At 37.5% G+C, this 51,003-nt stretch carries 50 protein-coding genes, 15 tRNA genes and 1 rRNA gene; 19 read left to right on the top strand and 47 right to left on the bottom strand.

Annotated features, from left to right (window positions below; translation table 11 throughout):
- Positions 1 to 282 precede the first annotated feature (282 nt).
- The 10 genes from AMS59_RS21555 to AMS59_RS21510 form a co-directional block, all read right to left on the bottom strand.
- On the bottom strand, positions 283 to 1,071 hold the full coding sequence (locus AMS59_RS21555) for an HAD family hydrolase (RefSeq protein WP_053485757.1): 789 nt from the start codon (positions 1,069 to 1,071) through the stop codon (positions 283 to 285).
- Between the two features lie 154 nt (positions 1,072 to 1,225).
- Positions 1,226 to 1,474 carry a DUF3006 domain-containing protein gene (locus AMS59_RS21550; RefSeq protein ID WP_053485756.1) on the bottom strand — a complete coding sequence of 83 codons (249 nt, stop codon included), beginning with the start codon at positions 1,472 to 1,474 and terminating at the stop codon, positions 1,226 to 1,228.
- Positions 1,461 to 2,702 carry an MBL fold metallo-hydrolase gene (locus tag AMS59_RS21545; protein ID WP_053485755.1) on the bottom strand — a complete coding sequence of 414 codons (1,242 nt, stop codon included), beginning with the start codon at positions 2,700 to 2,702 and terminating at the stop codon, positions 1,461 to 1,463. Before AMS59_RS21545 ends, AMS59_RS21550 begins: the two co-directional genes overlap by 14 nt.
- Before the next feature lie 77 nt (positions 2,703 to 2,779).
- On the bottom strand, positions 2,780 to 3,919 hold the full coding sequence (locus tag AMS59_RS21540; RefSeq protein ID WP_053485754.1) for a glycerate kinase: 1,140 nt from the start codon (positions 3,917 to 3,919) through the stop codon (positions 2,780 to 2,782).
- A gap of 185 nt (positions 3,920 to 4,104) precedes the next feature.
- On the bottom strand, positions 4,105 to 5,610 hold the full coding sequence (locus AMS59_RS21535) for a coproporphyrinogen III oxidase (protein ID WP_053485753.1): 1,506 nt from the start codon (positions 5,608 to 5,610) through the stop codon (positions 4,105 to 4,107).
- Between the two features lie 149 nt (positions 5,611 to 5,759).
- Positions 5,760 to 6,800 (bottom strand): LCP family protein, encoded by a 1,041-nt coding sequence (locus AMS59_RS21530; protein WP_053485752.1) that lies wholly within the window; start codon positions 6,798 to 6,800, stop codon positions 5,760 to 5,762.
- Between the two features lie 182 nt (positions 6,801 to 6,982).
- On the bottom strand, positions 6,983 to 7,891 hold the full coding sequence (locus AMS59_RS21525; protein WP_053485751.1) for a copper amine oxidase N-terminal domain-containing protein: 909 nt from the start codon (positions 7,889 to 7,891) through the stop codon (positions 6,983 to 6,985).
- 335 nt (positions 7,892 to 8,226) lie between these two features.
- The gene (locus AMS59_RS21520; RefSeq protein ID WP_053485750.1) at positions 8,227 to 8,889 is read right to left on the bottom strand and encodes a ribonuclease H family protein; all 663 of its coding nucleotides are present in this window, start codon (positions 8,887 to 8,889) and stop codon (positions 8,227 to 8,229) included.
- A gap of 298 nt (positions 8,890 to 9,187) precedes the next feature.
- Positions 9,188 to 9,532 carry a YlbF family regulator gene (locus AMS59_RS21515; protein ID WP_053485749.1) on the bottom strand — a complete coding sequence of 115 codons (345 nt, stop codon included), beginning with the start codon at positions 9,530 to 9,532 and terminating at the stop codon, positions 9,188 to 9,190.
- Positions 9,533 to 9,549: 17 nt separating this feature from the next.
- Entirely contained in the window at positions 9,550 to 10,692 is a 1,143-nt protein-coding gene (locus AMS59_RS21510; protein WP_053485748.1) for a DUF445 domain-containing protein, read from the bottom strand.
- Between the two features lie 446 nt (positions 10,693 to 11,138).
- Here AMS59_RS21510 and AMS59_RS21505 point away from each other — a divergent pair, with 446 nt between their 5' ends.
- From AMS59_RS21505 to AMS59_RS21495, 3 genes are all read left to right on the top strand, one after another.
- Entirely contained in the window at positions 11,139 to 11,342 is a 204-nt protein-coding gene (locus AMS59_RS21505; protein WP_053485851.1) for a YheE family protein, read from the top strand.
- Between the two features lie 234 nt (positions 11,343 to 11,576).
- A complete protein-coding gene (locus tag AMS59_RS21500; protein WP_053485747.1) occupies positions 11,577 to 11,990 on the top strand; it encodes a hypothetical protein in 414 nt (137 codons plus the stop codon).
- A gap of 608 nt (positions 11,991 to 12,598) precedes the next feature.
- Positions 12,599 to 13,924, top strand: coding sequence for a hemolysin family protein (locus AMS59_RS21495; RefSeq protein ID WP_082337650.1), 1,326 nt, complete (start codon positions 12,599 to 12,601; stop codon positions 13,922 to 13,924).
- A 437-nt stretch (positions 13,925 to 14,361) separates the two neighbouring features.
- On the opposite strand, the gene AMS59_RS21490 is transcribed toward AMS59_RS21495, so the two are convergent.
- Together AMS59_RS21490 and AMS59_RS21485 are read right to left on the bottom strand one after the other, a co-directional pair.
- Positions 14,362 to 15,102: an effector binding domain-containing protein gene (locus AMS59_RS21490; protein ID WP_053485745.1), complete on the bottom strand. Its 741-nt coding sequence runs from the start codon at positions 15,100 to 15,102 to the stop codon at positions 14,362 to 14,364.
- Between the two features lie 70 nt (positions 15,103 to 15,172).
- Entirely contained in the window at positions 15,173 to 16,093 is a 921-nt protein-coding gene (locus tag AMS59_RS21485; RefSeq protein ID WP_053485744.1) for a YafY family protein, read from the bottom strand.
- 120 nt (positions 16,094 to 16,213) lie between these two features.
- On the opposite strand from AMS59_RS21485, the gene AMS59_RS27090 reads away from it, so the two are divergent.
- Positions 16,214 to 16,438 (top strand): hypothetical protein, encoded by a 225-nt coding sequence (locus AMS59_RS27090; protein WP_369814352.1) that lies wholly within the window; start codon positions 16,214 to 16,216, stop codon positions 16,436 to 16,438.
- Between the two features lie 71 nt (positions 16,439 to 16,509).
- Here the strand turns inward: AMS59_RS27090 and AMS59_RS21480 are convergent, their stop codons facing one another.
- Both AMS59_RS21480 and AMS59_RS21475 read right to left on the bottom strand, forming a co-directional pair.
- Positions 16,510 to 17,157 (bottom strand): response regulator transcription factor, encoded by a 648-nt coding sequence (locus AMS59_RS21480; RefSeq protein WP_053485743.1) that lies wholly within the window; start codon positions 17,155 to 17,157, stop codon positions 16,510 to 16,512.
- Between the two features lie 13 nt (positions 17,158 to 17,170).
- On the bottom strand, positions 17,171 to 18,286 hold the full coding sequence (locus AMS59_RS21475; RefSeq protein ID WP_053485742.1) for a GAF domain-containing sensor histidine kinase: 1,116 nt from the start codon (positions 18,284 to 18,286) through the stop codon (positions 17,171 to 17,173).
- A gap of 482 nt (positions 18,287 to 18,768) precedes the next feature.
- Between AMS59_RS21475 and AMS59_RS21470 the strand changes: the two genes are divergently transcribed.
- The 3 genes from AMS59_RS21470 to AMS59_RS21460 all read left to right on the top strand — a co-directional run bounded on the left by AMS59_RS21470 (position 18,769) and on the right by AMS59_RS21460 (position 22,626).
- A complete protein-coding gene (locus AMS59_RS21470; protein WP_053485741.1) occupies positions 18,769 to 19,194 on the top strand; it encodes a disulfide oxidoreductase in 426 nt (141 codons plus the stop codon).
- A 54-nt stretch (positions 19,195 to 19,248) separates the two neighbouring features.
- Positions 19,249 to 20,088 carry an RluA family pseudouridine synthase gene (locus tag AMS59_RS21465; protein WP_053485740.1) on the top strand — a complete coding sequence of 280 codons (840 nt, stop codon included), beginning with the start codon at positions 19,249 to 19,251 and terminating at the stop codon, positions 20,086 to 20,088.
- A gap of 363 nt (positions 20,089 to 20,451) precedes the next feature.
- Positions 20,452 to 22,626 (top strand): 5'-nucleotidase C-terminal domain-containing protein, encoded by a 2,175-nt coding sequence (locus tag AMS59_RS21460; protein WP_234007876.1) that lies wholly within the window; start codon positions 20,452 to 20,454, stop codon positions 22,624 to 22,626.
- A 50-nt stretch (positions 22,627 to 22,676) separates the two neighbouring features.
- On the opposite strand, the gene AMS59_RS21455 is transcribed toward AMS59_RS21460, so the two are convergent.
- Together AMS59_RS21455 and AMS59_RS25995 are read right to left on the bottom strand one after the other, a co-directional pair.
- Positions 22,677 to 23,507 (bottom strand): aldo/keto reductase, encoded by an 831-nt coding sequence (locus AMS59_RS21455; RefSeq protein WP_053485738.1) that lies wholly within the window; start codon positions 23,505 to 23,507, stop codon positions 22,677 to 22,679.
- 84 nt (positions 23,508 to 23,591) lie between these two features.
- On the bottom strand, positions 23,592 to 23,768 hold the full coding sequence (locus AMS59_RS25995) for a hypothetical protein (RefSeq protein ID WP_199777816.1): 177 nt from the start codon (positions 23,766 to 23,768) through the stop codon (positions 23,592 to 23,594).
- Between the two features lie 528 nt (positions 23,769 to 24,296).
- On the opposite strand from AMS59_RS25995, the gene AMS59_RS21450 reads away from it, so the two are divergent.
- Positions 24,297 to 25,142 carry a VOC family protein gene (locus AMS59_RS21450; RefSeq protein ID WP_053485737.1) on the top strand — a complete coding sequence of 282 codons (846 nt, stop codon included), beginning with the start codon at positions 24,297 to 24,299 and terminating at the stop codon, positions 25,140 to 25,142.
- Positions 25,143 to 25,366: 224 nt separating this feature from the next.
- On the opposite strand, the gene trmL is transcribed toward AMS59_RS21450, so the two are convergent.
- Positions 25,367 to 25,840, bottom strand: coding sequence for a tRNA (uridine(34)/cytosine(34)/5-carboxymethylaminomethyluridine(34)-2'-O)-methyltransferase TrmL (gene trmL / locus AMS59_RS21445; protein ID WP_053485736.1), 474 nt, complete (start codon positions 25,838 to 25,840; stop codon positions 25,367 to 25,369).
- A gap of 14 nt (positions 25,841 to 25,854) precedes the next feature.
- A complete protein-coding gene (gene queG, locus AMS59_RS21440; protein ID WP_053485735.1) occupies positions 25,855 to 26,985 on the bottom strand; it encodes a tRNA epoxyqueuosine(34) reductase QueG in 1,131 nt (376 codons plus the stop codon).
- 59 nt (positions 26,986 to 27,044) lie between these two features.
- Here queG and AMS59_RS21435 point away from each other — a divergent pair, with 59 nt between their 5' ends.
- Entirely contained in the window at positions 27,045 to 27,734 is a 690-nt protein-coding gene (locus tag AMS59_RS21435) for a B3/4 domain-containing protein (protein ID WP_053485734.1), read from the top strand.
- Between the two features lie 14 nt (positions 27,735 to 27,748).
- A complete protein-coding gene (locus AMS59_RS21430) occupies positions 27,749 to 28,258 on the top strand; it encodes a hypothetical protein (protein ID WP_053485733.1) in 510 nt (169 codons plus the stop codon).
- A gap of 224 nt (positions 28,259 to 28,482) precedes the next feature.
- Here AMS59_RS21430 and AMS59_RS21425 read toward each other — a convergent pair whose 3' ends face one another.
- The 4 genes from AMS59_RS21425 to AMS59_RS21415 form a co-directional block, all read right to left on the bottom strand.
- Positions 28,483 to 28,908: a MerR family transcriptional regulator gene (locus AMS59_RS21425; RefSeq protein ID WP_053485732.1), complete on the bottom strand. Its 426-nt coding sequence runs from the start codon at positions 28,906 to 28,908 to the stop codon at positions 28,483 to 28,485.
- 17 nt (positions 28,909 to 28,925) lie between these two features.
- Positions 28,926 to 29,933 carry a medium chain dehydrogenase/reductase family protein gene (locus tag AMS59_RS21420; protein ID WP_053485731.1) on the bottom strand — a complete coding sequence of 336 codons (1,008 nt, stop codon included), beginning with the start codon at positions 29,931 to 29,933 and terminating at the stop codon, positions 28,926 to 28,928.
- Positions 29,934 to 30,307: 374 nt separating this feature from the next.
- A complete protein-coding gene (locus AMS59_RS25990; RefSeq protein ID WP_199777815.1) occupies positions 30,308 to 30,475 on the bottom strand; it encodes a hypothetical protein in 168 nt (55 codons plus the stop codon).
- A gap of 188 nt (positions 30,476 to 30,663) precedes the next feature.
- Entirely contained in the window at positions 30,664 to 31,164 is a 501-nt protein-coding gene (locus AMS59_RS21415; protein WP_053485730.1) for a hypothetical protein, read from the bottom strand.
- Positions 31,165 to 31,392: 228 nt separating this feature from the next.
- On the opposite strand from AMS59_RS21415, the gene AMS59_RS21410 reads away from it, so the two are divergent.
- Complete coding sequence (locus AMS59_RS21410; protein ID WP_053485729.1) at positions 31,393 to 32,979, top strand: catalase; 1,587 nt, start codon at positions 31,393 to 31,395, stop codon at positions 32,977 to 32,979.
- Between the two features lie 96 nt (positions 32,980 to 33,075).
- On the opposite strand, the gene AMS59_RS21405 is transcribed toward AMS59_RS21410, so the two are convergent.
- Entirely contained in the window at positions 33,076 to 33,477 is a 402-nt protein-coding gene (locus AMS59_RS21405) for a cytidine deaminase (RefSeq protein WP_053485728.1), read from the bottom strand.
- A 50-nt stretch (positions 33,478 to 33,527) separates the two neighbouring features.
- The gene (locus tag AMS59_RS21400; protein WP_053485727.1) at positions 33,528 to 34,430 is read right to left on the bottom strand and encodes an LD-carboxypeptidase; all 903 of its coding nucleotides are present in this window, start codon (positions 34,428 to 34,430) and stop codon (positions 33,528 to 33,530) included.
- A gap of 61 nt (positions 34,431 to 34,491) precedes the next feature.
- Here AMS59_RS21400 and AMS59_RS25595 point away from each other — a divergent pair, with 61 nt between their 5' ends.
- A complete protein-coding gene (locus tag AMS59_RS25595) occupies positions 34,492 to 34,749 on the top strand; it encodes a hypothetical protein (RefSeq protein ID WP_234007875.1) in 258 nt (85 codons plus the stop codon).
- A 537-nt stretch (positions 34,750 to 35,286) separates the two neighbouring features.
- Here the strand turns inward: AMS59_RS25595 and nagB are convergent.
- Positions 35,287 to 36,000, bottom strand: a complete 714-nt coding sequence (gene nagB / locus AMS59_RS21390) for a glucosamine-6-phosphate deaminase (protein WP_053485850.1) — start codon at positions 35,998 to 36,000, stop codon at positions 35,287 to 35,289.
- Positions 36,001 to 36,195: 195 nt separating this feature from the next.
- On the opposite strand from nagB, the gene AMS59_RS21385 reads away from it, so the two are divergent.
- Positions 36,196 to 36,939 carry an arylamine N-acetyltransferase gene (locus AMS59_RS21385; RefSeq protein ID WP_053485725.1) on the top strand — a complete coding sequence of 248 codons (744 nt, stop codon included), beginning with the start codon at positions 36,196 to 36,198 and terminating at the stop codon, positions 36,937 to 36,939.
- Between the two features lie 109 nt (positions 36,940 to 37,048).
- On the opposite strand, the gene AMS59_RS21380 is transcribed toward AMS59_RS21385, so the two are convergent.
- Positions 37,049 to 37,399, bottom strand: a complete 351-nt coding sequence (locus AMS59_RS21380) for a VOC family protein (RefSeq protein WP_053485724.1) — start codon at positions 37,397 to 37,399, stop codon at positions 37,049 to 37,051.
- 458 nt (positions 37,400 to 37,857) lie between these two features.
- On the opposite strand from AMS59_RS21380, the gene AMS59_RS21375 reads away from it, so the two are divergent.
- Genes AMS59_RS21375 through AMS59_RS24540 form a run of 3 tightly spaced genes read left to right on the top strand, consistent with a single transcriptional unit; the run spans position 37,858 to position 39,297 of the window.
- Positions 37,858 to 38,451, top strand: coding sequence for a TetR/AcrR family transcriptional regulator (locus tag AMS59_RS21375; RefSeq protein ID WP_053485723.1), 594 nt, complete (start codon positions 37,858 to 37,860; stop codon positions 38,449 to 38,451).
- Positions 38,452 to 39,147, top strand: a complete 696-nt coding sequence (locus AMS59_RS21370; protein ID WP_053485722.1) for an SGNH/GDSL hydrolase family protein — start codon at positions 38,452 to 38,454, stop codon at positions 39,145 to 39,147.
- Between the two features lie 24 nt (positions 39,148 to 39,171).
- Positions 39,172 to 39,297, top strand: a complete 126-nt coding sequence (locus AMS59_RS24540; protein WP_199777813.1) for an SDR family NAD(P)-dependent oxidoreductase — start codon at positions 39,172 to 39,174, stop codon at positions 39,295 to 39,297.
- 357 nt (positions 39,298 to 39,654) lie between these two features.
- Here the strand turns inward: AMS59_RS24540 and AMS59_RS21365 are convergent, their stop codons facing one another.
- The 4 genes from AMS59_RS21365 to thpR form a co-directional block, all read right to left on the bottom strand.
- Positions 39,655 to 39,939: a hypothetical protein gene (locus tag AMS59_RS21365; protein WP_053485721.1), complete on the bottom strand. Its 285-nt coding sequence runs from the start codon at positions 39,937 to 39,939 to the stop codon at positions 39,655 to 39,657.
- 202 nt (positions 39,940 to 40,141) lie between these two features.
- Positions 40,142 to 40,828, bottom strand: coding sequence for an ABC transporter ATP-binding protein (locus AMS59_RS21360; protein WP_053485720.1), 687 nt, complete (start codon positions 40,826 to 40,828; stop codon positions 40,142 to 40,144).
- A gap of 1 nt (position 40,829) precedes the next feature.
- Positions 40,830 to 41,864: an ABC transporter permease gene (locus AMS59_RS21355; RefSeq protein WP_053485719.1), complete on the bottom strand. Its 1,035-nt coding sequence runs from the start codon at positions 41,862 to 41,864 to the stop codon at positions 40,830 to 40,832.
- A 206-nt stretch (positions 41,865 to 42,070) separates the two neighbouring features.
- The gene (thpR, locus tag AMS59_RS21350) at positions 42,071 to 42,631 is read right to left on the bottom strand and encodes an RNA 2',3'-cyclic phosphodiesterase (protein WP_053485718.1); all 561 of its coding nucleotides are present in this window, start codon (positions 42,629 to 42,631) and stop codon (positions 42,071 to 42,073) included.
- 583 nt (positions 42,632 to 43,214) lie between these two features.
- Between thpR and AMS59_RS21345 the strand changes: the two genes are divergently transcribed.
- Both AMS59_RS21345 and AMS59_RS21340 read left to right on the top strand, forming a co-directional pair.
- The gene (locus AMS59_RS21345) at positions 43,215 to 45,029 is read left to right on the top strand and encodes a prenyltransferase/squalene oxidase repeat-containing protein (RefSeq protein ID WP_053485717.1); all 1,815 of its coding nucleotides are present in this window, start codon (positions 43,215 to 43,217) and stop codon (positions 45,027 to 45,029) included.
- A 126-nt stretch (positions 45,030 to 45,155) separates the two neighbouring features.
- Positions 45,156 to 45,443 carry a hypothetical protein gene (locus AMS59_RS21340; protein ID WP_053485716.1) on the top strand — a complete coding sequence of 96 codons (288 nt, stop codon included), beginning with the start codon at positions 45,156 to 45,158 and terminating at the stop codon, positions 45,441 to 45,443.
- 886 nt (positions 45,444 to 46,329) lie between these two features.
- Here the strand turns inward: AMS59_RS21340 and AMS59_RS21335 are convergent.
- A complete protein-coding gene (locus tag AMS59_RS21335) occupies positions 46,330 to 47,727 on the bottom strand; it encodes an MFS transporter (RefSeq protein ID WP_053485715.1) in 1,398 nt (465 codons plus the stop codon).
- Positions 47,728 to 47,842: 115 nt separating this feature from the next.
- Between AMS59_RS21335 and AMS59_RS21330 the strand changes: the two genes are divergently transcribed.
- Positions 47,843 to 48,730: a LysR family transcriptional regulator gene (locus AMS59_RS21330; protein WP_053485714.1), complete on the top strand. Its 888-nt coding sequence runs from the start codon at positions 47,843 to 47,845 to the stop codon at positions 48,728 to 48,730.
- Between the two features lie 540 nt (positions 48,731 to 49,270).
- On the opposite strand, the gene AMS59_RS21325 is transcribed toward AMS59_RS21330, so the two are convergent.
- The 16 genes from AMS59_RS21325 to rrf form a co-directional block, all read right to left on the bottom strand.
- Positions 49,271 to 49,351: transfer RNA gene (locus tag AMS59_RS21325), tRNA-Leu, on the bottom strand.
- Positions 49,352 to 49,398: 47 nt separating this feature from the next.
- Positions 49,399 to 49,472: transfer RNA gene (locus tag AMS59_RS21320), tRNA-Cys, on the bottom strand.
- Positions 49,473 to 49,480: 8 nt separating this feature from the next.
- Positions 49,481 to 49,555 (bottom strand) — tRNA-Gly (locus tag AMS59_RS21315).
- A 5-nt stretch (positions 49,556 to 49,560) separates the two neighbouring features.
- Positions 49,561 to 49,635: transfer RNA gene (locus tag AMS59_RS21310), tRNA-Gln, on the bottom strand.
- Between the two features lie 4 nt (positions 49,636 to 49,639).
- Positions 49,640 to 49,715 (bottom strand) — tRNA-His (locus AMS59_RS21305).
- Between the two features lie 35 nt (positions 49,716 to 49,750).
- Positions 49,751 to 49,826 (bottom strand) — tRNA-His (locus AMS59_RS21300).
- A gap of 12 nt (positions 49,827 to 49,838) precedes the next feature.
- Positions 49,839 to 49,912, bottom strand: a tRNA-Trp gene (locus tag AMS59_RS21295).
- Positions 49,913 to 49,925: 13 nt separating this feature from the next.
- Positions 49,926 to 50,009: transfer RNA gene (locus AMS59_RS21290), tRNA-Tyr, on the bottom strand.
- Positions 50,010 to 50,019: 10 nt separating this feature from the next.
- A tRNA-Thr gene (locus AMS59_RS21285) sits at positions 50,020 to 50,095 on the bottom strand.
- Positions 50,096 to 50,103: 8 nt separating this feature from the next.
- Positions 50,104 to 50,179 (bottom strand) — tRNA-Phe (locus AMS59_RS21280).
- 80 nt (positions 50,180 to 50,259) lie between these two features.
- Positions 50,260 to 50,334, bottom strand: a tRNA-Met gene (locus AMS59_RS21275).
- A gap of 25 nt (positions 50,335 to 50,359) precedes the next feature.
- A tRNA-Val gene (locus AMS59_RS21270) sits at positions 50,360 to 50,435 on the bottom strand.
- Positions 50,436 to 50,449: 14 nt separating this feature from the next.
- Positions 50,450 to 50,524: transfer RNA gene (locus tag AMS59_RS21265), tRNA-Glu, on the bottom strand.
- Positions 50,525 to 50,554: 30 nt separating this feature from the next.
- A tRNA-Ser gene (locus AMS59_RS21260) sits at positions 50,555 to 50,646 on the bottom strand.
- 5 nt (positions 50,647 to 50,651) lie between these two features.
- Positions 50,652 to 50,728, bottom strand: a tRNA-Asn gene (locus tag AMS59_RS21255).
- A gap of 16 nt (positions 50,729 to 50,744) precedes the next feature.
- A 5S ribosomal RNA gene (gene rrf, locus AMS59_RS21250) occupies positions 50,745 to 50,860 on the bottom strand.
- Positions 50,861 to 51,003 lie beyond the last annotated feature (143 nt).

The following is a 51,003-nucleotide window of genomic DNA, read 5'->3' as shown; positions in this document are numbered from 1 at the left end:
CGTCAGCGGCAAAGCGAGTAGCCCGTAGCGGAAATCAGCCTCTTTGGATGTATAAAAATGGTTAATCAACACACCTGTTATTGGACAGCTTTTCAGCGAGTGTCCAAACACCTGTACCTGTCGCTACGCTTTCGGTACAAAAGACATTTGCTGAAAGAAGTTAAAGCCAAGCCCAGCTCGGAGTGAAAATCAACCTCTGTTTATTGATACGCCTTAATATTTATCCTTTAGTCCGACAAGCAAAAAATGTACTGATCCTTTGATGAATCAGTACATTTTTACTTATAGCTTATTTAGAAGTTCTAATAATGCAGTTAAAGAATTAACCTCATATGTTGGAGTGACAACGCCATTTGGTGCATTGTTTTCACGATTAATCCAAACATTGCGCATACCAACACGGGATGAGCCTAAAATATCCGTATTTAAGTTATCTCCGACCATGATTGCATCGTCTGCTGTAATACCTGCTTTCTCCATGACATGCTCGAAAATAGAGGCATCCGGTTTCCCTTTACCAAAGTCCCCAGAGATAATAATATGGTCAAAATATGGTGCGATTTCTGGTGTAATTTCCAGCTTTAAATTTTGTAAACTTGGTGCTCCATTTGTCAGTAATACGAGTTGATACTTTCCTTTTAGTTTATCTAATACATCAAAAGTATCTTCATATAAGAATGGAGACACTTTACGCTCTGCCACAAAGCGCTCCCCTAGCTCCGCCCCAAGCTGTGCATCATCAATGCCAAGAGCCGCTAAGCCTTTTGTCCATGCTTCTGTACGATAACCTGGTACGATATTTTTCATTTTTTGGAAAGAATCTGTTGGATCGTCGAATGTGCCCCAAAGTCCTTCGAATGGGTTAATGCCAATTAACACCGTATAATCATATGTTTCATAGCCTTCGTAAAGTGTACGTGCTTCTTTACGTACAGATTCCTCTAGCTCAGCTGGATTTACATTATGTATTGTTGCTGCATATTCACATGTTTTCTCAAATGCTGTTTTGACGGACTTTTTATCCCATAATAGCGTATCATCTAAATCAAAAATAATTGTGTTAATTGACATTGTGTCAGCTCCTAGTTTCCTATTAATATTAATATTTTAGCATATATTCAAAATATTTAGCATAGCGTTTTAGGCATTTTCGTACTCGAGTCAGCCAGTAAAATATAGGCTCATCACCAACTTCTAGTGATGAGCCTCTTCTTCAATTCTATGACTATTGATTTTTCTTACGCAATCTATCCATTAAGCTTTGTATTTCGGCCTTTTTCTGCTCAGTTTCTTCTTGTAAAATTTCTATTTGATAGATGCCGTCAATTTCTTCAATTAACACGCGATCGCCAACCTGCACTGGTTTATTCATGGCAGATTGTAAAATGATTAGCTGTTCTTCTTCCTCTGGGTACTTCAAAAAAACTGCATATCCATCTTCAATATGGTCTAAGGTGTATTTAGTCGAGCTCACTAACAAGTTCCCCTTTCGCATTACGTAATTGTGCAGCATCCCCATCATTCAACCAAATCTGTTTCTTTGTCCACTTTAAATAATTTTGACCTTCTCGTGCATTTGAGCCACTTGTGATATAAATCGTTTTCCCTGGCTGCAATGTCACATTTGGAAAGTTAAAAACTTGATCCCCTTCAATTGATATAAGCTGCCAATCTTTTAAGGATACTGCTTCATTACCATTATTTTTAATGCCTACAATTTCTTCGATTAAGTCCTTACTAACAATCTCAACACTTGTACTAGTTGTTTGTGGAGCTGAGACACTTGTACTATTTGTTTGTGGTGTTGAAACATTTGCACTAGTTGTTGTTTGTGGTGTTGAGGCACCTGTTCCTGACCATTCTTTCGATTTCACATCATAGTTTACCCCATCTGTTGATACAATCACAGTTCCCGCTTCTGCAGTTGAGTAAATTTTACTGCCAATTGCTTGTAAACGGTCAACTACTTCAGCATGAGGATGACCATACTTATTGCCCTCTCCATAGCTTAAAATAGCCACTTCAGGATGCACTGCTTGAATGAACTCCGCTGAGCTACTCGTGTTAGAGCCGTGATGACCTGCCTTTAAGATCGTTGCTTTCACATCGTCCTGCATCATCTCTTTTTCTAACGCTACTCCTGCGTCGGCTGTTAATAAAAATGATACATTACCATAGGCAAGTTTTAAAACAATGGAAGCATCATTATTATCTGCTGCATTTTCATTGACGTTTAACACCTTCACATTAATATCATCATCAAACGCTATACGATCGCCTGTTTTCGGAACATTATAAGGAATATTCTTCGTATCAATAAGTGTCAGCATTTCTTCAAAGGTTTGAGATGTATGTACCTTCCCTGAATCATAAAATTGTCCAATGTTTATCGAGTTTATCACAGGAATTAAACCACCAATATGGTCTGCATCAGGATGGGTGGCGACCACTATATCGAGCTTGTTCACACCAAGTTCCTTCAAATAGGAAACGACCTTTTGACCAGCTCCTTTAACGCCTCCATCAACAAGCATTGTCTTGCCATTTGGCGATTCAATAAAAATCGAGTCTCCTTGTCCTACATCAATAAAATGTACGCGCATTTCATGTCCCGCAGTGACGGATACTTTCTTCGTATTTAATGTTTCCGTACAGCCTGCTAATAAAAAAATACAAAGGAGCACTACTATTAATTTTTTCATTTACTAACTTCCTTTCTATTTTTCTATTATACAAAAAGAGAGCTACCCACCGGCTGCCCTCTATCATTGTTCCTGCATTAATTCTTCCCCATTTGTAAGTAAGACTCAAAGATCCTCTTTGTTTTCATGCGAATAAAATAATAGGGTTCTTGCATTGCCTGCTGGACACTAATATTTTCATCTACTAATGATTCAACAACAGTAAAGTATTTGAGTAATTCAGGTTTATCATTTTCTTCTATTGCCCCTGACAATAAGATAGCCTGTACATTCGCCGATGTTGCAGCCTTCGCTACCCCTAATGGTGCTTTCCCGTGTAATGTTTGAAGATCCGATTGTCCTTCACCTGTCATAACAAACCCAGCACCTTGCAAATGCTTTTTTAACTGTACTGCATTCATCACAATCTCAATACCTGCATGAAAACTGCCGTTTAAAAAAGTTATTAATGCGCCGCCCATTCCACCTGCAGCGCCTGCCCCTTTGTAGTCGTGCAGTCGAATGCCAATTTGCTTTTCAACAATGTCTGCAAACTGCTTTAAGCAGCTATCAAAATACGCAATTTGATGTTCTTTCACACCTTTTTGAGGTCCAAAAATAACTGTTGCCCCACGCTCTCCAATCAATGGATTATCAACATCACATGCAATAATAAATGTTGCTTCAGTCAATCGGGGATCTAACTGACTAACATCAATTGAAGCTAAATCTAATAGTGCCGAAACCCCATCAGCAATTAATGTGCCGTCTTCTTTTTTCAATTGCAGTCCAAGTGCCTTTAACATGCCAATACCAGCATCATTTGTAGCACTACCGCCAATTCCGATAATAAATTTCCTAAATCCTTCATCAAGTGCAGCCTTGATTAGCTGCCCCGTCCCATACGTCGATGCACGCTCAGGATTTTTTTCCTTATCCTGTAGCAGCATAATACCCGATGCCTGTGCCATTTCAATAATGCATGTTTCATTATCACCGAGCACACCATATCTCGCTTCAATTTCTCTCCCTAATGGGTCCAGTACATGTTGTGAAATATATTGTCCATCTGTTGAGGCAACAAGTGATTCTAGTGTACCTTCTCCACCGTCTGCAACTGGTAAAATGACTGTTTCAATCGATGGATCAACATCTAAGATCCCTGCCTGCATTGCACTAGCCACCTCGATGGCCGACAAAGTCCCCTTATAGGAGTCTGGACTAATAACGACTTTCATGTTATACCTCCACTCATTTAAGTTAGGTGCTTACAATTATTATAATTCAGACTAAAGCATTCCTGAGATTTTATCGGAATGTTTTGTGGTTTTATCGGAATGTTTTACAGATTTATCGGAACATTATCAAGATTTATCGGAATAAAAGAGGCAATCTGAACATCACGTCAGATTGCCATCTTTTTTTATGCCTTATATAATTCATCTAAAAACTCGATTTTTTTACCGATTGCCTCTTCAAACGTCATGATGTAGGCAGCCGGATCCTTTGGGTTATGGAACTGCGTAATTTTCCCTGTTTCGGGATGAACAAATTTAGAGGAGGCTCCACAGCCAATCCCTAAAATTGTCTGTACTTCTTCCATTATGACAATATTATAGATGCTTTCTTCGCCAGCTTTACTGTAGCCAACATTTTCTAAATTACCTAAAATATTTTTTTGACGATATAAATAGTACGGTACATAATCATTTTCCTTCGTCCATACTTGTGCCATATGCATCATTTGTGCAACAGTATCACGGTCTGCTACCTTGTACTTATCTTTGTTACGTGTCATTTCTGATGCACGCTTAAATGATAATGTGTGTACCGTTAGCGATTCTGGCTGCATTTTTGCAGATTCCTCTAATGAATGCTGGAACTCCTCAATCCCTTCATTCGGTAAACCAATAATTAAATCCATATTAATATTATTCATGCCTGATTCACGTGCTAACCAAAACTTATCAATTGTTTCTTGTACTGTATGATGACGACCAATTGCTTTAAGTGTTTCATCTGTATACGATTGTGGATTAACACTTATTCGGTCAATGCCCCATTTTTTTAACACTTCTAGTTTTTCAGGCGTAATCGTATCAGGTCTGCCCGCTTCGACAGTTACTTCACGGATTGTTTCAGGATGCGGGAAGGAATCATACATCGTCTGATACAATGCATCCATTTCATGTGCCTCAATAGATGTCGGTGTACCACCACCCCAATAAATGGACGTGATTTTCATATTATTTTCCTTCAGCCATTTCCCCATTTCACGTAATTCAATATGCAGCCCATCTAAAAATGTAGCAACACGCCCTTGCTTTCGATTGCTGCCAATCGCATACGCTGGGAACGTGCAATAAGCACATTTAGTCGGGCAAAAAGGAATACCGATATAAATACTTATTTCTTTACCGATTTCATCTATATCAGGAATCGTCACTAACTGACGAGCAACTATTTCTTTTAGCAACGCTACTTTTTCCTCTGACAAGCGGAAATCACGAATAAGAATTTCAGCAATTTCTTCCTCGCTCTTACCCGCCTTTCGGAATTTATGGTAAAGCTTAGTTGGGCGCACACCCGTTAAAATTCCCCATTGCTGATACATTCCCGTATGTTGCTCTAACACATCTAAAAATACGTGAGACAAAGCACGCTTCATACGAATATTTAGCTCACGTCCTTCAGCCTCAGATTCGTATTGAATACGATAGTCATTCGTATAACGCTTACCGTCTACCTCAAGTGCAGCTTTTGTAGAAATCGAGAAATCATCCCCAACGTTATATTCGAATGATACTGCCATATCTGTTCCTTCAGACTCTACTTTTAGCTTGGAATCCTCAAAAAATAAATTCGCAATATGATTTAATACGCGAATCCAATCCTCAGGATATTTTTGATCTATGTGAATAAATTTCATTTTCTTCGCTCTTTTCTCTCAAAAATTACAGTACCAATAGTTTAACAAATTTTCATAACGTTAAGCAAAGCTGTAATTAATAACAGAACATTCTGTCATTTATAAAAAAAATCCATTTTGAAAAATTTATCAAAATGGATTCTTATTTTTTATCTTTCAATAACCGTGTTTGTTTTGAATTTTTCTTCTTTTAATTTAAGAATTTTTCTTAATTCCATGCTTACTTTCTCCAAGTTTTCCATATCGGGCATAAAGTAAGAAACATCGCCGATATACTGATCTTCTCCTTGTATTTCTAACGTTTTAGTAGATATGTTTTTGGAACTCAAATATTGCTTTTGGAGTGCGTAGATTTCATTAGAGTTTAAATCTGTTTCTACGTTTTTTCCTAAAATATCTGCAATTTGACCAATTTTAAATATTGTATTCGTCGATTTTGCTTGATTAATTGTGGCAGTCAAAAACTGTCTTTGTCTCTCTTCGCGAGAGTATGAAGCATTAACAGGTCTGTATCTCATTCTTACAAATGCAAGTGCCTCTTCCCCGTTTAAATGTGCCTCTCCTTTATGAAATTCTATCCTTTGTTTTCTATTGTAAAAATTATCTTCCCAGAAATCCTCTTTTACATCTATTGTTACTCCACCTAAAGCATCGACAATATCTCTAAAGCCATCAAAGTTTACTGCAATAAAGTTATCTATCGGTATATTAAGGAATTTTTCAACTGTCTCTAATTGAAGTTTAATTGCCCCATAGCCTGTTATTGATCCGTAATTATAGGCAGCATTGATTTTATGTATACCAGTATATTCCCCTGCATTTTCTATTTTAACTCTTGCATCTCGAGGTACTGTAATTAAGTTAATTTCAGATGTATCCGGATCCAAAGTAATGACCATTTGAGTATCCGCTCGACCATCCTTCGTCTTACTAGAATAATTTTCAACACCTAATAATAGAATTGAGATTGGATCTTTTGTAAATGATACATCCTCTTCCCTTAGCTCTGATTTATTTCCTTCTCTATTTAAATCGACCTTTGAACTATCATAGGCATTTTTAAATTTAACAAATGCATAAGCTCCATAACTAGTTACGGTTAATAGTAAAATTACAATTACTAGTAAGGTTATTTTTATTACTTTATTTTTAGGTTTCGCTTTTTTAGAGCTTCTTGTTTTTCTTTCCACATTAAATCCTCTCTTCTATTTGAATTCCTGAAGTCAAGTCATTCTCTCCGTTAATTAAGACGCTGTTTGTTCTCTCGAGTTTCCTGTATTGATTATATTTGGAAGAAACAATCATTTACTTAATCCCTAAAGCGCAAAAAATCCCTATAAAGGCAACCTTACCTTTACAGGGATTTCTCGAATCATTTTAAATATTCCTCTACAAATTCAACTGGTACATATGTTTTATTACCTTCTAACAAAGCAGGGGCTGCATGAAGTGGGCGTAATGCTTTGTTATAACCAAACATTTTTTCTCCACGAGTAATTGTGTAAGATAAATTACCTTTTGATACAATGGCACCTCTACCTGTTGACTCCACTGTATAGCCAAGCTTTTCGGCAATCAAACGCAACGGAACCATCTTTGTTCCATCGACTTCATAATAATCTGTTGCAATTATTTTTGCTATTTCCGCATCTACAGTATTTTCCGATTCGTCATCAAGAACAATTACTTTCGAAGGTGTTGTTTGAGCTGGGATGCTTTTCGTTGAAGCTGTATAGAAAACAACTAAGTTCTTCTCTGTTAAATCTTTAGCTGTAACTTTCTCCCCCTTCGTATTTAAAAGCTCCGTGTTTTCACCAATGCTTAATTTTAACATATCATAAGTATTCGTTAAGTTCTCAAGGAAGTAATCAACTTCAACAAATCCAGCTTCTTTAGTTTCAACAATGACAACATCAGGATTGAATTGTGGTGGATAAATTAATTTTTGTGGCTTGTTTGCAAATGTATAAGCTACTATTTTATCCCCTTCTTTAATGTCCACTTTTTTACCTGTATTATCGAAAACAAGTGTATCCTTTGTTATCTCTAAAATATTTGTTTGATCGCCATCTTTTACAGTGAAATATGTAATGTTTTCACTAGAATTGACTTTTTCAATTGTTCCATAAGTAGTATTGAAAATGTGAACAGGATCAATTTGAATTTGTGGTACTTGTTGTTCTTTCTCTGTCGGATTATCTTTTGCCGATGCGACTGGTATTACTACACTTCCAAATAATAATGCTGTCATTGCTGCAGATGCAAATTTTTTCATGTTCATAAAATCTCTCCTTATTATTAGGTTCATAGTAGTAGTAGTTTAGAAATGGTAAAAGTTTCATTAATAACAGGAAAATTTGTGATAAAAGCCATTAACCAGTAAATATCTTTATAATTAACAATAACGAACGGAATAATTGGATATTATTTTACAAATTGATTGTGCAATATCTTTATAGCTTTCATTACCATTCAAATAGCGTTGAACAGCTTGTAATTTTTCTTCTGCAATAAATTTAGACGAAAAAACTGCACCTCCTATTGTTAGATGATGTGTCTGACAATTGGGGCGCAGTTCATAATTACTAGTGGTTTCTCTTGTGAAGTGTCTAATACTTACTCCTTTATCATTTCCCTTAATCCCGTGATATCGATACCGTTTAATGCTTGAGTTGCAAGACGATCGGCTTCAGAATTTTCTTTACGTGATATAAGCTTGTACTCTGGCTGGATACTGAGCTCCTCTAGCTTTGCATCAATTTTATCTGCCCAGCTAGATAAATTCTTTTCAAGTGCTGGCCATTCCCCACTCAATTGATTGATAACGACTTGGGAATCGCCAGTGAAACAAACTGGCAAATGGTGAACGTTCAATAGCTCAAGCTCGACTAACCCCAAATAAAGTGCTGCGTATTCTGCCTCATTGTTAGATTTAAGCTCTGCCGAAAAAGAATTTTGTCTTAATCGATATGGTTTGCCATTTTGCTCATAATAAATCACACAGCCTAGCCCCGATTGTTTTGTTGCAAGATCAAATCCACCATCGAAATAAACTGTAATATTGTGTGGCTCAGTGTCAATTTCCTTTAAATATGCTTTAAGTTCCTTCAAAGACCAATTTGTATCTTGTCGATCGATACAATGCAGTGATTTTACTCTCCCTGTTCGCTCCATGTCCTCTGCAAGTAGTAATGCTTGAGCGGCTGGCATTTCTTCTGAACGTAAAACAGTTTCCGCACCCTTTTTCGCTTTATAGGTCCATTCAATGATTACATGCATAGTATAACCTCCAATAGATATTGAGCCATAAATTGAAAACGTGCTCCGGCTTGCGGAAACACGTTTTTCTTCTTACTTGTTATATGTGCAACTATTAGTATTTTTATGCCTAAGAAAGCGGGTTGATCAGCTCGATAACAGCATCTGCTTTTTCAGACTCTCGTTTGCGACGCTAGAACCTGTTGTTCTGCTGCTTGGATGCTGAATTTCGCCGCTAAATCTTGCTCTTCCGCTGCTTGGATGTCGAACTTGACCGCTAGATTATGCTTTTCCACCGCTTGGATGTTCTTCTTCGCTGTTAAAATTCTTCATACAATGCTTGAATAGGTTTTATTAAGATGCGGTTTACTTCTTCAATGATCTTACTTAGATTCATTTCTGCCTCAAGCATGGCAGAAATTTTTGCATTCTGCTGTGCAAGCTGTGCCGTTTTTTGCGCGTATACAAGTTCATCTTCCAGTATTTCTTCGCCAGTTAATTGCTTTTGCTGTAGGTCAATTTGAACCTTACGGAAACTTTGGAATAGATTTAATGCCTCTTTATCTTCCTTAACAACTGTCACTGCTTCTTTCAACGCTTCAAATTCAGGTGTTTTACGTAAAGTTGCCTCTAACGCATTAATTTCATTGTAAATATTAATCATAAACATAATTCTCCTTTTTATATAAAGTAAACAATTAACCCTTGGACAATCCCAATCAATCCACCAAGAACTGCACCAAGTACTGTAATCATTTTAAACTCACGCTTTGAAATACCTAGTACAAGCTCCTCTAATTTCGATACAGGGAAAGAATCTACCTGCTCACGTACTACTTCTTGTAAATTTAAGCGTTTCAACACATCTTCTAATTTATCTTCAGCTTTTACGAAAGCTTTTTCAATGGCTTGTGGGATTACTGTTTCCTTCATCCATGAATTACCTTCTGGCCAGTAATGCGAAATAGGATAATTCAAGCGCTCTTCAACTGCTAATTGTTCTTTTACGTAAGTTTGCAATTTCGATAATATTTGTTCAAAATGAATATCCTGTAAGAAATCCATTGCTGGGCGATCTTTTAATTTCTCCAATTCCTGAGTAAAAATTTTCGTTAGTAATGTTGATGTCCCTGGTGTCTGTAAAATTTTCACAAGCTCACGTTGAACCTTTGCCACGAGCGACGAAGAATCACCTAAAAACATATTAATCATTCCACCAAGTGATCCTTTTGACGATAAGAAGTCATCAATCATCGCCTTTATTGTCAGTTCGCCCTCAGGTGATAAAAAATAATCTTCACCCTTTTCTAAAATATGATTAACCGCTACTGGTATCTTTGCATCAATTGTATTTTGAATATCTGCTGATAATAGTGTACGAATTGATTTCGTTGATAGTGTATTCTTAACAGATTCAAATTGTCCCTCAACAATTGCCTCTATCTTCTGTTCAATTGTTGCTGACATATTGGAAAACCCGGCTAATGATAGCCAATCCTGAATTGTTTTATCATTTGTAAAAATCGTTTCTTCTACCTTTGCTTGTACAAACTGTTCTACCTTTTCCTGAATATCCTTTGAGAAAAATTTCTTTCTAAAAGTTTCAGGTGTTAATAAATAATTCACGACCGTTAGGCCAAGTTGCTTTGCTAATTCGTCACGTCGTTTTGGAATAAGACCTGGTGTAAATGGCACTCGCCAATTTTTAATATATATAGCTTCATGTGGTCGGAAAAGCATTTTAATAGCTAGGTGATTCGTTACACCACCGATTGCAGCACCGATAATCGCCATAAATAGTAATGTTACTAGAAAATTATCCATTAGTATCCTCTCATTTCAATTGTATTCACTATTGGCGTAATTTGTCGCCTGATGCACTTATTATAGCAGAGCAATGATTTTCTACGAAAGAAATACCCTCTATTAGATTAACTATTTTTATTCATCTTTATTAATTTGAAGGTGCTAATTACGGCGAGCGTCAAGCCGCTTCCTCCCTACGTTGTTGTTGTTGTTGTTGTTGCACAGACAAAACCTTGTTGCTGTCGCTTCGCTTTCGCACAGACAAACCTTGTTGCGGTTGCTTCGCCTTCCCGTGGGAGTCGAAGAGCCCTTTGCTACAATCAGTTAAAATGGATACACATGAGCACAATATCAACAAAAAATCCCTTAATCAGCTCATTACGATAGGATTGACATTTGGAGTTGCAAAATTACCACTATCCTTGAATAATATTAACTACATATATAAGAAATGGGGTTGGGTTATGATTCAGCATTTTAGCTTTAAGCCTTTATTTGAAAATTCACAGCTTCCAGGTTGGTCTATTTCGTTCTTTTATCAACGTGAACGTTATACAGCGGAGTACTTAAAAGATGGCGTTATACAATGGAATGGACCTATCCCTCCAAACGAAGAGGAAGTAAAAAAAATGATTCATGAGCTTATGTTGTACCATGTTTACGACTGATCAAATTCGCCTTCGTGTAATTGTTGTGCTGTCGCGTCGCTTTCGCATAGAAAATTGTTGAATGAAGATACAAGTAGTATCTTCCTGTTCTCAACTGCATAAAAACACCTATTTTTTTCTAATTTCGGCACTGCTATTATCTTAAAAATGTTTAAGTATATTGAAATTCCCTTATTTTTCTTATACATTTATGTTATTAAGTATTAAAGGTTTTTTATGCAGGAGGCTATTTCAATGAGTAAAGTCACTCTTTCTGATGACTTAAACAGTTATAATTCAAAAGCATTAATTCGTGCAAAAGTAAAAGAATTTTTTTCCGAATTTTCAGCTAAAATTTTCGAATTAGTGAATGAGGCTGAAGCTATTGATAGTAAAAAATTCGAGACTCTTTCTGGCTTTAAATGTGATTTCTACAATGAATACTGCAGTCAATTAAAAGGATTTTTTGATTCATCTACTAGTGCTTTCGGAAAAAGACCTGTAAAAAATACGTATTTAACGTATAATGGCAAAAATTATATTTTTACACAGCAAGGTATTACAGAAAAAGCACCTGTTACGATTTCACTTTACTCAGGTGAAATACCGTTAAAAGAAACGCTACACGATGTGGAAAAAGCGTGCTTGAAATTACGTTTTCAACAATAATAATTCATTAATGCAGAAGGAGCCGTCTCATACGAATGAAAACGGCTCCTTTTTTTTAAAAAAACTATTTTGAAATTAGCTGTCGCGTTAAAAACATCTGTTGCTGCCTCTTCGGACGCCCCCAGGAAAGCGCCCAGTCGGAACGGAAATCAACCCCTTGCTTTGCCAAAGAGAGATACTATGACCATCTATTTTTATTTTTCTACAAAACAAAGGAGCCACCTCATATGAATGAGACGGCTCCTTTGTTGTGCTATTAAAATAATTCATTTAAAAAAATCTGCACGTAAAGCTCTCTTGAGATTTTTGACGTGTCGTTTTATATGAGATGTAAATGCTTCTTTCTTCAAACAAACTATCTTCTTTGCTACATTTAAAGTTAGCATAACAAATTTTTATTTTCAATCTTTTGGTGTTTGAAATTATTTAATTTGTTCAATTTATTGTGTGAAAATCAATTTTAAAAAAATGTTGTCAATATTTGTGTTTTGCGTGTAAATATTTTATGATTAAAATATTCAACAATTTTTTAAAATCATAGGAGGTGTACACTTTGTTTACCTCCCTCATTCGGGCGGGGACAAAGGAATTATTTGGACGGAGACATAATGGAAATAACCATAAGGTTGGCGGCATTTGCCCTACTAATAATAATGACAGGATTTTTCGTTGCAACCGAGTTTGCAATCGTTAAAGTAAGATCTACACGTATTGATCAATTGCTTGCAGAAGGGAATAAAAAAGCAAAAAATGCAAAACGTGTGATTTCAGATTTAGATGAATACTTATCTGCATGTCAATTAGGTATTACGATCACTGCTTTAGGTCTAGGTTGGCTTGGTGAACCTACATTTAAGATTCTCTTAAATCCAGTGTTTGAATTTCTAAATTTGAGTGAAAATTTTACTACTGTCCTTTCATTTATACTTGCATTCTCAATTGTAACGTTTATGCATGTAGTTATGGGGGAATTGGCGCCAAAAACACTTGCCATCCAAAAAGCAGAACTTGTAACATTAAATCTTTCTGGCCCATTAATTTTATTCCACAACATTACGTATCCAATCATTAAGCTATTAAACGGATCTGCACGTGGCTTAACCGGCCTTTTCGGCTTGAAAATGATGTCAGAATCAGAAGTAGCCCATACTGAAGAAGAGTTACGTATGATTTTGTCGGATAGTTTAAAGGGTGGAGAAATTAATACTTCAGAATATGAATATGTGAACAGTATTTTTGAGTTCTCTGATCGTCTTGCAAAAGAAATCATGGTCCCACGTACTGAAATCGTCGGTATTGAAAAAGAACTAACGATTAGAGAAGTTTTCGATTTAATGGGCGTTGAGCAATATACCCGTTACCCTGTTATTGATGGTGACAAAGACCATATTATCGGCTTAGTCAATATGAAGCACTTATTAACTGCTTACATTAAAGACCCAACAAATGGCGATAAGCTTGTAATTGACTATATGCAGCCAATTATTCGCGTAATGGAAACAACGCAAATTAACGACTTATTACTAAAAATACAGCGTGAACGCATTCATATGGCCATTTTAATGGATGAATATGGCGGAACATCTGGACTAGTTACGATTGAAGATATTATTGAGGAAATTGTCGGCGACATTCAAGATGAGTTCGATGAAGATGAAATTCCAGAGGTTCAGGAAATTGCAGAAGATCACTTTATTTTAGATGCGAAGATGCTAGTAGAAAACGTGAATGATATGCTAGGTACTGACATAGAAGATGATGATATTGATACAATCGGTGGTTGGTTCATGACAATGCTCTTTGATGCAGTCGAAGGAGACAGTATTGAAGAACAAGGTTATGAATTTATCGCAAAAGAATTAGATGGTCACCATATTTTATACTTAGAGGTTCTGAAATTACCTGAACGTGATTTATCAAATGACAACGATTAGTAACTGACTAAAAATCTATTATGCCTCGGCATAATTGCGTTTGGACAAGCGCTGAAAGAAGATAAATTGCCTTATCGTATTTGCCTTTTAAAAATCGCGCTAGTACGATTCAGGCGATAAAAATAGTATTTTGCTCACAATCTATAACGGTAAGAGCTTCTACTGAAAAAAATAGCTATGTCCGCAAAAAACGACTCCCTTACACGAGAAGGGAGTCGTTTTCTAATGTCGGAAAGTTTTGCAAGGAGGAAACAAGATGGAGCTCTATACTTACGTCAAGGGGAAAAAGGTTCCTAGTTATCCATCGGCACATATTTAATGCTGAGCTCAATAAAATTGACGATTAGCTATATCGGAACATCGGTAGCACTAAAAGCAGATGGACTTAACAAATAAGCCCCCTATCCATTATTGGTAGGAAGCTTAATTTGTTTAAATTATTTGATTGCAATATAAATATCGACTTGAGCTTCTTGCGGATTGGCACAACGTTCATCGTATACTTCAAAGTCACCTGTGTATGTTCGTTCTACATCTGAGCTTGCAAACCAGGCCCAGACATCCTGCCAAGCTTTTACGACAACTTCTTCAAATGGACCTTTGTCAGAAGTAAAAACTAAATATTTTGCAGCTGGCACTGTTTTTACGACCATACCTTCAGGAATTTCGTCGGTAGCTACCACTTCCACCCCAAGTGTAATTGAATACTCTCCATTAACATCTGTTTCGTAATCAGAATACAGACCATACGTTACTTGATTTACTGCATTAGCTATTTGTCCTACAACATTTTGCTGATAAAAATTCGACCATAATTGTGGGATTTTTGCTTGAGCGGTAATTTCATTCGCATTGCTTGTTCGTGCTGAGATTCCTACGATTTGAAAAGATTCTTTATTCATCAAAATTGGTTCTTTTATTTCATGTTTTCTCCATCTCTTTAAGCTTGGTAAAAAAGACGTCATCATTTGGCGTGCTTCCTCTTCCGCCATACCATCTTCCTTTAAGTGTGGCACACAAATTTCAATCATTTCTTGAACTGTTAGATCTGGCTGCTTGAACTCTCCTAATTCATAACAATATGTGCAATAATCCTGACTTTTGTGTCCTTCTTTTTCTGTACCAAGTAATGCCTCATCCACTAATGGCATTCCACAGCTTTGACAATAACTTTGCATCATTAAATCCACCCTTCGTTCTATTTGTTATGACTATAACAAAGGAAACCTGACATCTGTATGTCATCAATTAAAATTCTTTATACAACTTAACAATTTCCTGTGCTCGTTTTAGCACAATCTCACTTATATGAGGTGGTTCTAATACTTTTAGGCGATGACCAAAGCTAAGAAGAAAGCCATATAGCCATTCATCCTCAGGCAAAGAAATTTTAATAGTTGAACGCTCATTATCTACATGCTCAGCGCCAAATGATTCTTCTACTAATGTCGTTATTGCAGAATCGAAAGATAACGTAAGGTTTACTATATTTTGAGGGCGATGCCACTCTTTATCCCATGGGAGTTCAGATAAGTTGACTTCTTTGCGCTGGAATGTCGTCTTCTCTTCTTTTATATCCTTCATTCTCGAAATTTTAAATAAGCGAAAATCTTCTCTCAATGTGCAATAGCCATACACATACCAAACTTTTCCCTTTTGTACTACAGTGTGTGGCTCTAATAATCGCCTTGTTATATGGCCATGTGTAGTAGAATACGTAAAGCTTATACAATGCTCGCGTTCAATTGCCTTCTTTAATAAAGTAATTTGTTCCTTGAAAATAGCATTTGGCCCCCAAGGACTAAGGTCAATAAATAGTTGATCAATAGTTTGTTTTACTGTCTCATCCGCAACACCTGTTAATTTTTCAAGCACTGCTTCAGCATGTGAATCCTCGTATGTTGTCAGCGCACTTTTAATGGCAATAGAAAGTGAAGTAAGCTCCTCCTTCGTCAGAACCTGCTTATCCACACGATAGCCATCAATTAAACTAATCCCTCCATTAACCCCCTGCTGGCTAATAACAGGAACCCCAGCACAGCTCAACGTTTCAATATCTCTATAAATAGTACGAACTGACACATTAAATAAATCGGCAAGCTCCTGAGCTGTCACTTTTTTACGATTTATTAAAATCATTGTCATCGTTAATAGACGCTCTAATTTCATATTTGTACTCCTTTTCTTTAATACTATTTTTACAATTTAATAAAAAACAACTTAGGACTTATAATTCGCGCGATTAAACGTTTTTTTCTATTATAGCTATGTTGTTTTTAACAATAAACGCTGAATTATTTATTAGAGTCTGACCCATATAAGGAACAAAAACTAGAGCATTATTTACACATTTTAATAAATACGGGATTTCATGAACAGGCATACAAAGTATTTCTTGCTTATGAACAGAAGCTAAAAGATGACCTATCGATTTCGCCAAGCTCTACATTAATAAAAATAAAGGTTTCATTCATTAAAAAACGACGAGTTTCCTATGAACCCGTCGTTTTTTAATAATCCAGTCTCATCACTATAACGTGAGATTGATTTCCGTTCCGACTCCTGGGGACGAAATCAATTAACTTTTATACACCACTACCCTCTGTCAGTCCGTGCTTCACAGCATAAAGAGCAGCCTGCGTACGATCCTGCACTTGTAGCTTCGTGAAAATATTAGAAATATGAGTTTTCACCGTTTTTTCTGTAACGAATAAAGAGGACGCAATTTCTCGATTACTTTTCCCTTTTGTAAGCTCTGCAAGCACATCCTGTTCACGAGGTGTTAGTGGGTTTAAAACATGAGGTGCATTTTTAGATTCTTGACGGTCCATTTCCAGAGTGGTTGTTGCTTCTGGATGTAATGTATTTTCGCCTCGCATAATACGACGAATGGACAATACCAACTCATCAGGTTCAATATCTTTCAACTGATAGCCTGCAGCTCCTGCCTCCATAGCTGGCACTACATGATCACGGTCAGCAAAGCTTGTCAGCATTAGAATTTCTATTTGTGGAAATTTAGCTTTAATGCGCTTCGTTGCCTGAATTCCATCCATCTCAGGCATTACCAAGTCCATGAGTATAATATCTGGCTGTATACTTTCCGCTAGAGCTACTGCCTCTAATCCATTTTTCGCTTCTCCAACAACTTCAATATCTTTCTGTGTTTTTAAGAAAAATAATAATCCACGACGCACTACATGATGGTCATCTGCGATTAAAACACGTATCATACTCTTCCCCCCCCTAATATGGCAAGCGGATTAACAGCTCTGTTCCTTTGCCCATTTCACTAACCCAGTCAGCTGTGCCACCAACTGATTTTGCACGATCCTTTATGGATTGCAAGCCTATTGAAAGTAGCTTCGTGTTATGATCGATGACGAAGCCTCGTCCCTCATCACGAATAACAAGTAAAATATCTGTGGAAGTGACCGTAATATAAAGTGCAGCCTCCAGCACACCAGCATGACGACGAACATTATTAAGTGCTTCTTGGGCTACTCGAAATAATGTTTCTTCGATACGTGATGGGAATTGCAGTACACCTGAGACCGTTACATGAAGCTTTAAGCCAAGCATTTCAGCATACACTTTTATCGCTTCAAGTAAACCATTTTCTAATCCTTTTGGACGAAGCTGCCAAATGAGAGCACGCATTTCTGTTAAGGCATCCTGTGTTAAGTGTTGAATCTCCTTAAACGTTTCCTTCACATCACTATCGTTTGTCATTTCAATACCAGCTCTCGCCGTTAATGTAACCGAAAAAAGTAGCTGATTCACGGAATCGTGTAAATCTCGGGCTAGACGATTGCGCTCCTTCACAAGTGCCATTTCCTGCTCCTGCTTTGTCAGTAAAATACGCTTAATAGCTGAGCCCATCTGAAATGCAACCGATTCAAGTAAAGCTAGCTCTTCCTCTGAAAAACGCACGGTATCCTTCGATGCAACATTTAAGACACCAAAACGCTCTTGTCCAGATTGAAGCGGCACTGTTGCATGATGTGTAATGCCTTCGTGATCGCCAACATTTGCTGCAATTGCACTTTCAATACGTTGACATTCAATAATATTTGAGGCTTTTTTTAATTCCTCATTACGATAGCGGGAAACACACCAACAGCCTCCTTTTTTTAAATAATGGCAATTTTTATATTCCAGAGCTTCTGGTAAATTGACATGAACCACAAGCTCTGACCGTCCTTTTTCATCTATAAAAAAAATCCAGCCTGTTTCAAAATTTGTGCCATTTAAAAATTTCACAAGTGCTCCTTTTAACATCGACACAATTTCAGTTTCTTCGTTTAATAACTCTGCAATCTCTTTTAAAATACCAATATTGGAATGATCGTTCTCCCTCACAAAAACACCTCTTCTTTGGCATTACTAATGTTAATGATAACATTTCAAAGTCTGGAACGTCTGCCTCAGCCGTTCATACTTTTGACTGAAATTTTTAGCTTCTTTCAGCGGGTGTCCAAACATCCACTGAAATAGAGGAACTCAGTCTACGATCGCCACGTCCTGTGGCATTACCGAAATGACCAACATAGTGTCGGCCCTCGTGTTGCTGTCGCTACGTTAGCACTACGCTTTCGCACAAAAAACATCCTGTTGCTGTCGCTACGTTAGCACTACGCTTTCGCACAAAAAACATCTGCTGCTGCCGCTACGCTTTCGCGCAATAAACATTTGCAGGCCTAAGCACAAAGCCGATTCCGGACGTAATTATGCCGAGGCATAATTGATAAAAACATACCTTATTTTGGGTAAGTTAATTTACATATAAAACTAGAACAACTATAATCGAACAAGTACATGGTTATACTAAGGAGAGAATTAATATGTCTAAAAAAGTGGAAAATGGCTTATTATTTATCTGGATTGTCTCTGTCGTTGCAACACTGGGTTCCTTATACTTTTCTGAAATCCGTCATTATGAACCTTGTAAAATGTGTTGGTACCAACGAATTTTCATGTATCCAATTGTTATTATGACAACGATTGCCTTTATTCAAAAAAATGCACGTATTGCTTTAACAACTGCTGTTTTTGCCATTATGGGGGGCAGTATATCACTTTACCATTATGGTATTCAAAAGCTTAGTTTTTTAGCTGATACTGCACCATCTTGTGGTCTTGTTTCATGTACTGGTCAATATATTAACTGGTTAGGTTTTATCACAATCCCATTTTTAGCGCTAACTGCATTTATTTTAATTGCAGGGGCAAGCTTTTATGTAATGAAGGCTGCAAAAACAGCAAATTAATTATGAGACCGTGTTCTACATTTGGAATACGGTCTTTTCTACGGAGGAAGATTTATGTTTCATTATGAAATAAATACAAATAATTTGACAGTCGAGGATCTATTACGCAATGATTGGCGACTCGGTAAAAAGCTAGTCCATGAACTGAGAATGGCGAAGGCTATCACAACAGTTGACGGAGAACCTATTCAGTGGAAAGATCCTCTACAAGTAGGAACAATCATAAAATTCACATTCCCAATTCCGACATCTAATTATCAACCGACACCGGTTTGTGCAATTGATGTCGTTTATGAGGATGACCATTGTTTGATCGTTTCTAAACCAAAAGGCATGTCGACACATCCAAATGATGCACGCGATACTCATACTTGTATGAATCATGTTATGGCTCATATTAAAGAGCAAGGTGGCACTTATGCGGAGCATGTACATCGTTTAGATAAAGGGACACAAGGTTTGTTACTTGTAGCAAAGCATCCACTAGCAAAGTCAATCTTTGACCGTATGATTGAGGAAAAAACTATTATTCGCACATACGCTGCAGAGGTACAAGGGAACTTACGCTCTTCATCCGGCACGATTTCTGAAGCAATCGGAAAAGACCGACATCATGCAACAAGACGTGTCGTTTCAAAAACTGGACAGCATGCAGTTACACACTATGAAGTTGTAGCTCGCTATAAAAGCTCTTGTATTGTCCATCTAATTCTTGAAACAGGAAGAACTCATCAAATTCGTGTACATTTAGCACATATCGGTCATCCGATTATTGGAGATACAATGTACGGAGCAAGAGAAACAGCAAGTGATGATTACGAGCTCCATGCTATTCAATTGGAATTCGAGCATCCATTTTTAAATAAGCAAATTGTTGTAAAGGATCAGCAGTAATTATCGTGCTGCACCTTGAATTGTTGCACATAAGCTAACAATTCGAGGTGCAGTTTTTTTATGCCTTATTTAAGACGTCCCCAGGAAGCTCTGCTCTGTGCGAAAGCGTAGCGACAGCAACAACAAAGCGCCCAGTCGGAACGGAAATCAACTACACGTTACGGTGGTGATGAGCTATTACACTTCAATCCATTTACTTATAATTCTAAAAAAGTATAAATATATTATTTAGTATTTCTTTCATCTATTCTTTACAATAATTTTAATATACATTTCCATTATTGGTAATGACGGTGGTTTTTTTTCATGATAGAATAGAGTAAATTGTCAGTCATCTGACATATTATGAGGAGGAATTCATTGATGAAATGGGTTAAAAGTATTGCAGCAACAACTCTAGCTGCTAGCTTACTAGCTACACCAGGTTTTGCCGCACATGCAGCGGAAACAACACCAACAGCTACGAAAGATGGTTTCAAATTAACAATTCTACACTCAAATGACACGCATGCACACGTTGAGGATGCTACAAAGCGCGCAACAAAAGTAAAAGAACTTCGTGCTGCGAATGCAAATTCACTTCTTTTAGATGCTGGTGATGTTTTCTCTGGTTCTTTGTATTTTAACGAATTTGCTGGAGAAGCTGATATGAAGTTAATGAACTTAATGGGGTATGATGCCATGACTTTTGGTAACCATGAGTTCGATTTAGGATCAAGCCCAGAAGGACATGCTGCACTTGCTAAATTCGTTAAAGGCGCAGAGTTCCCATTACTAGGATCCAATCTAGATTTTTCAAAAGATTCTTTATTCAATGGCTTACAATTCAAAACAGTCACAAAAGACTTTAAAAATGGTAAAATTTACGACGGTGTCATTAAAGAAATCGATGGACAACAAGTAGGTATTTTCGGCCTAACAACAGAAGAAACACCTACTATTTCAAGCGTTGCTAACGTCCAGTTTGCAAACTATATCGACTCTGCGAAAAAAGCAGTAGCAGATTTTGAAAAACAAGGTGTTAACAAAATTATCGCATTAACACACATAGGCTTCGATGACTCCGCTGAGTGGGATAATGACCAATTACTTGCGAAAGCTGTAGAAGGCATTGATGTAATCGTAGGTGGTCATACACATACAAAATTAGATAAGCCTGTAAAAGCTGAAACATCATTTAAGAACCCTACTATTATCGTTCAAACAGGCCAATATAGCGAAAATTTAGGTGAATTAGATTTAACATTCAACGATAATGGCGCCGTTGTTGACTACTTCGGTCAATTACATGCTTTAAATGATAAAGAAAAGCCTGTACAAGCTGACGCTGAAGCTACAGCACTTTTAGCTCCATATAAAGAGAAAATTTCAAAAATGTTAAATCAATCAACAGGCAATACAGCTGTGTCACCACTAAATGGTGGTCGTGGTCTTTGGGGCGTACGTGCTGGAGAAACAAACCTTGGTAACTTAATTACTGATGGTATGCTTGCTGGCGCAAAGAAAATTGACCCTGAAGTACAATTTGCATTCCAAAACGGTGGTGGTATTCGCGCAAGTATTGATGCAGGAGATATCACTGTAGGCGAAGTTATGACAGTTATGCCATTCGGTAATGCACTTGGCATCGTAAAACTAACTGGTGCTGAAATTTATGATATTGTTGAACATAGTGTGAAAGAGTTCCCGAAAGAATCTGGTGGCTTCCTACACTTCTCTGGTTTACAAGTTGAATTTGACGGTAAAGCACCAGCTGGTAAACGTGTAAAATCTATTAAATTAAATGGAAAAGAGCTAGATAAAGCAGCCTATTATAAAGCGGCAACAAATACATTCACTGCTAAAGGTGGAGACGGCTACGATACACTGAAAAAAGTTTATGCGGACGGCCGTGTAAGTGAACCTGGTACGATTGACTATGAAATGTTTATCAAACACTTAGATACACTAAAAAAAGTTGATTCAAAAGTAGAAGGACGTATTATCGCAACAATTCCATTTAAAGATATCGCAAAAGGTTCAGACACAGAAGGTTATGTTCGTGATCTTTATTACCGTGATTTAACAAATGGTACTTCTGCAACAACATATTCACCAAATGCAAACTTAACTCGTGCACAAGCTGCATCATTTATCGCACGTGCCTTAAAGCTTGAAGCAAAAGGTCAAGCAACATTCTCTGATATTGCGAATGTAAATCCTGCAACACAAAAAGAAATTACAGCACTTGCTGAAGCTGGAATTGTACAAGGTGTGAATGGTAAATTCAATCCTAATGCAAAAGTAACTCGTGCTCAACTTTCCTTAATGTTTGCTCGTGCATACAACCTACAACACGATGCAAAAACTGGTTTAAAAGCTGATTTCAGTGATATTTCTCAATACAACGCTGAAACTCAAAATGCTATTGCACTTATGAAAGACTTAAAGATTGTTAGCGGTGTAAACGGCAAATTTATGCCTAGTAACAACGCAACACGTGCAAATATGGCTAAAATGCTTTCTAACTACATTCCTTTTGTAAAAGAATCTAAATAATACATTTAAAAATCCCGCTTCTCAAATTAGAGAGCGGGATTTCTATTGCACTAAAAATTAAATTTAAAGTTATCTGGATCCTGCCCAAAGCGTTCATTACGATTTAACGCCGCTATTTTATCCATTTGTTCTAGTGTTAATTCAAAATCAAAAATCTGTGCATTTTCCTCAATACGACTTGGTGTCACAGATTTTGGAATAACAAGTGTATCATTTTGTAAATGCCAGCGAAGGACTACTTGTGCAGCTGTCTTCCCTATTTCGCGACCAATTTCCATTATTGTTGTATTATCAAGTACCCCACCACGACCTAATGGAGACCATGCCGTAACAGCAATTCCATGCTCACTACAAAATGCTCGTAAGGCGTCTTGCTGTAAATATGGATGCACCTCTACTTGATTGACCATTGGTGCTATATTTGCTTTAGCTAATAGCTTTTGTAGATGGTGCTCATGGTGATTTGAGATACCTGTTGCACGAATTAATTTTTCATCATATAAACGTTCAATTGCTCTATACGTTTCTTCAAATGTTTCTGGTACTGCCCAATGAGTCAAATATAAATCTAAATAGTCCATATTTAACTTTTTCAAAGATACTTCAAAAGCTCGTAATGTTTCATCATAACCTTGGTCATTATTCCAAACCTTTGTCGTCACAAAAATATCCTCACGTTTAACACCTGAATGACGAATAGCTTCGCCCACCTCAGCTTCATTACCATAAAGCGAAGCCGTATCTATAGCTCGGTAGCCATATTTAAGAGCTTTATCAATAGCCTGCAAAGTCTCATCACGCTCGGTCATTTTATAAACACCTAAGCCAAAGCGAGGCATTTCCACACCGTTTGCTAATGTTTTTGTTGATTGTAAATTCAAGAATAACAACCCCTTTCTTTTCCTAGTTCCATTATACAAAAAATTGGTTTTAAGAAACATAAGGAAAATTTCCAGGGTAATTTCTTATTGTTCTTCTGCTTTCTCTTCATAATCATCTACTTGGATAGGGTCTGGAATTCGATCGTCTTCTACAAGCTCTTGACCATCACGCAAATGCTCCATTTGCTTCCCCAAATCCTGTAAATCTTTAAAATTTCTAGCCATTGTACCGTTTTCGATATTTGGAACCTTTTTTTCCATTATTATCACCTCTCTTATAGTTTTCCCGAAATAGTTATTTCTGAACCATTTCTGACATATTTTATTCCACTATGTCGTTTCATTTTTATAGTAGATAGTCTATACTAAAAAGAGATGTCTTTATAAACATGAGGAGGGTACTTCCATGAGTTTAATTTTAATTATTGGTGTAACTGTTGCGTTCTTAACTGCAATTTTCACTGCTGGTTATGAAGGCGACTACAGAGCAGACAAATAATACCTCAAGAAAATCACTAAGCATGAATAGATGCTTAGTGATTTTTTTTGTTTAAAACTATTGTGATGAAATAGGGTGCCCTCTTAAATAAAGTTTGGCTCTTTGGCAAAGTGAGGAGTTGATTTCCGTTACGACTGAGTGCTTTCCTGAGGGTCCGATGAGCCGCTTTGGTTACATCTCTTTTTTAGGAACAATATATTTACTTGACATTCTGTACTTTATAAAATAAACTTACTTACATAAAGTAAGCTAATAATTAATGATAACTTAAATTTCGGAGGTAATTTACTATGCATTTTCATGAAAAACCTAACACATATGTCACAAATGTTGAAATTAAAGTGAGCGATTTACAACGTTCATTAACTTATTATCAGGAGGTAATTGGCTTTAAAGTTTTACATCAGGAATCTCATAGAGCAACTCTAACAACTGATGGCAAAACAGCATTACTGACAATCATCCAACCCGAAACAGTAGAAGAAAAAACGAGCTTAACAACTGGACTTTATCACTTTGCAATTTTACTGCCTACTCGTCGTGATTTAGCGAATATTATTACTCATTTCCATAACAATGGCGTGTACTTCGGAGCATCTGACCATGATGTAAGTGAAGCACTTTATTTAAGTGATCCTGATAATAATGGTATTGAGGTTTATGCGGATCGACCTGAAAATGAATGGACTTGGCATTTCGACCAAGTGCATATGGTGACTGAACCTCTTAAAATCCATTCTATATTAGAGGAAGGCGATGCTAGATGGAATGGCCTACCAGCTGATACGGTTATGGGACATATTCATTTATCAGTTTCTAATTTAGCTACCGCAGAGGAATTTTATACAAAAGGATTAGGATTTGAGATTGTCACTCGCTATGGAGACCAAGCTTTATTCATCTCAACTGGCCGCTATCACCATCATATCGGTTTAAACACTTGGCACTCTGAAAACGCACCAAAGCTTGGTGAAAATCAAGTTGGCCTAAAAACATTTTCATTGCGCCTAGATAATGAAGAGCAAGCAACAACAATGCAAGAAAATCTTCGTGCAATTGGTGCACCTGTTACTGATATAGATGGAGGTTTCCAAACAGAGGATCCATCAGGTATCGTAGTTTTATTGAAATTTTAAGAGTGATGTGACGGGCTTTCCGTCGCTTGCCAGGTTTTATCCGTCGCTTACCAGGTTCTTTCCGTCGCTTGTCGGATTCATTCCATCGTTTGAGGCGTTCTTTCCGTCGCTTACGGAAGTAAAATTTTAAAATTCCCCATCAGAAAAGCGCGAGAAATCAATGTTTCTAAATTGATTTCCCGCGCTTTTTTTGAGGTTTTGACCAGTTAGGTCCCAGGCTTTTTTTAATGTAATCCTGGATATCCTTGTTGGCGCAATGCCTCATAAATTACAATGGCTGCTGTATTCGATAGATTGAGTGAACGAACATGTTCGCTCTGTGGAATTCGTAAGCACATATCTCGACGCTCATAAGCAAAATCCTTTGGCAAGCCAGTCGTTTCTTTTCCAAACATAAAGTAAATATCACGATCTTTATCACTAAAATCATGTGTCGTAAATGGCTCTTCACTATATGTCTCAATTAAATAAACGTCGCCATTTTTAGATGCCTCTAAAAAATCCTCTAATGAATCGTGATACACGACATTGACACTATGCCAATAATCTAAGCCGGCACGTTTTAGCATTTTATCGTCTGTGGAAAAGCCAAGAGGACGAATTAAATGTAGTGACGTATTTGTGCCAGCACATGTGCGTGCAATATTTCCTGTATTTGCTGGAATTTCTGGTTGATATAAAACGATATGCAATGGCATAACGGCACACTTCCTTAATTAAAAAATTGTAAACCTTTGTTAATTTCAACGAGCACTTCCTCGTCTTGTTCTTGTACTTTTGCCTCAAGTAATGCAGATTGGGCCTGTTCTCCGCCTATCTTGCCTAATGCCCATGCTGCTGTTCCTCGAATTACAGGTCGTTCATCCTTTTCAAGAAGTGCTACTAAGTCTGGGACCGCAGCTTCTTCTTTAAAGTGCGCAAGTGCCAAAATAGCATTGCGTTGAATTGGCTTTTTCCCTCTCCATGAACCAGAAACATGTCCAAATTTTTCTTTAAAGTCACGATTTGAGATCGTTAAAAGTGGTACAAGTAATGGCTTTGCAAGCTCTGGATCAGGCTTAAATTCCTCATGTATCCAGTTAATCTTTCCTTTATTCTTTGGGCATACGGTCTGGCATGTATCACAGCCATACAAACGATTACCAATATGAGTACGAAACTCATCAGGTAGCATTCCTTTAGTTTGCGTTAAAAAGGCTATACAACGCTGTGAGTCTAGTTGTCCTCCCTCGATTAACGCGCCTGTTGGACAAACATCTAAACATAAACGGCAATCCCCGCATTCATCCTCCATAGGCTGATCAGGAGCAAAAGGGATATTCGTGATAAGCTCCCCTAAATATACATAAGATCCGAACTCAGGCGTAATAATCGAGCAGTTTTTCCCGCTCCAGCCTATCCCTGCACGCTCTGCAACTGCCCTATCGACAAGTGCACCCGTATCAACCATTGATTCAATACGAACACCTTCTATGCGCTCCTCAAGCCAGGCTGATAATAATTTCAAGCGCTCACGTAATGCTGTATGATAATCGACACCCCAGGAAGCGCGGCAAAAAATCCCACGTCTTGCTCCCTTCTTGCCAACAGGTGCATTTTGCATACGCGACGGATAGGCTACAGCTATCGCCACAATGCTCTCTGCTTCCTCTAACAATTGTAGGGGTTCGGTACGTTTTTCAATATCGCTTTCTTCAAAGCCAGACTGATAGCCAAGCTCTTGCTGACGGCGCAGTCTATTTTTTAATTCTGTAAATGGAGCTGCTGTTGTAAAGCCAATTTTATCTACACCAATGGACATTCCATAGGCTACAAATTCACGTTGTAGGTCATGTATGTTCATTTTATTTCCAACTCCTTACATGGTACAATAATAGAAATAGATAAAGTAGGTGATGTTTTATGGACATTTCAATTAATCAATCTCTATTGACACAACATCCCGAGCTTAAAATCGGCATTATTCATTATACCAAAATTGTCGTTGCAGAATCGCCTCAAATGATTAAAGGTCGCATGCAATTGTATCAGGAAAATCTCTTTTTAGAAATGCAAAATAGTCCTGTAACGCAACGAGAAGGTATCGCAGAATGGCGACAACTATGGAAAAAGCTTGGTGCAGATCCGAACCGCTATCGTCACTCAGCAGAAAGCTTAATGCGCCGAATTAGTAAGCAAAATTATTTAACACCACTTCACTCTGGTGTTGATTTAAATAATTTCTTCTCCCTCCAATATGAAATTCCAGTAGGCTTATATGATGTAGCTAAACTACAAGGAAATATAGAAATCGCACTTGGCAACGAGGACACTGGCTATGAGGGCTTAAATGGCCGTTTTAATGCATTAAAAAATATCCTTTATAACTATGATGCTGAAGGCGCATTTGGGTCACCATTTGTCGATTCTAAACGTACGTCTGTTTCAGAGGAAACGACCGAGGCTTTACATATCTTCTATCTCCGCCCATCATTGTCAGACGAAAATGCGAATAAGCTTCTAGCATCTGCCAGTAAGATGTTTAACCAAATTCATGGCGGCGAGTATAAAATGGCCCTCTTAACAAACGCAGTACCATCTACTACATTGTAAAAGGACGTGTTTTCATGATTAATCTTGCAGAAGCCGTTAAGCTAAAAAGTATTTTAGCAAAAAAAGTTCAGGAGCTCGTTAGTGAATTACATCGTAGCGCTTTTGTAACTGTCGAAAAAGGACAAGCACCCAAAACTAGTAATCGCGCAATGAAAGTAATTGAAGCTGAATTAGCTCAAGTACGTCTCGATATTCGTACATTAGATCGTTTAGTATATGAAGCAAATATAAATAACTCCGTAGACTTTAAAGGTGACAAACTAGCATTAGTTGAAGCCATTGAGCTCGCAACACAGCTCCGCGCAGATGCTGAGCTTTGCAAACAGTTTAGTATGCATGAAAAAGAGAGTGTACGCATGGGCTATGGTGAAAATACAATGCTTTATGAAATCACTATGTATGAGCCAGATGAGTACCGTGAACGTGCTATTATACTAGAAAAAGATGCACATAAATTATCGAATCTCATCAATGCAAAGAATTATAGTGTTGAAATTAATTTCGATGATTCACGATATTTCTAATCAGATCGTAAAATACTGCAATAAAAAAAGCATCCTTTTTGAACTGCACCTCCAATTGTTAAATTATGTCTAACAATTGGGATGCAGCTCAAAGTAGCTAAGCGCTTTTTGATATTCTATTTTTTAGGATTTGAGCCATTGGTACCTCTTGCAAAGTCAAATCAATTATGCCTCGGCATAATTCCGTGACATCCGCTGGAGGCTTTAACTTCTGCCGGAAGAAGTTAAAATGTCTTTACTGGTTTGGAAGTCTGTTCATTTAGCATCACTGAGTAAAAACTTCTTTTCTCATTTGCAAGAGTCATCACGTTTTCCAATTGCTCCAATTGTTGCTCTAGTAGGTTAACATGTTTATTTAATAGTTCAATCCGTTTGTGTAAAACATCCTGGATACCGTCTATTTCTTGATTATTTTGTGTTAACAGACAGCCATCTTCAACAAACAAAGCAATATCCTTTAGCTTCATTCCTGTTTGCTTTAATCCATAAATAAATTGAATAAAGCGAAGATCCTGATCATTATACTGCCGAATCCCGTTTTGTTTCCCATCCATACGATAAGGATTAGGTAAGAGACCCATTTTTTCGTAATAACGAAGTGTATATGTAGAAATACCTGTTAATTTCGATACTTCACCAATTGAGTACATTAAGTTTTTGTCCCCTTTCATTCACATATAAGAACAACCTTTCCTACCGATAATGAATTTTCAAGCAATTCTTGTGCATGTGCCGCTTCCCTTAAAGGAAGTCTGTAAGAGATTAAGGGATTGATTTTCCCTTCCTCTAACAATGTGAGAAGGGAGCAAACATCTTCCTTAAACCAATCTAATCTTTCTTTTTTTAAAGAGGTTATAGAGTAAAGATAGATAGGATTACCTTTCTCTGTAGTTTGATTTTTAGCCAGACTTTCCCATTCTTTAGTCCATTCTTCTGAATTTTCTTGCTGAAGAATAGACGTATAGCCGTAACCTATGAAACGGCCATTCTTGCTTAAGGTTTTCATCGAACGCACATAATTCCGGCCTCCTATTGGATCAAATACAACATTCATACCTTCAGGAGCCTGGATACGAAGAGTATCTACAAAATCTTCGTTTCGATAGTCAATCGGCATGGCGCCGTATTGGGATACAATTGAATGTTTAGTCAAAGAAGCCGTGCCATACATGTCTAATTTCGCTAACTTTCCAAGCTCAAGCAATGCAGTACCAACCCCTCCACCTGCCCCGTGAATCAGGATACGTTCTCCCTCAGCTACCTTTGCAATCCTGTGAAGCATTTGATAGGCTGTCACATAATTTAAGATCACAGCAACCGCCGTTACGGAATCGATATGAGAAGGAATCCCGACAACCTCATCGTCCATCGCGTACACATAAGATGCATAGCCACCCGTTCCGTTAAAAAAGACGGCTACCTTATCCCCTATCAAATATTTTTGCACGCCTTCTCCCAACTCGTCAACAATCCCAATAGCATCGTATCCTGGAGTAAAGGGAGGTATAGGAGATAGCGGATATTTACCCTCTCTTCTCATAATATCCGCAAGTGCAACCCCTGCTGCTTGGACCTTAACTCGAATTTCTCCCCTTTCAGGTTTTCGTAGGGGCTCCTCTATCACATCAATTACCTGAGGTCCTCCGTATCGAGTTACAATTACCCGTGTATTCAAATCAAAACATCTCCTCTCAATAAAGATGTTTGTATTATATTTGTTAGAGTAAGCTCTAAGTCAAGGGATCTATTTTGCATTAGTCATGGTTTAAAGTTCTATTACATAGACGATTTCCCTGAAACTGTATACAATAGATTTATGGAGTCGATGAGACTTCATATCGAATTGGATGTGCTGTTTTCAAAACTAGCTTTTTGGAGCTAACTTCAACGAAACCTATGACAAGTTACCTGTTACTGTATGACCAATGACTAATAACCAACTATAAGCAATGGCCATACTCAAACTACTTGACTATTATTTGAAAACGCCATCCAAAAACTCTCTTACACCTTGTGTGTAGGAGAGCTTTTTAGTTTAAAACAAGTGCATCATTTTGCTTTAACGAATAAAGAAGTAACGTAGAAAATAAACCCTATTGCAAAGGCAATTAATTGATCCAATAATAATTCATCATGAAGAAACCATCTTAGCAAAAAGACTCCGCCGAAAATTAACATGATTAAAAACCCAACATATTTTAATCCATTATGTAGCATTTTCTATCTCCTTTTTTAAGTCTTCCGAAACTATCTTGGTAATAAGCACATAAAAAAATCTTTAAAAAGGGAGCAACCTTCATTTAGTTTAAAATTGTTTCAAGAGCCTTTGATCTCATCTATCAATTTTTATTCTTTTAATAGCTACTATTCTTTCATTTGCGGGAACTAGTCAAAGTATATTTTGTTTATTGATGCCATTCAAATGTGTACACAACTTGCTCATTTACTTTATACAAGCAAATGAAATAATCTTCCCCTCTGTTTTTAGAATTGTAATAATAATAATCCCCTATATCCACATTTATATTAATATCTTGAAATACGTTCTGAATCTTTACTTTATAATCTTCTGAATAAGAATTAATGCTATTTGAAATAAATTTCGATACGTATTGTCTCGCTTCTTTCTGATTTGTTTCCGTTACTTTAATCATATATTGAGTAAATGAAGTATTTTGATTTGTAAAGTCGAGGCATTTTACCCATGTACCGTCCCCTCTTGCTGCAAAAGGCTCGGTCCATAATTCCGTTACTTTGTTTGGTAAAGGCATTGAGATTCCCCAACGATCTTCATATGAATAGACAATTTCCAATGGATCGCTACTCACAAGAGTTTTTATCCAAAAGAACCCTATAAAAATTATCAGAAACATAATCGAAATTACTATTCCTATCAATTTCTTCATGAAAATTCTCTCCCTCCTTTTTAAAAATTGATGTTCTTATTTACTGTTTAAATAATGATTATCTTTAAATATATACCAATTCACCTTGATTATAAAATACTAATCTAATAAAAAGATTACAAACGCCCCTTCTCGTTTAGCTGCATTCTGTTGGAAGGGCAAGATATCTTTTTATGACTAGTTCTCCCCTAACATGGACATAATATATCCAAAGAAAGGGGTTAAACAATGACAAACCAACATGATCCAACAAACGAGCATGACATGACTTTGACAAATCGACAGGGACACCCTATTACTAACAATCAAAATATACGAACTGTCAGTAATCGAGGACCTGCAACCCTTGAAAACTATGATTTTATAGAAAAAATAAGCCACTTTGACCGCGAAAGAGTTCCTGAGCGTGTTGTTCATGCGCGAGGTGCAGGGGCACATGGCTACTTTGAGACATACAGTGTTGTCGGGGATGATCCTATTTCTAAGTATACAAGGGCAAAAGTATTTCAGGATAAGGGGAAGCAGACGCCTGTTTTTGTACGCTTCTCAACAGTTATACATGGTGGTCATTCACCAGAGACATTACGTGATCCTCGAGGCTTTGCTGTAAAATTCTATACTGAGGATGGTAACTGGGATTTAGTCGGCAATAATTTAAAGATCTTCTTTATCCGTGATGCTATGAAATTCCCTGATATGATTCACGCCTTTAAGCCCGATCCGATTACAAATATTCAGGACGTTGAACGCTTTTTTGATTTCTGTGCAAGCTCTCCTGAATCCTTCCATATGGTGACATTCGTTTATTCACCATGGGGTATTCCTGCTAATTATCGAATGATGCAAGGCTCTGGCGTTAATACGTATAAATGGGTCAATAATGAAGGCAAAGCGGTCCTTGTTAAATATCATTGGGAACCTTTACAGGGCATTAAAAACTTAACACAAAAAGAAGCAGAAGAAATCCAAAAGAAAAATTTCAATCATGCCACACAAGATTTATATGATGCGATTAAAAATGAGGATTATCCTGAATGGGAGCTTAACGTCCAAATTATGGAGGATGGTCCACATCCAGAGCTTGATTTTGATCCATTAGATGATACGAAGCTTTGGCCTAATGATCAATTCCCGTGGTATCCAGTTGGTAAAATGGTGTTAAATAAAAATCCAGAAGATTATTTTGCTGAGGTCGAACAGGCTACTTTCGGTACAGGTGTGCTTGTGGACGGATTGGATTTCTCGGACGATAAAATGCTACAAGGTCGTACCTTCTCTTATTCTGATACACAGCGTCATCGTGTAGGTGCAAACTATTTACAGCTCCCTATCAATGCTCCTAAAAAACGAGTGGCAACCAATCAAAACGGTGGTCAAATGATGTATAAGCGTGATTTAGCTCCTGGGCAGAATCCTCATATAAACTATGAGCCTTCGATGTTAAATGGTTTAAAAGAAGCTACTCAAACGGGTAAAGAATATACACCACTCGTAGAAGGCAATCTCGTTCGGGAATCCATTGATCGTCAAAGTAATACGAAGCAAGCTGGCGATACATATCGCAATTTTGAGCAATGGGAGCGAGATGAGCTGCTTGAAAATTTAATTCGTGATTTAGCAGTTTGTCATAAAGCCATTCAAGAAGCGATGATTGCATTAGCAGAGGAAGCAGATGAAGAATACGGTCGTTTGTTAAAAGAAGGATTACAAAAAGCTCAGAATGATTCTTCTTCATCAAAGCCACTTGGCAATATTGCTGGTGATGAAGCCCCTAAAAAGGCTGTAGATAAAGGGCATGACGCAGAGCCTTATTAAAGCAAAAAGACATTACATATTTTCACAACAAATATGTAATGTCTTTTTTTTAGCAGCAGAAGTTATTCTTCATTACAATAGAAAAAAACTTTTTAATTATTTTTCGTATGCTTTATACCAATGATATGGTTGTATTTCTTTCAGTGTTTTAAATATCAATTCACCATTCGGATTAGTGATAGCCGCTTTAACATTTTCACCCCAGTAAAAAAGCCTTTCTTGACATACACCACAAGGAGTTAGCACAGTAAATACTGAATTTTCGTTTTCTCTGGCAATACAAATACTATGAGTAACCTTCGTATTAAGTTTATGCGCTTCAAGTATTGCACCAGTTTCCATGCACAATTCAGTAGAAGCATTAATAACGTCTGGTGCTACGCTCGTTAAAATCTGACCATCTTCAGTATACATTGCTGCCGCACCACCCCAACCAGAAGGGTATCTTTTTTCGATCAATTCTACCACCGACTGATATAATTTTCGCTCAATATCCATCTTCTTCCCCCTGTTTTTAATCAATTTAACATAACATAAAATGCTTCTTGTTAATGCACACCAGGCAAAATCCTTAGTACCTTTTCCTGTGCATCTAAAATAGCATCTACGCCTAATGGAATAGCTATATTCGTTGAATCATGGCCAATTTTAAAGCCTGCTACAACCGGAACGCCTAAATCTGCAAAATAGTCCTTCATTAAAGCAAATAGTGCCGCTTCATCCGCTTCCGTTTGCGTAAAGGAGCCGATAATAACACCTGCTAATTGCTCAAGCTTTCTTGCCTGCTTTAATTGCTGCAGCATCTCATCGATTTTTGGAATAGTTTCTCCAAGCTCCTCAATCAATAAAATGCGACCTTCCGTGCAAACTTCAAATTTTGTACCTAATGTGTTAACAAGGCGACGTAAATTGCCACCAATAATCTCACCACGAGCTACACCAGGTGCAATCGTTGTTAATGGGGAAATATCCTCCGTATACTGTAATTCCATCGGTGAAAATAGCTGTAAAAACATTCTCTTTGATAAATCATCAATTCTTCCTACAGACATCAGTAGCGGTCCATGAAACGTCACTAAATTAGCATATTCGTTAATCGCGCAATGTAAATATGTAAGATCCGAGAAGCCCCAGAAGATTTTCGGATTTTCCTCAAGCAGTCCGTAGTCAATCTTTTCCGCAATGCGTGCAGAGCCATAGCCCCCCTTAACACAAAAAATTGCCTTCACCTCTGGATTTCTCACCATCTCATGAAAATCAGCCAGACGCTCCTCATCACTACCTGCTAAATAATCATGCTTTGCCTGAATAGTATCCCCAATTATATAGTTAAGCCCTAAATCGTCAAGAAAGGCTATAGCATCTCCTAGCTTTTCGGGCTGTGCTGGACTGGATAAAGCCACAAGACCAACTGTATCTCCCTTTTGTAAATGTGGTACGGTACTTTTCACCCTAACCCCTCCTATAAGTTTTTCTTATTCTAGCATATAGATACTATTGTAGCATTGATTAATGGCAAAGCTAATGTCTATGACATTTCCAGGTGAATGCTCCTCTTTTTTTCGTTCTATCCGTCGCTTTGGGGGTTCTATCCGTCGCTTGGACCATTCCTTCCGTCGCTTCCGTCCTCATTTCCGTCGCTTGGACCATATCTTCTGTCGCTCTAAATTCTATCCGTCGCCTTGGCTCTTTTTTCCGTCGCTTGGACCATTCTTTCCGTCGCTTCCGTATTCATTTCCGTCGCTCGGACCATTCCTTCCGTCGCTCTGAATTCTATCCGTCGCCCTGGCTCTTTTTTCCGTCGCTTGAACCATTCTTTCCGTCGCTTCCGTCCTCATTTCCGTCGCTTGGACCATATCTTCCGTCGCTCTAAATTCTATCCGTCGCCCTGGCTCTTTTTTCCGTCACTTGGACCATTCCTTCCGTCGCTTCCGTCCTCATTTCCGTCGCTTGGATCATTCCTTCCGTCGCTTTGAATTCTATCCGTCTCCCTGGCTCTTTTTTCCGTCGCTTGAACCATTCTTTCCGTCGCTTCCGTCCTCATTTCCGTCGCTTGGATTATTCCTTCCGTCGCTCTAAATTCTATCCGTCGCCTCGGCTCTTTTTTCCGTCGCTCGGACCATTCTTTCCGTCGCTTCCGTCCTCATTCCCGTCGCTTCCGTCCTCATTCCCGTCGATTGGACCATTCCTTCCATCGCTTCCGTCCTCATTTCCGTCGCTCTAATTTTTATCCTTCATCTTGGCTCTTCTTTCGAATTCAAAAAAATAAGCGCAGACTTCAAATCAAATAAAGTCTACGCTTATTTCCTATTTTGTTCCGCCGTAAATAATCGTTACATTTGGATGATTTAATAATTGGCTTGCTGGGAAATCTTCAGTGATGATACCACTTTTTAATTTTTCAATAGCCTCTAGTTTTTTTTCACCAAATGCAATTAGCACGATTTCCTTGGCTTTCATAATAGATTGAATGCCCATTGTAATAGCATGAGTCGGTACGTCTTTAGAGTTATCAAAATAAATTGCATTTTCTGTGCGTGTAGATTCAGTTAACTCTACAATATTAGTCATTGATTCGAAAGATGTGCCTGGTTCGTTAAAACCAATATGTCCGTTAACGCCAATGCCTAGAAGCTGTAAATCAATTCCTCCCGCTTCCTTAATTCTAGCATCATAAGCCACACACTCAGCATCTAAATTCTCTGCCTTACCATTTGGTAATTGTATATTTTCTTCCTTAATATCTACATGATTGAATAAGTTCTCATGCATAAATGTCCAATAGCTTGCCGGACTTGATTGATCGAGACCTATATATTCGTCTAGGTTAAAGGACATTGCGTCGCTAAAAGATATATTTCCAGCTTGTTGGCGCTTCACTATTTCCTTGTACATTCCTACAGGAGAACCACCAGTTGCTAATCCTAAAATACTTGTTGGCTTTACTTGTAATTGTTTAGTGAAAATATCCGCTGCCACTTCGCTCATTTCATCGTATGAATTTACTTCTATCCATTTCATTTCGCTTGTCATTCGTATACCTACCTTACAATCATTATTATTAACTAAAACAATAGGAAATATTTTTCTTTATAATAGCTAATATTTTCATTTTACAAGTTATTTACCTATTTTTCTATTATTTTCTTTCTATTATTCACGTGTATTCTCAAGCCATTTCGGTTATGTTATTTAGTAAGGAAGTGAGGCGATTTTATGAATTCACAAATACAGCAATATTTAAAGCTTATTCAATTTCAAGGATCTTTAGAGCCATCTATTAAGCTACTTGGTCAGCTCCAAACAAGACATCTACATACCATTCCTTATGAGAACTTAGATGTTGCCTTGAAACATGGCATCTCCTTCGCTATCCCTGACCTTTTTCAAAAAATCATTATTCAACATCGCGGAGGTAATTGCTTTGAACTAAATATTTTATTTAGTTGGCTACTTCGCGAACTTGGCTTTTCTGTAACCAACCGCTATGCACAGTTTTGGCGCAACATTGAAGCGGATACTCCTGTTGAGGATGTACCTATGCATCAGCTATTGCTTGTCAATTTCGCTGGCCAATCATATATTTCAGATGTAGGCGTAGGTGCACTAGCTCCTTGTAAGCCAGTTCCACTAATAGCTGGGCATCAACACCGTGAAGGTAATGAACTTTATAAAATTGAACGTGATGAAGCGAACGGCTGGATGCTGTACGAACAAACAACACATAATTGGCGCTTACTTTATAGTTTTTTTGATGACGCTAACGATGCAAAGTTTGCACCAAGACTTTCTAAACAACAAGATAAAATCGCTATGATTCGTACTCCTCGCGGACGACATACAATGCTTAACAATGAATTCCGAATATACGAGGGACAATCCCTAACGACCTATACAACTCATAACGAAAAGGAATGGCGACAAGCACTTCATCGTTTTTTTCATATTTCATTAGATTAGATACTACAAAAAGCAAGCCTCCTCATTAATAGGAGACTTGCTTTTCCTGTGCTATACGACATACTCATAAAAAAGCCTCCGCAATCGTTTGCAGAGACTTATTAATAGATTATTTGTTTTGAATTAAGCCGAAGCCAAGCCCAGTTGGATCTACCATATAGGCAAGATAAAACTCAGCAAACTCCATTTTGTCACGAACAATGATGGCACCATTCTGTTTAGCTTTAGAAATGGCTTCATCGATAGATTTCACTTCAATTTGAATACGTGTTCCAAAAGGATAGTCATGTGGCCCCTTACCAATACCGCCGTTAATCCCTGGTTTTTTATCATCCCCGGTTGTTACAGCCCTATATTCCCAATTAGGTGCAGCTACCTTCCACCCAAAAACCTTGGCATAAAACTCAGCTGCTTTTTCAGGATCCTGACTATTCATTTCAAACCCTATTACTCTCCCCATATAATTCCCCTCCTGATTTCTGAAGCATAATTTATAGTTCAACAACTTTATGGATATTTCCTCCATTAGTTTCATCATCATAACATGAGGTTGTTTTCTGTTCCGACTGGGCGCTTTTCTGGAGCGTCCGATGAGCCACTTGGGCCAACAGATGTTTTTTATGCGAAAGCGTAGCGACAGCAACAGGAGGTTGATCACGAAGGTGTTATCATTGGACGTGATGGTTTTAGAATTCGTTCCTCTATTGCTAATCCCCAAGTAGTCGACCAGCTTCCACTCCAATCAACTAATATACATTCCATCAGGATTAACAAATATCATCCCAAAATTTCATCTGAGAGATCGTATTACACAATTGTGAAAACATAATGACTTAGGTATTAAACCATTCATTAAATAGTAAAATATTGTATAATAAAATTAGAACGACCGTTCAAATGTTAAAGAGGAGTAAATCATTGAACAAAAGACGTTATGATAGCGAGAAAGCAAAAGTTGAAATTATGGAACATGCGGTTAGTTTGTTTTCTCAAAAAGGCTATAATCAAACATCAGTTGGAGATATTTCAACCGCTTCAGGCTACAGCAAGGGACATATTTATTACCATTTTGAAAACAAAGAAAAGCTTTTTGTACTTCTAGCACAACAAACAATGCAAGATTGGCACAACAAATGGCTATACAAAGAATGCACCTACTCCACGGCAACAGAGAAACTATATGGTATGGCCATACATGTTCTCTATCATTACCAAACACCTTTATTAAGCTCAGGGCAAGAGTTAGCTTCTAATCCAAAATCAAGCCCTGAATCAGTGCAACAATTATACAATTTAGCGATTGTACCGATGGATGCTTATCGCGCGATTCTTCAAGAAGGCATTGATCGAGGAGAATTTGTTAATGGAAATATTGATGAGTGGACAGTTCTACTAGGCACATGGCTAGGTGGTTTATGTCAACTGACAAATACTCAGGAGCTTAAAGCACTAGAGCCACTCTTTAATCAGGCAGTTACCATTTTTTTAAGAGAACTAAAAGGTGGGAAATAAATGAAAATTGCATGTATCGGAGACAGCTTAACAGAAGGTCGACCAGGTGTTTCATTTTTTAAACTACTAACAACAAAACATCAACATATCGAATTTGATAATTTTGGAAAACCAGGTGAGACAGTAAAAAGCTTACAAACTCGTTTGGAGAAATCGAAGCTAACTACTTATTATGACCTCAGCTTTCTTTGGATTGGTGTCAATGATGTCTATGCTAAACTTTTGAAAGTGCAGGCTCAGCCAGTTACAAAAGATCATCAAGAATTTAAAGATTACTATGTAAATTGTTTAGAAATGATTTTAGCATCCTCTAAACATGTCGTTTTAGTAACACCAGCTTTAGTAGGAGAGGCCATAAAAAACACTTCAAATATGGAATTAATAGAGCTCTCCTCCATTATTCAGTCCATTTCTTCTAAGTATACAAATGTTAGCTTTTTAAATATGCAAGAGGTGTTTGCGCATCACTTGGAACAAGTTAATAGTTCAGATTATATGAACACCAATGTTATGCGAGTAATGAAAGATGTACTGTTTTATAAAAACCCTTTGCGAATTGACCGATTATCCAAAAAGAGAGGACTACATTTAACTTTAGATGGTGTTCATTTAAATAGTAAAGGAGCAGAACTTGTCGTCGGGGAATACACAGCTGTCATTGAACAGCTTCAATTGCAGGAAGCCAATGTCCATTAGGCAGTCATACGAGAGGAGATGAATATGAGAAAGGTTGCGATTGTTACTGGTGGTGTATCAGGTATAGGGAAGGCTATCTGCAAAGAGTTAGTACGTCGGTATGTATTTGTTATTATTGCAGATGTACACAAAAATAAGCCTATTATCTGACCTATGCCAATGCGTAAAACAATGGCTGTGATCTTTACGATCTTCCCTTCGTTGCACAGGGCTTTAATGAGAATGGGTCTGTAAAGTAAGTCGAAAGGCTCGATTAACATAAATAAATAACGTAAAAGCTTTCTTTCAGATGGTAAAAAACCGCTATGCTTTTCCGCCGGCAAGGCATGAGCCGCATCAGGGCCAAAAATAGGATGTTGGATACGAAGGCATATGTCCCCTTCGCTACATTTTCATTTACACTTCATCTCAAAAACAATTTGTAGGAGTCTTGCGGCTTTTTACCTTTATATTTAAGATAACTAAAACACTGAACGGAATAACCCCTTTTCAGAGACAAATAGCTAGTTATTTATGCTTTCCTTCATCATTTTTATAAATACCTAAAAGTAATATAATTAACCCTATAACAAAAATTAGAGGAGATAAAAACATCATAATCGATGTTGCCCAACTATTTCTAACCATCATTCCATACATTACGCCAATTACAAAAGATAAGAATGGTGCAAACGCTATCATTGTAATGATACCCCAAACGATGTATTTCCCTTTCTCTGACCTTCCTTCGGTTAATTGGAATGCCGCTATTAAACCAACTAATACAATCAATAAAGCAATGACAAACGTCATTTCTAATCACCTCCCTCTTTCCTTCTATAATATGCTTCATTAGTTTAGTGATTTGGTAACATAACACTAGGCTTATTAAAAATATCTATAAATTACGCCCAGACGGAACGGAACATCGGCTTAACATTATGGTGATGAGCCTGTTTAATCAAAAAAAACCACGACCATCAATAAATGTGGTTGTGGTTTTTTATGGTTTAATCTAAAGGGCATCTTGCAAAATGACACCATCGCTCATTTTAATAATACGATCTGTATAAGCAAGCATCTCTTCATCATGTGTCACCATTAAAGTAGTAATGTTTAAGGTTTTAGTCAAATCTCTAATTAATAACATAACCTCTTTTGATCTTTTTGAATCTAAACTTGCCGTTGGTTCATCCGCGAACAGAACTTTCGGTTTATGAATAATTGCCCGGGCAATGGCAACACGTTGCTTCTCCCCACCTGACAATGAAGAAGGATAAGAATTTTTCCGATGGTCCATCCCTACTAATTTTAGTATTCGATCAACTTCATTTTTTTGTTCAGACTTCTTTAACTTGGATTCAGAAACATCTAGCATTAGCAGTAATTGTTCCTCAACTGTAAGAAAAGGTACAAGGTGTGCAAACTGAAAGACAAATCCAAATTTACTTGCTCGTACTTTTCGAACTTCTTCAGAGCTCATTGAAGTTAAATTGTTATCTTCAAATATAACTTGCCCATCTGATGCAGGCTGAAGTCCTGCAGCTATTGTTAGAAGCGTACTTTTACCAGAGCCAGATGCACCTACCAATGCTATGATTTCTCCTTCTTTTAGAGAAAGGTTTATTCCTTTTAATATTTCTTCTTTTACTTCGCCATTAGTAAACGTTTTTCTAACCTCATCAATTGTAAATAAAGTCATATTAAGCCTCTCCTTGCTGTATCGCTTGTAATGGTTCAATCTTTCTAATTTGTAGTCCTGAAATTGTAGCACCAATAAATCCAATAATTAGGAATACTATCGATAATTGCGTCGTTGTCGCAATTGTTAAAGAGAAAGGCATCCCTTGTGGCGCAACCATATTAAATGCTTGGCTAAAGGTTACAGACAAAATAAGTGAAATAACTGTAATGATGGCCATCTGTGTCCATATCAATTGGAATAACTTACTTGTTTTCAAACCAATAGCTTTTAAAATTCCGTATAAGCCAATTTTTTGAACGTTCATCATATAGAAGAAGATAGCAAACAGCATCCCACTAATGACTACTAAAAACCAAACAATCATATTTAAAGACATTTGTTCTGCATTATAACTTGGAATTGTATTAAGAAACGCTTTATTCGAAAATGATTCTAATCCAGCAAATTCTTTTGAAGAATCTCCGTCTGGTACGAAAATCATCTGCATTTCATCAACACGGTAAATTTCTTTATAATCCTGTTCATTAATATAGGCAACAGGTGCATGACTATATTTCTTTTGGTCGACAAATCCTTTTACTACAAACTTGCCACTAAATTGATTATTCGTTAATGTATCTCCTACTTTAATTCCTTTATCTTTCATTGAGCTGTCTAATACGACTTCATTATGTTTCACATTTTCAAATAAATTTGACTCGGTAGATGTAACAAAGGCAACGCTTTGCTGCTTATTGTCCTTATCATTTAAAAAACCCATTTGTAATGAAAAAGCTACTGCATCTTTTTCTTTGCTCAATATTTCGTTTTGTGTACTGCTATCTATTTTTGACAGATTATAAGTTTGATCTGCATCCTTATTCATATAAAATTGACCTTGTGGTAAATCCTTAATTAGAGCGGCATTATCTTGTGACAATCCATTCGCCAAACCAGAAATAATAAAAGTTAAAAAACTAACTAGAAAAACAATCGAACCTAATATTAAAAATCTTACTTTATTCTTCTTAATTTCTTTCCACGCAAGATTCATAGTTGACTCCTCCATTCCTTTTTACATCCTTATCATAAGATCCTTAAATGAACGGAAGATGAACTAATTATTAAAAATGAAATGTTTTTAACAAAAAAGCCCGTAAACCTTTTCTTTTTTAGGTTTACGCGCTGATTGTAATATTACTTATTATGATAGTAGTAGGCTTCACCATGTCCACCATCCAAAAATGTTTTTTGACAGATCTATTGGCCATCTAAACGAATAACAGCCTTTGTATGATATTTCGGCGTTTCCTCTAATTTTGATTCGTATAAAATTACTTCATTTACTAGAAATTTTGGAAGCTGAAAATTTTCTTCCATCAATGCCTCGAACGGAAATTGTCCGAATGCTTCATCCCATTTTCTCGCAACAGTTATATGTGGTGTAAAAGGCTTCTTATCTAATTCAAATCCAGCCTTCATACAATCACGATATACTATTTCTCTCAAAAAATTTAATTGCTGAGATTCGAGTAGATTAACCCATAAAATCCTTGGATATTCTTTTCTTCCAAAAGTCTTGAACCCTTGAATTGTTAATTCGAATGGAGAAACATTCATCAGATTTTTCCTCGTTTCATCCACTACAACCTGTAATTGCTCTTCATCCGCATGACCTAAAAAAGCCAATGTGATGTGATAATCTTCCTGATGAACCCATCGTTTAAAATGAAGATCTGTCTTCATTTTTTCACATCTAATTTTAAGAGCTGCTTTAATGTCTGAAGGAAGTGGAACTGCAATAAAAAAATGTCTGTTCATAATCATACCCTCTCTATTCTTCGAAAATGCTACTTATCAGGAATTATGTCTTTTCCTACTATAATTTAATCATTACTACTCACGCTAAAGCGGCGAAGAAAATAACGCACTTTGCTTTTTAGCTGAGTGGGCCTTATGATTATTTATCTATTTCAGAATAAGGGAAAATCCAAACGAATGTAAAATTCCAAACAATGAAAGAATTAAGCAACCTAACAAGGCTTTTAAACTTCGGATTATCCTTCAAAACCTTCTCCACCACTTAACCTAACATTTACCCATTCGTTAGCGTTAGAAATATCTATTTTCTTGGTTGTCTACATACGTAATTAAGGTTATATGTTTAATATTTAAAGCGTCACTCATTTCAACTGAAATGCCATCCCTGTTATGGATAAGATAGATTATTAGTTTATATGAGCTAATTTTATTAAATATATAATTTTGGGTAATTTATGTAATTCCAACTCTCCTCCTCCCCAATTCTCCGCACTTGTCTATTTATCTTTATTACTCTCATCATAAAATATCTTAATTGCATTTCATTTTTACAAATACAAAAGGAAAGGTTGTAAAAACGTAAATGAATCTAATAAATGAGATTAACCAAAAAATACAACAAATTATTAAAAATCTGAAGCAAGACCAATATAATGATGGTTCATGGAGATATTGTTTTGAAAGTGGACCAATGACCGATGCAAATATGATTATCCTGTTAAGAGTACTAGATTATGATGATGAGAATCTTATAAAGAAACTTGTTGCACGTCTACTTCAGCAACAACAAAATAACGGTGCTTGGAAGCTTTACGATGATGAAAAAGGAAATTTATCTGCAACAATTGAAGCATATACAGCTCTTTTATTTTCTGGACATTTGAATAAAGATGATCCGTCGATGAAATTAAGTGAACAATTTATCGTGGAAAATGGAGGACTTGAAAAAAGTCATATTTCAACGAAGTGTTTACTGGCTATTACCAACTTATACCCTTGGCCAAGACTATTTCCTATCCCCCTTAGTATCATGAATATACCAAAGTTTCTATCATTTAATTTTTTTCATTTTAGCTCATACGTACAAGCACACTTTCTTCCTATTTTAATATTAGGACACGATAAATTTGTAGTTACTAATAAATGGACGCCTGATTTACAGCATTTATTTTTATCTCAAAAGAAATATAAAGCACTTAAAAAGAAAAAAAGATGGTTTAATTTATTTAAAAAGATATTGCCTACTTATAAAGAATCTACGAGGCTAAAAGCTGAACAACATATATATAATTCCATTGAAAAGGATGGGACATTATATAGTTACTCAAGTTCTACATTTTTTATGATTTATGCACTACTTTCTCTAGGTTATAAAAAATCTTCTCCTATTATTAAAAATGCTATTAGTGGTATTAGATCTTTTTTATACGAAAAAGGAGATGTTTTTCATATTCAAAACTCTCCATCGACTGTTTGGGACACTGCGCTAATTTCTTATTCCTTACAAGAATCGGGTCTTACCATTAAGGATCCAACTATCCAATTAGCCTCGAACTTCTTAATGGAATTACAACACAAACACTCTAATAAAGGATGGGGTTTTTCAGAAAGCAACTCCATTAATCCTGATGTTGATGATACACAAGCGGCATTAAGGGCACTATCTAATTTTACAGGTAGTCATTCTGAATTTCGTATGGCCTGGAATTCTGGAGTTGATTGGTTATTAACCATGCAAAACAATGACGGAGGCTGGGGAGCATTTAAAAAAAATAGTCCTTCATACATTAAATGGCTTTTCCCCATACAGAGTTTTGAAGACACTGCTATAGATCCTTCTGCTGCTGACATTACCGGCAGGACATTGGAATTTCTAGGGAATCATTTAAATTTGACTATGCAGCATCCTCGTGTAATGAACAGTGTAAAATGGCTAATAAAGAATCAAACTAATGATGGTTCATGGTACGGACGTTGGGGGATATCTTACATTTATGGTACATGGGCCGCTGTCACAGGCTTAAAGGCAGTTGGGGTTTCATCTGATCATCAAACGATTCAGAAAGCAACAGATTGGTTGTTAAATATAAGACAATCTGACGGAGGCTGGGGTGAATCATGCCAGAGTGATTTTCATAGAGAATATATTCCTTTGCCCTATTCTACACTAGTGCAAACTTGTTGGGCGGTTGATGCATTAATTTCTATCTCTGAGTTTCCTACAAAAGAAATCACAGAAGGAATTATAAGAATTTTAGAATGGCAAAATACAGAAACTAGTCGGATCACTTATCCAACAGGTGCAGGTTTACCAGGACACTTTTATATCCACTATCACAGCTATCAATACGTATGGCCTTTGGTTACATTGAGCCATTACTTAAAAAAATACAATTAGTTCATTATTGGAGTTTTTTTAAAAAATAGTTAATCTATCTAACTCCCTCCTTTTTCATCTCATATACTATATTGTTCCTATCTTTATTTCTGTAATTTATTTTTATTTGAAAGGAGGTTTTTGTCAATGTCCAATATTGATCCTAATTTAATGGGTGTTTTCCGACAAAGAATTAGAAACCCTCATTGTTTCCGTCGTGTATGTGGAGCTCTTAGATCATGTAACCATCATCAGTTAAGAAGTCCCGCAGGTGCATACAGTCTTGTTGATCGTCTATCTGAATGCTGTGGAGTACCTATAACAAGAGCTCAGAGAGATAATGCAGCACACTGGCTTATGAATTGTGGAGTTGATCCTCTAAACAGAGCTCATCGAAGAAGGATGTGGGGTATTGTTAGGGGAGGTTTATGGTAAACCGAAACACTTTTAAAACTATTAATCAAAATATTCTTTTTTCCAGAAAATAATCCTTTTTGTATTTACCTCAAAATTTTGTTGCTGTACAAAGAGATATTGAAACAACTCATAAACATTATGCACACGTTACGCAGGAATTACGTACAGAGAAAGCAAAGTCGACAGCGGCTATACTCACTAATATGCTATCTAGTTAAACATATACATCATTTTTACGCATACCTAAATTTCAGGTATGCGTTCTTTTTGCTTCATATAATAAATAAATATAAATAAATACTCCTTATAAAAGCTTTAAGAACATTTTTGTATAAAAACTACATTGCTTATAGCTAAAGAAAGAGTGTTATCAAGGTTTTTTCATGTGTAAAACAAATTCAATTCTTATCGTTTTCTATCGTATTCCTTAAAATAGAAAAAACCCACAAACGTTGATATACCAACGTTTGTGGGCCTTCAAACACCTAACGATACCGGTGGTCGGGACAGTGAACGGTTCCGAAAGCCTTATATATCAAGGATATCTGGTTGTAATGTGTAAAAATTGTGTAAAATGATTTGCTGGGTTTTTCAGATGAAAAATATAAATGTTTTCTCTTGTGTCTACACTCAACATGCGTGGAGTGTATGTGGCAACACATTGGTGCTGTGGGTTTAAGTAATTGGCTAGGTGCTACCATAGTAGAACCTAGCCTTTTTTATTTATATTCAAACAATCTTTTCTTATTTTTTAAAATAACGACTAGTTGCTTCAAGAACTAAACATATACATGGTATCAATACCCATTGAATACCATCGTTTTCATCATTTTTAAACAAGTCATATATTGCCCAAAATATTAACAGTTGTCATAACACTTAACTCCTATTTTTATTTTTTGTTTTACTTGCTTGTACTCAGTTCGTCCAATTGCTCCGAATATCTGAGCCGCAGACTTATAAATACTAAGACCAATGCAATGACCGTTAGTAAAACTCCAAGTAACCGAAATCCTGTAAAGTTGAACTCACCTCCCATAATGATGCCTGTCAACAGTGAAGATAAAATTGTTCCCAAGTATCTCGATGTATTAAATAGGCCAGATGCTATACCAGCAATTTCTTTTGGAGAGCTTTTAAACAAAGCCGCCTGCATACCAACAGCGTTTAGCCCGTTGCTAAAACCGAATGCAGCTAACGCAAGGCACACACTGATGACTGGTGAACTTTGCGTCCATGTCACGATACATACTGAACCCACTACCATCAGTAATGAGGATACGATCAATGCAGGTCTGGGCCCCGATTTACCGACCCATTTTCCGGCTATTGGCGAAGCTACGATCGAGCTCAAGCCCAAGGTTAACATAAGAATACCTGTCTGGAATTCGCTGACATGACGCACCATTTGCAGGTATGATGGAATCCCGAAAAAGAGTGCATAATAAAGCAAGTTAACGAGCATGTATTGTATATTGATCCAAGTCATCGCCGGATATTTGGCGAAGGTGTGCAAAGGAATAAAGGGCGACACCGTTTTTAACTCATGTCGTACGAATATCCCCAACACAACGAGGCCGATTATCCCAACAACGATATTCCACATAGAGAAATGTCCGGATGATTTCGCTGACAGCAAACCAACTAGAAGGGCAATCAATCCCACCGCAAAGAGCAGAATTCCTGGCACATCAATCACACCCAGTAATTTTCGAAGCGACATGTCTCGTGAAACCGATGTTACCGGCCCGTCGTTAGGAATCATTTTCCAAGCTAAAAGAAAGCTCGCCACTACAAACGGAATATTGACGATGAAGATCGCAGGCCAGTCCCACCATTGAATAAGTACTCCTCCTGCAAAAGGTCCTATAGCTGCCGCACCGGATAGGAAAATCGATAATCCTGCCAACGCATCTGCTTGCTTTTCTGTAATATGAATACGTACAATTGCTGTTCCAACTGCAATCAGCATACTAGTTCCGATTGATTGCACGATTCGGGATACGATAAGCCATCCAAAATTCGGAGAAAATGGAGCCAGAATAGAAGAAACCAAGGATACAACAAGACCAGCCAGAAATATCTTCCTCCGACCGAATAAATCACTAGCCTTCCCCATTACAGGTTGGGCGATAGCACTAGCAATATAAAAAGAAAATACAATCCAGGAAACAGAGGTAAAATCAATGCTATACACATGTTGCAACCTGGCAATAGCAACAGAAATCATCGATGAATTTAAAGGATTTAATAATATTCCTAGTCCAACGGATATCATTAACCACCTGCTACGAGAATTCATTTTTTTATCCTCCCTTATATTTGTTACATTGATATCTTACTTGAAATCCTACATTCATTCCAACGCATTTCAAGTTATGATATCATTGATTAAAAGGAATGATTGGAGAAAAAAAATGGAACTTCTTCAACTACAATATTTTCTAGCGGTAGCTCGATTAGAGCATGTAACCGAAGCTGCACGAAGTCTCCACGTTACGCAATCATCGCTAAGTAAAACGATTCAACGCCTGGAAGAAGATTTAGGGGTACCTTTATTTGATCGAACAGGGAGGAAACTGCGATTGAATGAGTTTGGCAACAAATTCCTTCGTCGCGCGGAAAGGGCTTTGTTTGAATTGGAACAAGGGAAGCAGGAGATTAGCGATTTGTCCAGCGCAGAATTTGGCACACTCAAGCTGGCGGTAACCACCGCAAGCACATTGCCCCAGATTCTGCGAGAATTTCATAAAAAACGGCCTAATATCCAATTTCATGTACAAATGCTGACCACCTTGGAAATGGTCACGCTTTTACATCGAGGCGAAGTCGATTTTTGCTTGTCGTCCCCTCCTATCCAAGGGGACGACATCGAATGTCAAGTTGTCTTCATTGATCCCATTCTTGTAGCTGTTCCTATAGGGCATCGGCTAGCAGACCGAAGTAGCGTAACTTTGACAGAACTAAAGGATGAATGCTTTGTCGGTATGAAGAGAGGCTACGGCACTCGCGATTTAATTGACTCTGTATGTAAATCGGCTGGATTTGACCTTAAATATGTGTATGAGGGCGATGAACCTACACGGCTGATCAATCTTGTAGAAGCTGAAATTGGACTTGCCTTCATACCAGGCACAGCAAAGATGTCATGGGAAAAGATTAAATATTTGCAAGTTGAGAATCACGAACTTGTACGTGATATCGCTTTATTATGGCATAAAAGTCGATACATGACGCAAGCTTCTTTGGAATTCCGCGAGGTCGTTCTGGACTATTTTGAGACAATATCGAACAAGTCCAATTAATCTTACGGCATGGCTCATACTGATTCAATTGGGTTATTGAACATCCTACTATTAAATGGAGTATTATAACTTCTAACGAATAACGTGTATAGCATGTTTATTCGTTAGAAGTTTTTTATGTCTTGAAAAATCTTACATTATTTAAGATAGGATAAGTAAGGTGGTGTAGTTTTGAAATAAAGTTTGATTAATAATGTTGCTCAAATCCTTAGTTTACAGCAAATAAATAGAATTCATTTAAAAAAAACATTGATCAAAATAGATTCCTTCTCTGCCTCTCTAAATATGTGTTTGAAGTTTGTAAATTAAAAGTATATACTCATGTTCTAAAAGGATTATGGATTGAAGATGAGCAATTGAGTACGAATATTTTTGAGCAGATGATTGTGTAAAATCATGTGTAAAAAAGGTGTAAAATGATTTAAAATCTTATCGTTTTCTATCAAATTCTCTTTAAAAGAAAAAAGCTCACAAATCCCATCATATCAGGGTTTGTGAGCTAATCAAAATTTCTTATCGTAACGTAAAATAACTTAACGATACCGGTGGTCGGGGTCGAACCGACACTCCAAAGGAACACGATTTTGAGTCGTGCGCGTCTGCCAATTCCGCCACACCGGCACAATGGAGATAAAAAAAATCGGATAAACCGATTAAGTAATAAATTATGGAGGCGGCAACCGGATTTGAACCGGTGATAAAGGTGTTGCAGACCTGTGCCTTACCACTTGGCTATGCCGCCATAATAATTGGAGCGGAAGACGAGGTTCGAACTCGCGACCCCCACCTTGGCAAGGTGGTGTTCTACCACTGAACTACTTCCGCAAAAATGGCTGGGGTACTAGGATTCGAACCTAGGCATGACGGAATCAAAATCCGTTGCCTTACCGCTTGGCTATACCCCAACAATGGGGCGACTGATGGGAATCGAACCCACGAATGCCGGAACCACAATCCGGTGCGTTAACCACTTCGCCACAATCGCCATTATTATATTGTATTTGTTAATTTTAAAGAAAATGGGGCGACTGATGGGAATCGAACCCACGAATGCCGGAACCACAATCCGGTGCGTTAACCACTTCGCCACAATCGCCATAAAATTAATTGGCAGGGGCAGTAGGAATCGAACCCACACCAAAGGTTTTGGAGACCTCTATTCTACCGTTGAACTATGCCCCTATTAAATAAAAACTGGTGGAGGGGGACGGATTCGAACCGCCGAACCCTAAGGAGCGGATTTACAGTCCGCCGCGTTTAGCCACTTCGCTACCCCTCCGGAAAAGCCATGGTGCCGGCGATAGGAGTCGAACCCACGACCTACTGATTACAAGTCAGTTGCTCTACCAACTGAGCTACACCGGCAAAAAATATGGTGGGTCAGGACGGAATCGAACCGCCGACACTTAGAGCTTCAATCTAATGCTCTACCAACTGAGCTACTGACCCATATTTTTTAANCCGGGATCGAACCGGCGATCTCCTGCGTGACAGGCAGGCATGTTAACCGCTACACCACGGGACCATTTTGGTTGCGGGGGCCGGATTTGAACCAACGACCTTCGGGTTATGAGCCCGACGAGCTACCACTGCTCCACCCCGCGATAATAAGGTGATTTATTTAAATAATGGTGGAGGATGACGGGCTCGAACCGCCGACCCTCTGCTTGTAAGGCAGATGCTCTCCCAGCTGAGCTAATCCTCCATCTGGGTATTAAATGGTGACCCCTACGGGATTCGAACCCGTGTTACCGCCGTGAAAGGGCGGTGTCTTAACCACTTGACCAAGGGGCCTTCCTTTGGAATGGTGAATCCTTAAAGTGCTGGCGGAGAGTAAGGGATTTGAACCCTTGAGACAGTGTTAACCGCCTACACGATTTCCAATCGTGCTCCTTCGGCCACTCGGACAACTCTCCAAGAATGGCTCCGAAGGCAGGACTCGAACCTGCGACAACCTGATTAACAGTCAGGTGCTACTACCAACTGAGCTACTTCGGAATGATTTTATCATATAGCCTAGCGACGTCCTACTCTCACAGGGGGAAGCCCCCAACTACCATCGGCGCTAAAGAGCTTAACTTCCGTGTTCGGTATGGGAACGGGTGTGACCTCTTTGCCATCATCACTAGACTATTTTGAAAGACAATACTTATTATAACATATTTCATTATAAATGCAAGTATCTTATTAATAGTTTTTGTTCTTTCAAAACTGGATAAACGGTGCATTGAATGTTTCAAACTTTTTTGGTTAAGTCCTCGATCGATTAGTAT

It is taken from the genome of Lysinibacillus sp. FJAT-14745, from assembly GCF_001275675.1.
GTDB lineage: Bacteria > Bacillota > Bacilli > Bacillales_A > Planococcaceae > Lysinibacillus.
Note: the sequence above shows the minus strand (reverse complement) of the source record. Positions and strands in the feature narration are given on the sequence as shown.

Excerpts from the sequence above, each read along its gene's own strand:
- AMS59_RS21555 (WP_053485757.1), bottom strand. The coding sequence starts at position 1,071 with ATGTCAATTAACACAATTATTTTTGATTTAGATGATACGCTATTATGG.
- AMS59_RS21545 (WP_053485755.1), bottom strand. The coding sequence starts at position 2,702 with ATGAAAAAATTAATAGTAGTGCTCCTTTGTATTTTTTTATTAGCAGGC.
- AMS59_RS21540 (WP_053485754.1), bottom strand. The coding sequence starts at position 3,919 with ATGAAAGTCGTTATTAGTCCAGACTCCTATAAGGGGACTTTGTCGGCC.
- AMS59_RS21535 (WP_053485753.1), bottom strand. The coding sequence starts at position 5,610 with ATGAAATTTATTCACATAGATCAAAAATATCCTGAGGATTGGATTCGC.
- AMS59_RS21525 (WP_053485751.1), bottom strand. The coding sequence starts at position 7,891 with ATGAACATGAAAAAATTTGCATCTGCAGCAATGACAGCATTATTATTT.
- AMS59_RS21520 (WP_053485750.1), bottom strand. The coding sequence starts at position 8,889 with ATGCATGTAATCATTGAATGGACCTATAAAGCGAAAAAGGGTGCGGAA.
- AMS59_RS21515 (WP_053485749.1), bottom strand. The coding sequence starts at position 9,532 with ATGATTAATATTTACAATGAAATTAATGCGTTAGAGGCAACTTTACGT.
- AMS59_RS21510 (WP_053485748.1), bottom strand. The coding sequence starts at position 10,692 with ATGGATAATTTTCTAGTAACATTACTATTTATGGCGATTATCGGTGCT.
- AMS59_RS21505 (WP_053485851.1), top strand. The coding sequence starts at position 11,139 with ATGATTCAGCATTTTAGCTTTAAGCCTTTATTTGAAAATTCACAGCTT.
- AMS59_RS21500 (WP_053485747.1), top strand. The coding sequence starts at position 11,577 with ATGAGTAAAGTCACTCTTTCTGATGACTTAAACAGTTATAATTCAAAA.
- AMS59_RS21495 (WP_082337650.1), top strand. The coding sequence starts at position 12,599 with ATGGAAATAACCATAAGGTTGGCGGCATTTGCCCTACTAATAATAATG.
- AMS59_RS21490 (WP_053485745.1), bottom strand. The coding sequence starts at position 15,102 with ATGCAAAGTTATTGTCAAAGCTGTGGAATGCCATTAGTGGATGAGGCA.
- AMS59_RS21485 (WP_053485744.1), bottom strand. The coding sequence starts at position 16,093 with ATGAAATTAGAGCGTCTATTAACGATGACAATGATTTTAATAAATCGT.
- AMS59_RS21480 (WP_053485743.1), bottom strand. The coding sequence starts at position 17,157 with ATGATACGTGTTTTAATCGCAGATGACCATCATGTAGTGCGTCGTGGA.
- AMS59_RS21470 (WP_053485741.1), top strand. The coding sequence starts at position 18,769 with ATGTCTAAAAAAGTGGAAAATGGCTTATTATTTATCTGGATTGTCTCT.
- AMS59_RS21465 (WP_053485740.1), top strand. The coding sequence starts at position 19,249 with ATGTTTCATTATGAAATAAATACAAATAATTTGACAGTCGAGGATCTA.
- AMS59_RS21460 (WP_234007876.1), top strand. The coding sequence starts at position 20,452 with ATGAAATGGGTTAAAAGTATTGCAGCAACAACTCTAGCTGCTAGCTTA.
- AMS59_RS25995 (WP_199777816.1), bottom strand. The coding sequence starts at position 23,768 with ATGGAAAAAAAGGTTCCAAATATCGAAAACGGTACAATGGCTAGAAAT.
- AMS59_RS21450 (WP_053485737.1), top strand. The coding sequence starts at position 24,297 with ATGCATTTTCATGAAAAACCTAACACATATGTCACAAATGTTGAAATT.
- trmL (WP_053485736.1), bottom strand. The coding sequence starts at position 25,840 with ATGCCATTGCATATCGTTTTATATCAACCAGAAATTCCAGCAAATACA.
- queG (WP_053485735.1), bottom strand. The coding sequence starts at position 26,985 with ATGAACATACATGACCTACAACGTGAATTTGTAGCCTATGGAATGTCC.
- AMS59_RS21435 (WP_053485734.1), top strand. The coding sequence starts at position 27,045 with ATGGACATTTCAATTAATCAATCTCTATTGACACAACATCCCGAGCTT.
- AMS59_RS21430 (WP_053485733.1), top strand. The coding sequence starts at position 27,749 with ATGATTAATCTTGCAGAAGCCGTTAAGCTAAAAAGTATTTTAGCAAAA.
- AMS59_RS21425 (WP_053485732.1), bottom strand. The coding sequence starts at position 28,908 with ATGTACTCAATTGGTGAAGTATCGAAATTAACAGGTATTTCTACATAT.
- AMS59_RS25990 (WP_199777815.1), bottom strand. The coding sequence starts at position 30,475 with ATGCTACATAATGGATTAAAATATGTTGGGTTTTTAATCATGTTAATT.
- AMS59_RS21415 (WP_053485730.1), bottom strand. The coding sequence starts at position 31,164 with ATGAAGAAATTGATAGGAATAGTAATTTCGATTATGTTTCTGATAATT.
- AMS59_RS21410 (WP_053485729.1), top strand. The coding sequence starts at position 31,393 with ATGACAAACCAACATGATCCAACAAACGAGCATGACATGACTTTGACA.
- AMS59_RS21405 (WP_053485728.1), bottom strand. The coding sequence starts at position 33,477 with ATGGATATTGAGCGAAAATTATATCAGTCGGTGGTAGAATTGATCGAA.
- AMS59_RS25595 (WP_234007875.1), top strand. The coding sequence starts at position 34,492 with ATGGCAAAGCTAATGTCTATGACATTTCCAGGTGAATGCTCCTCTTTT.
- nagB (WP_053485850.1), bottom strand. The coding sequence starts at position 36,000 with ATGAAATGGATAGAAGTAAATTCATACGATGAAATGAGCGAAGTGGCA.
- AMS59_RS21385 (WP_053485725.1), top strand. The coding sequence starts at position 36,196 with ATGAATTCACAAATACAGCAATATTTAAAGCTTATTCAATTTCAAGGA.
- AMS59_RS21380 (WP_053485724.1), bottom strand. The coding sequence starts at position 37,399 with ATGGGGAGAGTAATAGGGTTTGAAATGAATAGTCAGGATCCTGAAAAA.
- AMS59_RS21370 (WP_053485722.1), top strand. The coding sequence starts at position 38,452 with ATGAAAATTGCATGTATCGGAGACAGCTTAACAGAAGGTCGACCAGGT.
- AMS59_RS24540 (WP_199777813.1), top strand. The coding sequence starts at position 39,172 with ATGAGAAAGGTTGCGATTGTTACTGGTGGTGTATCAGGTATAGGGAAG.
- AMS59_RS21365 (WP_053485721.1), bottom strand. The coding sequence starts at position 39,939 with ATGACGTTTGTCATTGCTTTATTGATTGTATTAGTTGGTTTAATAGCG.
- AMS59_RS21360 (WP_053485720.1), bottom strand. The coding sequence starts at position 40,828 with ATGACTTTATTTACAATTGATGAGGTTAGAAAAACGTTTACTAATGGC.
- AMS59_RS21355 (WP_053485719.1), bottom strand. The coding sequence starts at position 41,864 with ATGAATCTTGCGTGGAAAGAAATTAAGAAGAATAAAGTAAGATTTTTA.
- thpR (WP_053485718.1), bottom strand. The coding sequence starts at position 42,631 with ATGAACAGACATTTTTTTATTGCAGTTCCACTTCCTTCAGACATTAAA.
- AMS59_RS21345 (WP_053485717.1), top strand. The coding sequence starts at position 43,215 with ATGAATCTAATAAATGAGATTAACCAAAAAATACAACAAATTATTAAA.
- AMS59_RS21340 (WP_053485716.1), top strand. The coding sequence starts at position 45,156 with ATGTCCAATATTGATCCTAATTTAATGGGTGTTTTCCGACAAAGAATT.
- AMS59_RS21335 (WP_053485715.1), bottom strand. The coding sequence starts at position 47,727 with ATGAATTCTCGTAGCAGGTGGTTAATGATATCCGTTGGACTAGGAATA.
- AMS59_RS21330 (WP_053485714.1), top strand. The coding sequence starts at position 47,843 with ATGGAACTTCTTCAACTACAATATTTTCTAGCGGTAGCTCGATTAGAG.